Below are 57671 nucleotides of genomic sequence, written 5' to 3'. Positions count from 1 at the left end.
AGCTATGTAAACGGAAACGTTGAGCACCGCTTACCACACGTTGCCAATATCTCTTTCAAATACGTTGAGGGCGAAGGCTTAATGATGGCCATGAAAGATTTAGCTGTATCATCGGGTTCGGCCTGTACATCAGCTTCGTTAGAGCCATCGTACGTACTGAAAAGCTTAGGCCTGTCAGACGACCTGGCACACTCATCAATCCGTTTTGGCCTGGGCCGCTTTACTACCGAAGAAGAAGTTGACTACGCTGTTGAAGTAACCAAAAACTCGGTTACCCACCTGCGCGAACTTTCGCCACTTTGGGAAATGTTTAAAGAAGGCATCGACCTTGACTCCATTGAGTGGGCAGAACACTAAATACGTTATACGTAGTACGTTTTACGTGGTACGTTTTTTAATTCGATAAATTATAACAATCAACGTAATACGTAAAACGTACTACGTATAACAAACAAAAAAATGGCATATTCAGATAAAGTAATCGATCACTACACTAACCCCCGCAATGTGGGCACTTTGGATAAAAGCAGCCACAAAGTAGGTACCGGCTTAGTTGGTGCACCTGAATGCGGCGACGTAATGCGCCTGCAAATTGAGGTGGATGATAACAATGTTATCACCGATGCAAAATTTAAAACCTTTGGTTGCGGTTCGGCAATTGCTTCTTCGTCTTTAGCCACCGAGTGGTTAAAAGGCAAAAGCATCGACGATGCAATGAAAATTGACAACATGGATATTGTTGAAGAACTGGCTTTACCACCGGTAAAAATTCACTGTTCAGTTTTGGCAGAGGATGCCATCAAAGCAGCAATCAACGATTTCCGCGTTAAAAACGGTTTAGCGCCGATTGAAAGCGAAAAAGTACACCATTAATTGAGTAGCAAGTATCAAGTAGTAAGTATCAAGATTTTTGATGCATACTTTTAAGCTACCTTGATACCTGCCAGCTGAATTAAATGATACTATCAGGTAGTAACATATTTATTTAACAATCAAATCTTACTACTTGATACTTACTACTAGATACTAAGGGAATGGTAACTGTAACTGATAAAGCAAAAAGTAAAATAGAACACCTGATGCAGGATGGCGGGCTTGATGCCTCGTATTTTCTGCGTGTTTCTGTACAGGGTGGCGGTTGCTCGGGTTTATCATACAATTTGGATTTTGATAACGAAGAAAAAAAAGGCGACCAGTTTTTTGAAGACCAGGGCGTACGTATGGCACTGGATATGAAATCGTTCCTGTACCTTGCCGGTACCGAACTTGATTTTAGCGATGGCCTTAACGGCAAAGGCTTCAATTTCCATAACCCTAACGCCAGCCGTACCTGCGGCTGCGGCGAAAGTTTTTCTGTATAAAATTATATACTTTATATATAAAAGAGGCTCCTTATTGGGGCCTTTTTTTGTTTTGAGGCTTTTTAAAAGTTGTTTAAAAATAGATGAACTACTGGCATTGTTATGTTAACTTAAGGGTAAGCTGAGTTGTAAAATATTATAGTGACGTGTTTTTAAGTTGCTGATTGTTAGTATTATTAATTATGTCATTGCGAGGAACGAAGCAATCGCGAACTTTGTATGGCGGACTTGCACAGTTCGCGATTGCCACGCTGCGCTCGCAATGACATAGTTGTTGTGATGCGCTAAAGCCAATACGTCATCCCCATTTTTTTCAGGATCATCCTGATGGTTACTCGCAATGTTATGAAGGGGAAAGTGGCGTATATCGCATGTCGGCGAGTCGACTCACCCCGACGAGGCTCCGCCCGTCTGCCCCTCTCTCCGACTGCGTCGCATAGAGGGGCGGAAAAGTTTTTTTTTATTTTCTCAACCCTCTTTGCGGCGCAGCCGGAGAGAGGGTCGGCCAGCGTAGCGTAGCCGGGGTGAGTCGTAGCCAGCGTTCAAAGCCAATGTTTCTCAACCCTCTTTGCGGCGCAGCCGGAGATAGGGTCGGCCAGCGCAGCGTAGCCGGGGTGAGTCGTAGCCGGCGTTCAAAGCCAATGTTTGTCTAAAACCGAACTGTTTCATTAAAATATAAAAATTAAGCGCTATAACCGGGATAATAACTAACTTGTACCAAACACCTATTAACCATATCAGCTATGTCGTTCCTGTTTAAATTACCACTTCTATTGTTGTTAAGCGCACTGTTTGCCTTCAAACAGACAGATTATAAAGCGGACATAGAAATTATTAAAGCTTCAAGAGCAGCATCAAATAATGCCATTGCCAAACACGATGTAGATGGCATATCCAAATACTGGCTACCCGATTTTGTGCAAACTATAGGCAGGGGAATTACCACTACCGGGAAAGATAGCATAGCCGCAGGCTGGAAACAGCTATTTAAAATCAACAAAACCGTAGCTTATGTACGTACTCCCGTAACCATTACCGTAGGCGATAACGGCATCATGGCCTGGGAAACCGGCACCTGGACAGCCATAAACTCTTACAGCAAAGGCGGCAATTACTCGGCCATGTGGCGTAAAATTGATGGCAGCTGGAAATTACAGGCGGAGTTGTTTGTATCGTTAAGGAAATTATAACAAAGGGGGCAGTATCTTTGGAGGGCACCGAAAATACACTAATAAAGCCGGATGCACCTAATGCAACAGTGATCTTCAATCTCATATCTCAAATCTCACATCTCAAATCTCAAATCTATCGTGGCGCCAGGCTATCCACTCATACTGCACAGGCCTTCTTCACGGGCCGGTATCCGTTTCTATCCTTTACGCGAGCTGCGGGTATACAAATACACCCGGATGAAATTTAACATCCGGGAGTTGCATATTTATTACTTGGCATGGCGTTTACCTATCAGCAAGGCACACGCGACGCGTGTGCCAGTGTGAAAAGTACTTTCTACATTAGGAAGATGAATAACAGGATTTTATAAATTAACCGATAAAATAGGTTGAGGATAACTATTATTCTTGTGTATTTTTGATCTTCAATTTTAACCTAAACTAATCTATGAAAGAACAGATCCAATTCAATACAATTTATGTTATCCAATCGTTACCGAAGAGAGAGGTTCAAACCGGAACCAATTTATTCAACGATATTTTATTGAGACGAGCCGGTCTGATGCAGGACTTTCATGTTGACCTTGTTGATATTGTTAATTATCACCAATTGGACGAGGTTTTGAAATTAATAACTGATTCCTGTAGCCCAGATGGGATGCGTCCTTACTTACATTTTGAGGTACACGGAAATAAAGCGGGATTATCATTGAGTAATGGCGATCTGGTTACTTGGGAAGTACTGTATACCTATTTTGTAAAGATCAATAGGATATTGAAAAACCAGCTCTTTGTTTCATTGGCAACATGCTTCGGGGCGTATATTTTCCAAGTAATCAATCCGCTTGCGCAATCACCTCTATTTGCATATATCGGTCCGGCGAAGGAAATCTTGGTTGTTGACCTGGAGGCGGATTTCTCGGAATATTTTGATGCATTGCTTCAAACAAAAGATATTAATATCGCTATCGATGCTTTGAACCAACACAACGCAAATGCCAACAAATATGTTGTCAACTTTTCTGAAATGATATTTGACCAAGTGGCTGATAACTTCATTAATCAGTTTAAAGGCAGAGATACTCGACGCGCCAAAATTCAAAGTATGCTTAAAGTTGCCTGGAAGGACCACCAAGTAAGAAAGACCCATACGAAGGAGACATTAAGACATTATTTCGATCATCACCTGCTCCAGCGCCCCGAACATATTAGAAAAATGAAGGATTACTTTTTATTCAGGAGATCTACTCCTAATTTTCTTCTTCCGTAAAGTGACTTTTGGAGATTTTAATTGACCCAATTTATAGAATATAAGGAATGATAAACTGGAATAATATCCGGCCGCTAAATGGCAGTCAACATGAGGGTTTTGAAGAACTGATCTGTCAGTTAGCTAAGCGGGAACAGATTGGAGGACAAGTTGATTTTGTCCGCGCGGGTAAACCTGATGGTGGCAAGGAGTGTTACTGGCAATTGGATAATGGCGACCTCTACGCATGGCAGGCCAAATATTTCACGGGTTCATTTAACGATAGCCAATGGAAGCAAATCGATAAGTCGGTTATAGATACCATCAACCATCATAACAAACTAAAAAAATATTTCATTTGCTGCCCCTTAGATCGCCCTGACGGTAAGGTGGATAACCGGAAATCCTCATTAGAAAAATGGATGGAAAAGGTTAAAGAGTGGAAGGCTTATGCGCTAAAAAAAGGGATGACTATCGAAATTGAGTATTGGGGTAATTCAGAACTGGTGACCCGAATTTCGGCACGAGAAAATGAGGGCCTGACTTACTTTTGGTTTAACAGAGAGGAATTTAACGACGAATGGTTTGCGTACAGAAACAGTGAGAGCATATCCGCCTTAGGCGGCCGTTATACAGCTACCTTAAATTTCGAACTCCCGATCGCCAAGTATTTCGACGGGTTGGCCAGAGACGAGCGATTTGTCAAACGTCTAAATAAGCATTTCGCAAAATTATTTGAAAAATACAGATCCTTTCGTTTTCCGAAGGAAGAAATCTTTACCGACTATGAACAGCGGCTCGAACTATTGATGGCCAATTTCAAATCGGATTATTTACAAACCACATTCACTGGCACAAAAGTCATCAATTACCGTATCCTGGAAAAGACATTATATGAATGTCAGAACCTCGCAGATGAAATTGATTCTGCGCTTTATAAACTTCGACAGGAATGGGAGATGAACAAGCCTACACCCCAATATCAAAGCCGGCCTTTTGCTACGGAAATGAGTGATCTGCAGAAGCTGATAGATGAAATATATACATTTTATAAATTCTTTGACGGACCGGAATGCACATTGTCAAACTTACCGATATGCATTGTGACAGGAGAAGCGGGAGCTGGCAAATCACACTTACTTGCAGATATCGTAGAAAAAAGAGCTTCCAGGAAACAGCTGAGCCTGCTATTGCTCGGCGAAAGTTTTACCACAAAAGCCTCACCATGGTCACAGATACTACAACATCAGTTGCTAAAGACGAATATCGATGAGCTGACGTTTTTAGGCGCACTAAATGCCAAAGCCGAATCCCATGGATCGAGATTAATTATTTTTATCGATGCATTAAATGAAGGTGAAGGTCGTTTTATATGGCCTTCAAAATTGGAATCTTTTATCAAATTACTGGAACATTATCCCTTTTTGGGGTTAGTACTCAGCATACGTGATTCTTTCGTTGAACTGATTGCACCTGAAACACTTATTCACCAAAAACTGGCGGTGAGAGTTAAACACATTGGTTTTGCAGAAGCATCCTACGAAGCGTCCGTTATGTTTTTCAAATATTATGGTATTATACAACCGGGTTCGCCGTTATTAAACCCCGAATTTCAAAACCCGCTATTTCTGAAATTATTTTGCCAGTCCTTGCAAAAGAGAGGATTGAGTACTATCCCTCCCGGATATAACGGCATTACAGTAATTATCGATTTTTATCTGGAAGGTATCAATTATAAATTGGCTCAGGCTACGGAATGGGAATTTGATGATAAACTTAAACTCGTCCGAAAGGCAGTTCAAAATTCAGTACGGCAGATGGTGGCCGATAATACGGATCATTTAAGTTATGAATCGGCTTCAGAAATTGTGGAAGAGGTTTTTAAAGGCAAATGTGCACATCCGCAGCCATTCCTAAAAAGACTGATTTCCGAAGGAGTTTTTAATGAAGATTTGTTTTGGGACGATAACGGTGAAAGTTATTATGTTGTTTATTTTGCTTATCAGCGTTTCCAGGACCATATAGTCGCATCGATGTTATTGGATCTTTACCTGGATGATAAGCGGCCGGAAATATCGTTCAGTTCCGGCAAATTATTCGAACTGGTAAAGGATTACAGGGCATTAAGCATTTACAACAACCTGATCGAGGCATTGTCTATCCAATTACCCGAAAGGATTGGGATGGAGTTATTCGAGGTTGCGCCATTTTGTAAGATGTATCACCCTGTGGCGGAAGCCTTTATCAAGTCGCTTGTCTGGCGAAAGGAAGATACAATTACCCAAATGACTAAGAATTTTGTCAATGAAGTCGTTATGCCGGACGAGGATCTTTTCGATCAGTTTTTAGATACGGTTATATCTACTACCATGAAACCTGGGTATTATTTTAATGCAGATAGCTTACATCAATACCTGTCGACATTTAAGATGCAGGAACGGGACCTTCAGTGGACAACCTGGTTGCAAGATAAATATGGCCCAGGGTCACAACAGAATGCGATTAAGAGGTTGGTTGATTGGGCATTCGACGTAGATGCTGTTGCAAATATTGATGATGCCTCGATATTTTTAGGGGTCATTACTATGGCATGGTTTCTTTGTAGTTGTAATCGTTATCTGCGGGATTGTGCCACAAAATCAATGGTTAACTTGTTACAGCATCGGTTAGATCTTCTTGTTCCGCTTTTGGAGAAGTTTGAAAGCGTAGATGATATTTATATTACAGAACGGTTGTATGCTGTGACCTATGGATGCTTATTAAGATCTAAGCATACAAAGCATGTTGGACAAATAGCTGATTATACCTACCAGCGTATTTTTAATCAGAAAATGGTTGTTGCGCATGTGTTGCTTCGTGACTATGCTCGTGGCGTTGTTGAATATGCAAGGGATAAAGGCATCCGAATTCAAGCGGATATGATTATCGTAAGACCTCCCTATAAAAGCAAAAAACTGCCGACAAGATTGCCCACTGTAGAGGCAATTGATAAGAAGTATGAACCCCAATCAGATTCAGGACACTACGGGAACGACAATTGGGGGGCAACTGCGATTTTGTCTTCAATGACCACCGAGTATGGCCGTAAGATGGGAGGATATGGTGATTTCGGCCGATATGTATTTGGCTATACTTTCAGTGATTTTGATATAGATCAAAACAGGTTAAGTAATTATGCCGTTGATCTCATTTTTAAAATGGGATATGATCCAAATCTATTTACTGAATTTGATAATAAACAACCATCAAGCCGTGGAAGCGCACACAAAGAACGAATCGGAAAAAAATATCAGTGGATTATTATGCATGAATTGTTGGCGAGGGTTTCTGATAATTGCGTGTTATATGAAAAAGGATATGCGCCGGAAGATGGTGTCGTAAAATATGAAGGGCCATGGATGAAGGGTGTGCGGGATTTAGATCCATCCATGCTCATTAAGAAGACTAAAACAGATGGCTATGGCGATAAAGCGGAAAGTCCTTGGTTAAAAAAGTTTTCACATCGATGGGAGCAAGATAATCATGAATGGGTCAGGGATTCAACAGGTCAACCCGATCCACCGCAGGTGATACTATTTAAGGATCAAAATGATATTGACTGGTTATGGTTAGATCTGCACCCAGTATGGAGCCAACCAGATAATTTAGGCGAAGATAAATTACAAGGTCCATATAAGGAGGTCTGGTATTTAATAAGGAGTTACTTTGTAAAACCTAATCAAATAGATTCTATCAAAGATAAAGTCGCTAATGGGTTTCATGCGAGTCAATTTGACGAAGCGAAAAGTCTATCGAATGTGTTTACGAGGGAGTTCTATTCAGCCCCATCGTATTTATATTTTACCGACCCGGAAGATGAGAACGGAGACTGGATTTCTATACACCACGATAAAACAGGGAAATATATTGGACATCTTTTAAGAACTACAGAAAAATATTACTGGGAGGAGGAGTATGATTGCTCCAAGGAGGATGTGATAGGCTTTTCTAAACCTGCTAAGATTTTATGGAATGGGCTATCGTTAAACTATTCCTCAAAAGAGGGTGAACTAGTCGACTCCAATAATGAATTAATTTGCTTCGACCCTTCTGTCAACCACAAATCATCAAGAGGGCTTTTGGTCAGAAAGTCTGCAATAGATAAATTTTTAGCAAAAGAAGATTTGACTTTAATGTGGACCGTAGTTGGTGAGAAACAAGTTAACTCCAGATCTTGGAAAGGGAAGGATTATCCCGGACGGATGAATATGTCCGGGATTTATACATATTCAAATGGCGGCATATCGGGAGAATTATTTTTTAAACTGGACTAAATAATTAGTTATTTCTAAAAATCTATATAATAGGTAAAATAATAGACTGCACTTTTTTGGAGTTGTCTCCAACAAACTCGTCGATCGTTATTATGTCATAATAGCCAAAGCCATCTGCCCTCTGTTGTTATCGTTTGGCATCGCCAGATCATTGTCTAAAAGGAATTGGGATACGGCTTATGTTTTAACAAGTTTACCAGCGAGAACGATGTTGTTGGAGACAACTCCAACAACGGCGCAATTTTATCAATACCACGAAATAAACCGATTTAGCAATGACTTACCAGTGAAGATTTAACATTTCGAAAAAATCGGTTTAGCATACCCGCAGCTTGCGTTAAGGATTGGCGTGGAAAGCCCGGAGCATGTGTTGGCTGTGCGGGCAATGGCCTGCGAGGACTTGGAACAGAAAGCCTGACCACCGCTTCTACCAGCGGAGGGAACGCCCTGTTTAGTATCAAGTATTGAGTATCAAGTATCAAGATGACAGAGGATGCACGACGGTTGAAAAATAGTGTTAGATAACAGGGCGGCAACATCTCTTCACCCTTGTTGGTATACCCGCCCGCAATTATTGGAGTTGTCTCCACAGATGTTCGGAGGATTTTTAATTCCCTGTTTGGGGAGGGGCGCGGCAGGGGAAACGCATCTAAATAGCTAATGGAATGAGCGATACAAGCATCAAACGACACCTTGTTTTTATTGGCTGATCCTGGTTAAATGATCCGGCTACCGAAGGCAGTTGTATTGGCCAACAACAGGCACAAATATTAGGATGCACCTACATTACGCGATCAATTTAGTGTTAACCATGATTAATTATAAAATATTGATTATTAGACATTTATAAATATTTTTTTTGAAATGTGTTAAGTTATGTTAACCATGTTTCAGAAAAAAAGTACTAAGTCGTAAGTCTAAAGTTGATTTTTTCTTCTTTGACTTGGTACTTAAGACTTTGGGCTAAAGACTACCCGCCATTTTATCGATGACAAGACATTAGATGTATTTTCCCTGACGGCTGCGGTCGGAAATGAGCGCAAAGGCAGGCAGGGGTTTATACATGCGACAAGTTACAAAGCGACTTGAACGCCTGATTTAACCCCTACCTCCTCCTTCCCAGGGAAGGAATCACACACACCCTGCCTTGTTTATTTCATCCAGAACCCATATGGGAAGAAATAAATCCGGGATGACCTGGGTGGACTGTTAAAACATATCACCGACCTCCACACCTTCCGGCACCGCCTGCTCTACACTCCAGTGCTCGGCTATTTTACCGGCCTCAACCCTGAAGATCTGGTAAAACACAAACCCCTTCCCTCCTCTTTTAAATTGCGATTGAACCACAACAAAATTACCCTCGGCAATAACGCGGTGAATTTTCATTTCGCGGTTATGGCCGGTCAACAGGTATTCGTCCAATGCTTTACCGCTACTGGCAACCGCGGGGTCATGTTCTGTATAATTAACCTTAAGCAATTCAGCGGGCCTTTTTTTATCCAGGACAGCCTGATAAAATGCATTTACAACCTGCTTGCTATTTTCGGCAGAGGCGGTAGTATCAATTTCGGCAGTTCCGTTGGATGCGGTGATGGTTTGCCCGGTTTGATCAGGCATCTCCTGGATGGCGTCCCAATGCCCGGCCAACATCCCGTTTTCGAGTTCGAACAGATCGATAACAACCATCCGTTTGCCCATGAATTGAATATCAAGGTGGGTAACCACCATATTACCCTCCTGTATGGCCCTTATAATGGGCGATTTGGCCCCTTCGGGCGGCGGAGGCAACGTTTTAAGGTAATTGATCATGCCGGTAATACCGGCCCTGCCCTGGGCGACTGTAGGGTTGTGCTGCCTGTAGTTCTCCAGCACAAATTCGGGGACAAGTTCGGCCTTTCGCTGGCCGACAATCAGCTTATAAAATGACAGTACTTTTTGTTTATTTGACAGGGTATCCATAGGTGTATTTGCTTTGGCCGCAACAAACGCGCATAAAATAATGCAGCATATGCCCATTGCCGGTAAGTTTGTAATTTTCATTACGCTTGATTAGAAATATAAAAATTGAAACGTGTTTAAAACCTACACTGAAAAATCAGCGCTTCCGGGAACCTGTAATAACAGGCCGGGCATCAGGCTACCCTTTGTTGATATGTAGTTGAAGTGATTATGGAGTAAAGATAGTGTTTTGGACAAAGGACGAAAGACTTTTGGACAAAAGATTTTCAGACAAAGGAATCAAGGATAAAGCCAATGACTAATGACAGCGTAGCGAATGACTAATGACTAAAAAACCTCGGGAACTTTGTAAAACCGGTTATCGAAATTTACCAGGAATAACTCAGTTGTTGCGCGGGTAACGGCAGTGTAAAACCAGCGGAGAAAATCCATATTGATCATTTCGTCGGTTACGTAGCCCTGGTCAACAAAAACGGCGTCCCATTGGCCACCCTGTGCCTTATGGCAGGTGATGGCATACGCAAACTTGATTTGCAGGGCATTGTAATATGGATTTAGCTTCAGTTCGTTGTGCATGGCCCGTTTGTTGGTAAGGTGGGCGTAATCTTTCATTACCTCCTCGTAAAACTTTTTCTGGTTTTCCTGTGATAAAGCCGGCGAATCGGCATACAGGGTATCCAGCAATATTTTACAATCCAATACCGGGTCTTCGGCGTAGTCAATAAATTCTATCTGCACATCGGCAAAACGGAAACCGTACATTTCTTCCGTTCGGCGCACTTTACGAATCCGGGCAATATCGCCATTGGCAATAAAATCGGTGCTGTTTTCCTCGTTATCCTTTAGCCAGAAATAGTTGTTTTTTACAATCATAATCTGGTCGCCGCCGGTTAGCTCCTCTTCCCGGTACAAAATCCGGTTACGGATTTGCCCGTTGTACAGGTTAGCGTTTTTGTTCGACCGGCAGATGATGAGTGTTCTGTCGTAGCCGTATTTCCGGTAGGCGTATTCAAGTCCCTCGGGCAACCGTTCGCCCGTCATCCTGAAAACGTCTTTATAGCCTTTGGTTACAATTTTAGGGGCAACCGCTTCGTCTTTCCTGATCAGGTCACGAATTTCGGTCGCATTAAATAAAATCCCCGAATCCTTTTGCTGGCGTAGTACATCGGTTAGCTCATATTTAAAAATAGTCAGGCCGAATTTATCCTGCATTATTTTTTCGCTCAGGGCCGGGCTGGTATCTGAGCCTACAGGCGGCAGCTGGGCGGTATCGCCTACCAGCATTAGCTTACAGTTTTTATCGTTGTACACATACCGCAGCAAATCGAACAGCAGCGACACCCGGCCACCTATGGATTCGTCGCTGATCATGGATGCCTCATCAACTATAAACAACGTATCGCTTGACAGGTTATCGGCGATGGCAAAACCATCATCAAGTGTTAAGGCAGCCTTTTTACGGTAGATGCGTTTGTGAATAGTAAACGCCTTTTTACCCGAGTAATTGGTGATCACTTTAGCTGCTCGGCCTGTAGGCGCCAGTAGCACCGAGCGATAATTATACTGCTTAAGCGCTTTTACCAACGCCCCTACTATGGTAGTTTTACCGGTACCAGCGTACCCGCGCAGTATAAAACATTCATCACCTTCGCGGCTTTGCAAAAAAGTGTGCAACCTGTCGAACAGTTCCAGTTGCTGGCCGTTGGGAGTATGCGGAAATGCTTTGCGGATATGATCAATCACTGTCACCCTGCAAAAATGCTGATAAGTAATTGAAAAACCTTTAGCCATATTAAAAAGCTACGCAGATTAGTTATAAATTTGGCCATGGAATTTGAGGAATACAAGCAGGAAGAACAGCGCGAAGAAGACTACGTAGATATATACTCGCGCAAAGCAATATTCTGGTTTTCGGTATTCAATTTTATATATGGCGGGGTACTGCTTTGCATTAATTTGTGGGTTGCCGGTTACCGGAAGGCCGTAGCCGAAGTACTGATATTTTTATTGTTTGTACAGTTTTCATACGTTATGGCAATCAGGTACTCAGGCATTAATATTAGCCCGGAGGTGATAAAAAAAGCGGCTTCAGGTGTACCGTTAACCGTTAATGAAATGATCCCGCTGCTCCAGGTTGCCGGTATTACGATAGCTTTCCATATAGCCGCCGCGTTTATATTGTCGCGGTATTTCTTCAGGAAGTATTTCCCGGATGATGATTACTATCCGAAACCGATATTCAGGCCGCTGATCATTTATATTATACTTGCGTTATGCACCAGGTTTATGATTTGATTTTATCCGGATGCAAGCAATTAACCGCCGCCATGTATATGGTATCTGCTAAAAAATATTACTTTTGTTTAAATCGGCATGAGCGAATATAATTACAACTACCATGATGATGACTTTAGCCTTGATAAGGCGCAAGGTTATACTTTATTGATACAAATTGATAAAACAACGTTTACCTACGCTGTTACCGATCAAAATAGGCTTATCGCTGTTGCCGACAATCACCCGCTTGATGAATTAAGTAACCCGGAAGAGCTGCTCGACCTGTTATCAGCAAATTTTAAAAATGTAGTTATCGGCTTGCCTGCAACCGGTTTTTCGCTGCTGCCACAAACCGTTTTTAACCCGGAAAAACTTGCCTACCTGGCCCGTTTCCTGGATGTAAAAGCTGACGAAAAAGTGTTATCGCAACCAATTGACAGCCGCAATGTTATCATCTATAAAACACCCGAAACTATATTAAACGCAGCCGACGAATTTGGTTTGCGCCACACCGTTTACACATCAAAGGGCTGGTTAAATGTTTTGGCCCGCAATCAGCCCGGCGACAGAGACCTGTACGTAAACATTAATGGTGATACGGTTGAAATTGCCAACTTCAATTTCAGCAAACTGCGTTTTTACAACACATTTGAATTTGCCGGCGAAGATGAACTGGCCTATTTTGTATCCCTGGTAACCGACGAGTTAAACCTGCAACCCGCCTACACTTACGTTTATATAAGTGGAGACGTTGATGCAGGCGACAAAAACATTACCCGCCTGGCCGAATTTTTTGGAAAGGTTGAGGTGAATACTACTAAAATTCTGCAAACCCCGCTTGAAATTGAGGGGCATAAAATATTGTCACTTTCTGCCCTGTCATTATGCGTATCATCGGAGGCACTTTAAGAGGGTTAAGGCTTAATCCACCCAAAAATCTTCCGGTGCGCCCCACTACCGATCTGGCCAAGGAAGCACTTTTTAATATTCTGTTGAATCAGATAGAATTTGAAGGCATCAAGGTGCTTGATCTTTTTAGCGGCACCGGCAATATTTCATTAGAATTTGCATCGAGAGGCGCAACGGAAGTAATATCTGTAGACAGGAGCATCCATTGTGTTAACTATCTTAAAGACACATCGCGCCAGCATAAGCTTGACCAGGTGAAGGTGTATAAGGAAGATGTTTTCAAATATCTGCAAATGGAAACCGAGCAGTACGACCTTGTTTTTGCCGATCCTCCGTATGACCTGAACAAGATCCCCGAGATACCGAAAATAGTTTTTGAACGGAACATACTATTACCAGGGGCTTTGCTGATTGTAGAGCATCAATCGATGCAAAACATTAGTCAGCATCCGTCATTTGTGGAGCAGCGAAAGTATGGACACTCATCGTTTTCGTTTTTTAGGAACGATACTGCCGAACAGGCTTAATCCACTTTCAGAATAACCAAAGGGGTTTCTGCAAAAAGCTGAAGCTTTTCATCATCTGCATTGGTAATTATAGCGTCAACCTGGCTTATATCGGCAAATTTCAAATAAGTCTCGTTGTTTATTTTACCGGCATCGCATAAGATATAGGTAAAGGCACTTTGTTTGATATAAGCCGATGTTATTTCTGCTTCCAGTTCGCTGTTTGCAAATAAACCGTTTGGAGATATGCCGTCAACGCCTAAAAAGGCCTTACCGGCTCTGTATCGGCCAATATGCTCATTTGCTGCTTTGCCGTGTACGGCTTGCCTTTTGCTGTCGAACTCTCCTCCTATTATATTCAGGGAGACCTGGCAGTTCTGCAATTCATAAATAACAGGCAATGAGTTTGTTATTACCTTTATTTTTTTATTTTTTATAAACTGGCATAACCTGAAAACGGTACTGCCGCAATCCATAAAAATAATATCTCCGTCGTGAATATGCCCGGCAGCTTTGCGGCAAATATTGTCTTTAGCACTTGAGTTTTGTGCCACTTTATTTACAAAATCTTGTGGTTTTGCTAAAGGATCAACCTTCATGGCGCCGCCGTGGGTGCGGTAAAGTAAACCGTCGCTGGCAAGTTGGTTTAAATCGCGCCGGGCGGTTATCTCCGAGATAGCAAGGGTCGCTGCCAACTCTTTGATATCAACCTCGCCGATACTATCTAATTGCTCGAGTATTTTTTGTTTTCTTTTTTGAAAGTTCATTTAAATAACGTTCATTTGTTCAAAAATAATCAAAATAGATCAAAAACAATCAAAATAATGGATAAAATCAGAATATTACAAACAGAGATCCTCTCCAAGAATTGGTATACACTCAATAATGTAACGTTTGAGGCTATTAAACAAGATGGATCGGTACATCAACTCACGCGCGAAGCTTATGACCGGGGCAACGGCGCAACTATATTGCTTTACAACACACATCTTAAAACTGTGATACTTACCCGCCAGTTCAGGATGCCTACCTATATTAATGGCAACCACGACGGGATGCTTATTGAGTGCTGCGCAGGACTGTTGGATGAAAACAACGCGGAAGATTGCATCAGGAAAGAAACCGAGGAAGAAACCGGTTATAAAATAACCAATATAAAAAAGGTGTTTGAGGCTTACATGTCGCCAGGATCGGTAACAGAAATATTATATTTTTTTGTAGCTGAATATACACCCGACATGAAAGTAAGCGACGGCGGCGGCCTGGATGAAGAAAACGAAAACATAGAAGTATTGGAACTGCCATTTATGCAGGCTTTAAACATGATTAGTACCGGCGAAATTAAGGACGCCAAAACAATAATGCTTTTACAGTACGCGCAAATAAACAACCTGGTATCATGACAGGTAAACCTTTAATCATTTTAATTGCAGGCCCCTACCGATCTGGCACAAATGACGATCCCGAACTGATGGCCAATAATTTAAGAAAAATGGAAGAAGCCGCGCTACCCATTTTCAGGGCCGGGCACATTCCGGTAATAGGCGAATGGCTTGCCTTGCCCCTGTTAAAGCAAGCAGGATCAACACATCCGGGGGATGAAGCTTATCAGGAAATCTCGTACCCGGTATCGCGGCGGATACTGGCCAAATGTGATGCCATTTTAAGGATAACCGGCGAATCAAAAGGGGCCGATGGCGATGTACAAATTGCCCTGGAGCAAGGCATTAAGGTTTATTACAACCTGGAAGATATTATCGCGCTTTAAATTCAACGGCGTGCTTAAACTTTAAAAATCATTACTACTTTTGATATAGTATTAACACCATGCTACTATGAAGATCGCCCTTTTCCCAGGTTCGTTTGATCCGGTTACCAAAGCACATGTAGATATTGTCAAACGCTCTGTTGGTCTGTTTGATAAGCTTTATATAGGCGTTGGCGCCAATAGCAGCAAACAAGGATTATTGAGTATTGAAACCCGGGAGCAAATGTTACGGGCTGTTTTTAAGCATGACGACCGGATACACATTGTAGCCTATGAAGGCCTTACCGTAAATTTTTGCAAAAGCATCGGTGCCACCTACATGATCAGGGGTATCCGTACGGTATCTGATTTTGAGTACGAAAAGGCAATAGCCCAGATGAACCATGCATTAATGCCCGACATTGAAAGCATATTTATTGTAAGTAAACCCGGCTACTCGTCTATCAGTTCAACCATCGTACGCGAAATTATGCGCCACCATGGCGATGTGGCCCAGTTTATCCCTTCAGAGGCATTAGCTTATTTGTAGCCAGTTTTTCTTTGTGTAACACGTCCAGTATAGATGGAAAGGTATTGTCGATAATAGGCTCGATGTGTTCTTTTTCAAACCAGCGCACATCAGTAATACCTTCTTCTTTTTGGGGTTTTAGTTTTTCTTTACCCTTGCAATCCATTTTAAACCAGTGCGTTTTTTTCAGCACTATTTCTCCGCGGTTTATATATACATGGTAGGTTTTACAAATTTTCTCGTTAAGCCTGCTTACTTTAATGCCACACTCCTCTTCTACCTCGCGTACGGCGGCTTCTTTAACTTTTTCGTCTTTCTCAATTTTACCTTTAGGCAAATCCCATTTATCGTTACGGTAAATAAATAAATAGTTACCCGCGGTATTCTTAACCAGGCCACCAGCAGCCTCAATAACTGTAATGCTTTTTTTAACAGATTTTAAAAATTCTTTAACATTATTACATTTGATGTAGAACAGCTTTTTGGGGTTGGCCAGTATCCAGGTGTAAATTATTTTAAGATCAAAGACCTCTGCATCAAGCTTTTCGTAATTTTCTACTCCATGAGGTTCTGATTCAGTCAGCAGGATAACCTTTTCGTTAATATAAATTCTGTATTTTTGAGCCATGTTTAATAATAATGAGATAGAACAGCAGGTTGCCGAGTTCCTGCTGCAAATTAAAGCAATTAAATTACAACCTAATAATCCTTTTACATGGGCATCAGGATGGAAATCGCCTATTTACTGCGATAATAGGGTAACACTGTCTCATCCGTCAATCCGCACCTATATCAGGCAACAATTAACTGTTATTATCCAGGAAAAATTTGGTAGTGTTGGCTGCATAGCCGGCGTTGCTACAGCAGGCATTCCGCAAGGAGCGCTGGTAGCGCAGGAAATGGGCCTGCCTTTTATATATGTACGGGCCAAAGCAAAAGAACATGGTACAGGTAGCTTAATTGAGGGCGATGTGCAAACTACTACCGGCAAAAGGGTTGTTGTAATTGAAGACCTGATATCAACCGGAAAAAGCAGCCTTCAAGCTGTCGACGCGTTAAAAAGCGCCGGATTTGAAGTAGCGGGCCTTGCTGCCATTTTTAGCTACGGTTTTGATATAGCTACCGAAAATTTTAAAAATGCGGGCTGCCCCTTTGTAACACTATCAAACTACAACGCTTTGATAAAATATGCCGAAGCAAACCAATACATCAGCGAAAAAGATGTGGCCTTATTAGCCCAGTGGCGCGAAAAGCCATCTGCCTGGGGGCAAATTGCATCAAGCTAAAAAATAGTTTTGAGTTATGAGTATTGGGTTGTGAGTTTCATTTGCCCATTTAAAACTTATAACTCAGCACTCAAAAATTAAAACTTCTTATGACTACATTTACCAGTTCCATCAGCATAAACAAACCGATAAACGAGGTTTACAACTATTTGGCAGATTTTAATAATCACCAAAAACTAATGCCCGATAGCATACAGGAATGGGTGTCTACCATCGATGAGGCAAGTTTTAGCATACCCAATATGGCCAAGCTATCATTAAAGATAGATAACCGTGTTGCAAACCAGGAAATTGTAATTAAGCCGGCGGCAAAACCACCCTTTGCTTTAGAACTAAAATGGTCGCTATCCCCAAATAACGACCAAACAGATGTTGTTTTTACTATTAATGCAGAGTTAAGCATGATGCTGAAGATGCTTGCTTCCGGGCCCCTGCAAAAATTAGCCGACCATGAAACGCAAAGTTTAAAAGGCCTGTTAGCCTAAATTTGCGCTGGCATTTTAAGGCTATTAGTATACCTTACGTTTTTGTATGTTGTTGACAGCTATTACTACGTTGATAATAATTAAGCTCACGATTAGTGCTCCCATGACTGTGAAAAAATTAAAAATTAATTAATATAAAATAATATAGTCAAAGGTTGTTCCATTTATTTATAATTGGTAAATTATAGTGTATAACGTATAAATCAGGCGTTTAGTTTCAACCCTGCGAATATTTTTGTGCAATAGTATCCACGTTTGACAAAAAGATTGGGCAAACAAATTCTTCCCCATATCCACAATCATTTACATAAACATAATATCAGCTTAATTTACCATAAACGAAGTTTTTAGCTTATTTTTGCGCCAAATTACAGGTGCAGCATGATCACGGTATCCAATCTATCTTTACGTTACGGTAAACGTACTTTATTTGAAGACGTTAATCTTAAATTCTCTCAAGGCAATTGCTACGGCATTATTGGTGCTAATGGCGCCGGTAAATCAACATTTTTAAAAATCCTTTCAGGAGATATTGACCCAACCAGTGGTTCGGTGAGCTTCACCCCTGGCGAACGCATGGCGGTATTAAGTCAAAACCACTATGCTTTTGACGAATTTACAGTACTTGAAACCGTAATGATGGGCCACAAGGAAATGTATGCTGTAATGAAGGAAAAAGACGCCATTTACCTGAAAGAAGATTTTACCGATGCCGATGGCGAACGCGCCGGGGAACTGGAAAATCTTTTTGCTGAGATGGATGGCTGGAATGCCGAAAGTAATGCAGCTACCCTATTAAGCAACCTTGGCATAAAGGAGGAATTTCATTACAACTTGGTAAAAGACCTGGATAATACCCAAAAAGTACGTGTATTGTTGGCCCAGGCACTTTTTGGCAAACCCGATATTTTACTATTGGATGAGCCTACCAACGACCTGGACATTCATACCGTGAGCTGGCTGGAGGATTTTTTAGCTTCGTATGAGGCCATTGTTTTGGTGGTATCGCATGACAGGCACTTCCTGGATACCGTGTGTACGCACGTGGTGGATATCGACTTCGCTAAAATGACCATTTATACCGGTAACTATACCTTCTGGTACGAATCGAGCCAGCTTGCGCTGAAACAACGTTCTGATCAGAATAAAAAGACGGAAGAGCGGGTTAAGGAATTACAGGAGTTTATCCGCAGGTTTAGCGCCAACGCCTCAAAATCAAAACAGGCCACCAGCCGGAAGAAGGCTCTGGACAAGATTAATATTGATGAAATTCAACCATCAAACCGTAAATATCCGGGCATCATATTTAATAACCTTGGCCGCGAAGCCGGCGACCAGATATTACAGGTTGAGAACCTGAAGAAATCGCTTAACGGCGAGTTGTTGTTCAATAATATTAGCTTCACTGTTAATAAGGGTGATAAAATTGCCATATTATCACAAAACAGCCTTGCTACAACAGCCCTTTATAATGTATTAACCGGCAGAGACACCGATTTTAAGGGCACATTTAAATGGGGTGTTACCATAAACCCGGCAGATATCCCTATTGATAACGCCGAATACTTTAAAGGCAAAGATGATAACCTGATTGACTGGTTGCGCGAATATTCACCAGGCGAGAAGGACGATCAGTTTATCCGCGGTTTTTTAGGCCGGATGCTATTCTCGGGCGAAGAAGTATTAAAGAAAAGCAATGTACTATCAGGAGGTGAAAAAATGCGCTGCATGTTTAGCCGCATGATGCTGCAACAAGCCAACTTGCTGATGTTTGATGAACCAACCAACCACCTCGACCTGGAATCCATCACCGCGCTTAATAATGGCATGAAAGACTTCAGGGGCACCATACTGTTCACCTCACGTGACCATGAACTGGTAGAAACCGTAGCCAACCGCATTATTGAATTAACACCTGGCGGCTATATTGATAAGCTGATGACTTACGATGAATACATCAATAGCCCGGTAGTACAAAAACAACGTGAAGATTTGTACGCGGCAGTTTAAAAGTCAGGAAGTTAGAAAATGACAAAATACTTTCAGACTTTCCGGCTTTCAGACTTTCGCGCTCAAATAAAAATTAGCATATTTGCAACCCGGCAAAAAACCGGAACGACTTGGTAGCTCAGCCGGTAGAGCAACTGACTCTTAATCAGTGGGTCGAGAGTTCGATCCTCTCCCAGGTCACTCTTCGGGACAGGCTGGAAAAATCCAGTTCTGTCCCGTTTTTTATTTCCGATAATTCACTGTTAATCAAATATATAAAATCGGCACTTCATTTACCCCTGGTGTTCGATACTCCCCTTTTTCTATTTCAAATTTTTATGGAAAAATTGCGCCATCCAGGTAAAAAATATACTTGAAAGCGCCCCGTCGTATTCTGGCAGCCTTACATCATAACAATTATAAGGGAATCGCAATATCCTTTAATCTAAAGTTTTGTTTTATCGAGATATTGTTTTCATATAATTAATACTTATTCCTAAATTAGTCGGGAATGAAACTTAAACACTTATTTTACATTTTCCCTGTCTTTTTGGCTTTAAACGAACTGCTTTCGTCATGTAAAGAGTTCATAGAACCTTCAATTGACAAAAGGCAAGTGACGCTTGAAGCACCATCAGACCAGTACTTAAGTACTAAATACACCGTTAATTTCTGGTGGGATGAAGTTGAGGATGCACTAAGTTACAGGCTGCAAGTGGTTACACCCCGTTTCGATTCCGTTGGTAGCCTGATCCTGGATACGCTGGTTAAAGGCAACAAATTTACTTCGACCCTGGAGCCGGGAAACTATCAATGGCGGGTTAGGGCAGAAAATGGCAGCTCACAGACGAATTATTCGCCAACCAGGAACTTTGTTGTCGAAGAGTCGTCACTAACCAATCAAACTGTCACCCTTGCATCACCGGCTAACAATTTGGTTACAAGCACAAATGCATCCCTGTTTAAATGGAACAGCTTATACGGCGCTACTAAATACCAGGTGGAGATTGATACAAATAACTTTGCAAATGAAGATGCGTTGGTGTATAACCAGGTTGTCCCCGGGCTCCAGGTTAATTTTACCTTTCCGAAGGATCAGGTTTACGGTTGGCGGGTTAGGGCAGAAAATGAGACTGAGCAATCCAAATGGTCGGCTATTAATTATGTAACCTATCAATTGCCGCTGCCTGCACAGGTTAGCCTGGTGTCGCCGGCTAACGGAAGTAGTATTAGTTTACCAGTGCAGTTAAGCTGGAATTCGGTCACCGGGGTGCCGGGATATAAATTATATGTATTTAAAAGCGATTCGACCACCCTGTATAGTAACAATTTTCCAATGACGGTCAATTCTACCGGGTATAACTTTACACTTGGCGTTACAGGTGAGAAGATATATTGGAAAGTAAGTGCATTAAATGCCTCGGGTAAGGAAGGGAAAGCCAGTGCGCTTAGAAATTTTGTACTGTTTTAAGCCAATAGATCATGGTCAAAAAAAATAAGGCATTAACATATGTACTAATTGTTGTTGTATTGCTGGTATGGGGGCTCATCATTTACCGTATAGTTATTGCTTACAGCAGCAACCATGATGAAAGTTATGTACCGCCACCTGCACCTAAAGAGGTTTTTAATGATTATGCAGTACCAAAAGATACCGCTCGCCTCCTGCTGAATTACCGTGATCCATTTGGGATTGCTGCCAGGAAAGACACCGCAAAGCCACTGCCCAGGATCCGCCAGAATACCGGAATTGCGCGGGCCAATGTGCCGCCGCCTTTCAACTGGGATATTATACGGTATTCAGGATATATCAAAAACCCGGGGTCTAAAAAACTGATTGCTTTTATGAAAATAAACGGCCAGGAAGCGATGATGAGCGAGGGAGAAACGATAGGGCAATTTAAACTGGTTCGGAATATGAAAGATTCTGTACTGTTTAAGAGCGGAGGCAAAACAAAATATATTCATATCCAACCTGCAATTTAATGAAATTCATTTATACAGCTTTTTTTATCTTTTTTTACTGCTGCTCATTCGGGCAAAAAATGCCTGATTATGGTTTTCACAAAGTGAGGATAACAGATACCGACCGGACGATACTGGCAGAAACTATACCTGTTAATTCAAATCCTGATGTGCAAAGCACACTTACTTATTACTGGTATGCAACCAATAAGGTACATACCCTTCAAGGCGGTTTTAGCGGGCGTTTATTAAATGGCGCCTATACCGAAACATACCTTAACCATAACACCCGAACCATGGGCACGTTTAAAAAGGGACTAAAAGACGGAACCTGGAAAGATTGGGATGAACGCGGTACCCTGATACAGGTAGTTAACTGGCACAATGGAATACGTTCGGGCAGCTTTAGCTTTTTTAACCCGGATGGCAGCCTGAAACAAAGCGGAGAATACCACCAAAATGAATTGGATGGCCCCGTGGTATTTCACGAAAGCCGCGATTCTTCACGGATAGTTTATTATAACAACGGTAGGGCTTTGAATAGAAAGCCGCGTTCGCTTTTTGACAAGGTTAATATTTTTAAAAAGAAGCCCAAGCCGGGCAAGGGTCATGCTTAAAGGCTCGGCGCTTTATATCGTCATTATTATCAGCCTGGTAATTGCCTTAATATGCGCTACCCTTGTGCTGGCAGCTTATTTTTTCAGGGGGCAATACCTGGTAAAGTCGCGGTTTGACCGTTTACAGGATAACCTTTCGTCGGGAGTACATATCCTGCTGCGGACAAATGATCCAGCCTACTTACAAGGGAAGACATTGAATTTGTTCAATAATGGCGATGATTCTGTACAGATCAAAAATATTCCCTGGGGTATCTATGACATCGGCGTTGTGGAAGCGTTTAAGCAGCAGGACACACTAATTAAAGTATTTTCTACTGCTTTTGCAATCGATTCATCCAAATGGGCAGCTATCTACCTGATAGATGAAGACAGGTCGGTCTCGGTAAGCGGAAATACTACAATCCGCGGTGACGCATACCTGCCAAAGGCCGGCGTAAAGGCCGCATATGTAGATAATAAAGCTTATCAAGGCGACAAAAGAATGGTCGTGGGCAACATTCATGACAGCCAGCGTAGCCTGCCCCCGTTGAATAACACCCGCCTGAACGGTTTGGAAAAGCTGTTTAATAATCAGGGGGCTACTGTAAATAAGAACTGGCATGTAGATACGCTTGCGGCTTCGTTTCGCCGCCCTGCCAATATTGTTAACCTGGGCAACAGCCCATACACTATAAAAAACACCAAATTGTCGGGTAACATTATGCTGTATGCAGACACGTTGCTTACTATAGATAGTACCGCGATATTGAATAATGTGATGATATTTGCAAAGGCCATCGTTGTTAAAAGCGGTTTCCACGGGAGTTGCCAGCTCTTTGCTTCTGATTCTATAAGTATCGAAAAAAACTGCAGGTTGGAGTATCCTTCTTGCCTTGGCCTGCTGCGTTATAAGTCACCGACGATTGGTTTTCCGCCACAAATTATTATCGGTCAAAACGCCCAGGTCAATGGCACCATATTCACTTACGAAAAAGAAGCTTCTGCCCTGCCGGCAACCATCAGTTTGGGCAAAGGAGCCCAGGTGAGCGGACAAATTTATGCACAACATATTCTTTCGACCAAAGACAGCGCCGCGGTTAAAGGGAGTGTTTTTACCACGCGTTTTATGTACCAAACGGCATTTAGCCGGTATGAAAACTACCTGATAAACCTTAAAATAGATGCACCCGCTTTATCACGATATTACCTGACCAGCGACCTTATTCCTGTAGCCTCGTCTGAAAAAAAAATACTGCAATGGCTGGAGGTAAAATAAAGAAAAACGGGATGCTGAAGGCCGCTACTATTGTAGAAGTGGTGGTGGCCCTTGTGATTATTGTTGTGGTATTTGGTATGGCCATGATGATATTTGCCAATGTAACACAACAAGCAATATCCACAAAAAAAATGCGGGCAACGGCTGTGCTCAGAAATGCCCTGCTTAAAGCAGAACAATCCCGGCAACTGCCCCAGGAAGCTTTTAACCAGGATGGCTTCCGCATTATACCAGTGGTTAAACCATTTGAAAGCGGACCGGGCCTTAGCGAGTTTTATTTGACCGCTTATGACGAAAACCAACGGGAGATAGCAAAGGTTTCGGAAATAATGATCAATAATGACAATGTTAAACCATAAATTAAAGGCCTTCACCATTATGGAAGTAACCATTGCACTGTTGGTGTCGGGGATACTGATAGCCATAGTTTATGTGGCATTTGCGGTGGTAAGCAATTCGTACCATGCATTTGTATTCAAAAATGATGAATCGGCAAATTTGGCGCAGCTTGACCTTTTGCTTAGTCGCGATTTCCGGCGCGCCGACCTGATCGAAAAAACCGATTCCGGTTTATTTTTCAAGAATAATAAAGACAACATCCGATACGTGCTCAATAGTGATTATATTGTGCGTACCAATGGCATAACAGACACCTTTAAGTTTAAAACAACCCGTACCAATATGCTTTTTGAGCAACACGCCATTGAAACCGGGCCCGACCCTTTAGATAACAGGGTTGACGAACTGGAATTTGATTTGCTATTACACAACGATAAAATGACTTTTCATTATTATAAACAATACAGTTCTGCTAACCTTTTTGAACAGGATACCCATGCCGGCAATTGACCTGAGCCAATACGAAAAGAAGAAAACCCCCAAACCTGCAAAGCAGGAAGGCAAGGGCGGTATTATTGCGTTTTTAAACCGGGATATCAGTTTTGGAAGCAAGGAACTTAACGATAAAAAAAAGGAATACCTATACCTGGAGCTAAGCTCGCTCCTGTTAGCCGGCATCAATTTAAAAACCAGCCTGGAACTTGTAACCGCCGAACAGGAAAAAGAAAGCGACAAAAAACTGTTTGCAGCCATACAGGATAGCGTATTGAATAATGGCATAGCCCTTTCCAAAGCCCTGGAAAAATCGGGTAAGTTTTCTCTGTACGAGGTATATAGTATCCAGATTGGCGAGGAAACCGGCCAACTGGCCATGGTGCTGCAGGACCTGGCTAAATATTACCAGGGCAGGATAAAACAAAGGCGCAAGATAGTTTCCACACTTTCCTACCCCTGCATGGTGCTGCTATCGTCATTTGGCGCGGTGTATTTTATGCTGAAGGTGGTAGTGCCCATGTTTGCCGATGTGCTCAAACGCTTCGGAGGGCAGTTGCCCTGGATTACCGAACTTGTAATAACCATCTCCAAGGGGTTGGAAACCTATTTTCTGCCTGCCTTCCTCTTCATTACCGCTATCGTCGTTTTCCTTTTCCGGGTGCGCAAAACGATACTTTACCGCAAAATATCTTCCGGTTTTGTATTGAAGGTGCCGGTGGCGGGTAACCTGGTGATAAAGATATACCTGGGCCGGTTCTGCAATTCCATGCGATTGCTTACCGGCTCGCACGTGCCGTTGTTAAGGGCTATTGCCTTGAGCAGGCAGATGGTGGGCTGGTACCCCATTGAATCATCACTCCAAAAGGTAGAAGACGATATCCTGAATGGTAAATCGCTGCACCAGAGCTTGCAGCAGTTCAAGATATACCCGTCAAAAATGATCCAGCTGGTAAGGATTGGCGAAGAATCAAACAAGCTGGACTACTTTTTTGCCAAAATAGCCGAGCAGTACGGCGAGGAGGTAGAATACCAAACAGCCTCCCTAAGCAGTATCATGGAACCCCTTTTTATCATTGTGGTAGGCTTCCTGGTTGGGGTAATTATGATTGCCATGTACCTGCCGATGTTCCAGATGGGGAATACCTTTCAATAGAAACCGGGGGGCGCAGGGGGTCGGTTTTGCCGCCCCGACCTGCCCGCGCTGTGGGCTCACTGCAATCCTTAACGCGACCTGCAGGTAATGAATAATACCCGGATGAAACGAACATCCGGGTATTATTCATTACTTGACACGGCGTTTACCCATCAGCAAGTTACCCCCATAGCTTACCGGGGCGCCGGCGAAAACACTTGCGGTAGCTGGATGAAACTAAACAACCAGCACGTAACCTCTTCCACATTTCTGTTAACTGATTTCATATATTCCACTACCGCCTGAGGATGTTCCTGCCCCTAAAACAGTCGGAATTATCAATGCAAAATCGGTAATATCATGCCCCTTAATCAGCGATTGCCAAAAAGGTTCATTTATCAAGCTTATATTCGAATCAACTAAAGTATCATAGTCAAATCTTTCTATAAAATCCCAGAAGGCAAGTCTGTTTATAAATAACAATAATCCCGTATCTGTGCTCACAACGTTCTTTTTAGCCAGAAGAGACTTATCATATCTAACTTTTTTTATCCTACCAACATTAAAAATGGCTACATCATCTGCAACAAACTCCCCTAAAGCCATCGCATTATACGGAAATACTATTTGTTGAATTTCTTCAATTGATACGCCTTTGTCAAAAGTTTCAATAGATTTCTTTATGTCACTTACATAAAGTCCATCAATTATAATATAAGTTGAGCCGACAGATAGTTTTACTGATTCCTGGTTTAAAGAAATATTGTTCATTGCCTCTTGGAACCGATTTTTGAAGTTTTGAGGTAATACATGGTGTTTATGAATATTTTCCACACTGTTAAAAAATACAAACTCCCGGATGAAACCTGCATCCGGGAGTTACATATTTATCACTTTGGATAGATAATAAAAAAAAGTACTAATTAAGTCAAAGTCAGATTGGCTTATATGAATCATTTTCGGCGTAATATATTACAGCGTCAACAATTTCCTGGTTTGTATTTTTTTTATTTGATGTCCAGGATTGCCATACTTCAATTACTTCGTTTATCAACGATATTTCCAAAAAGTAGGGCACTCCCTTTACTTCAGTGGGCACTTCTTCCTCATTTTCAAATGAGTAAATATAAGCCATTGAAGATAAATGCCACTTATCGTCTTTTTGTTCAACATACAAAACCATCTCATCCTCAAAGGAATCAATCTCTTTTATAATATTTTCGAGCGTATTGTTATTAATAAGTTCCATATCACTAATTTATAAATTATTTGCCCCAAATCGCAAATCCACCGATACCACCCGGGTGAAATAAATGTTGAAAAGCTGAAGAAGTATGTTGCGCCCTGGGTACAAGTTGCATAACCCCTTCCTCTGCAGCATGGTGCCAGGTCCAATTTGACAGAGAAGTGCGGGCTATTCCTCCTTTAGATCCAACTAATTGACTTCTGAGATCAGGGATTAGTTCGGTCATTTTTTGTTCAAATTCGACATCACTGTCTAACGATTTTAATAAAGCTTTATTAGCTTGTTGAAAATGTGTGGGTCTCGTTGCTTTTACAAATTCTTCATCTAATTTCATTTCATACGCAACCGAATATTGGCTGGCTTTTTCTACACCACTTTCAACCAGCTCCTTAGTCCCAACTTCAGCAAGCTCTTTAACTCCCGTTTTTATCCCTCCCTCAATCAACGAAGAACTTCCAAGCGTGGCCACATCAAGAATTAAACCGCCTACTCCCAATCCCGCCTGCAACCAATTACCATCGCGAATACCCTGGTAAATATCCTTAGATGAGCCTACAATGGGTATAAAATTAGTGCCGATATCTAAAGCCTGCTCTGCAAGTGAAGGACCGGGCTTGGCATCAACTATTTTTACTTCTGCCAGGTTATAACGCGATAATGATTTTGTTCCATCGGCGTTAAACCATTCCACTTGTCCGGTTGCCTCATATATTCCCCAGCCCGATGGCCCTATATTAGTATAACCCGCATGGGCTCCGCTTCCAGGAAACCAAACCGCCTTTGTTTTGTCTGTTTCTCCATCGGGTAAATACCAGTCCCACAGCCCATCCGGATCTATCCGGTTAACCGGGTTATTACTCACATAGTTGTAAGGAGAAACGGCAGCGTCATTTTCCGCTAACTGGTCGGCGGCATTCCACCTCCCAATTACCGGATCATAAAAACGCCAGCCGAAATCGTCCTGGTTTGTTAAGTCATTTTGTAACTCTTTACCGTTATAAAGGTTCCGGTTACCGTTAGAGAAATCATATACACCAGGAAGTTTCCTTAAGCCGAAAGTGTAGTAATCATCTTCCTGTATCTGCCTTACTTGCTGAGTGGATGGATCTTTATCAAAGCTGCTCCGTACGTTGCCTAAATGATCTGTTAAATTATATTGATAGCTATAAGTTCCGCCATTGGGTACTGCCCGGCCCTCGCTTGTTTCAATAAAAGCAATATTATTATTGTAGTAAACAATGCCATCAACATAATCCCAGGCACTTCCGTCGCTGCTTGTGTTACGCAATTTAACCCCGGTTGCATCATATGTGTATGTTGCAAGGGGAACGCTACCTTGGTCAACCTCTTTGGGAAGGTTTAATAAATTGTATGCTATTTGTTTACTGCCGCCATCAGATGTGGCATTACCATTAGCATCATAACCATAACTTCTGTAAGCAGTATTATTATTTTTTACCGATGCCAGCTGATTGCTTAAGCCACTATTTTGATAGGTATAACTTAACTGGGCTGCACTTCCGCCTCCGCGGGTTAAACTGCTGATATTACCATTAAGGTCATAACTTACTGTTTCATTAAGCAATCCTCCCGTAGAGGAAGCACCAAGCACCCTGTTTAACTGATCGTAACTGTAACTGAAAGCCTTGCTGCCGCCATGTGGTGCGGCATACAACATTTGAGCAACAGATCCATTATATTGCTTTGTTATGCCGGCGTCAGGAGCGTTGTATCTTAAATCTATATTCAGCAGGTTGCTGCTGCTGTTTAAGGTTCGCAGCCAGCCACGTTCATTATAGGTATAATTAACATCCTGCAAAAACGGAGCACCGCCTGTTTCGCTATGTAAATGTTTGGTTATTAACTGGCCTGCTTCATTATAATCACCCTGGGCAAGCAGTACATTTTTCCCTCCGTTTATCTGTTCGTAAACCTGTTTTAAATTTCCTGTATGATCATATGCAAAGTTATTGGCAATAGTGACTACTGGTGATGTATTTGTGGTGTTATAGTGGCTGCGGGTTATATCCGTTGCCTGACCTGTGAAGTCATAATTTACGGCATAACTATCGTAGTTGGCATAATTTGTTGCGCCGGCACCCAGGTAATGTTGCTGATAAGCTTTGGTTAATTGTCCTTTATCATCGTAATAATTAACAGCGAGCAAAAGTTTTGTTGGATTGCCGTTGTTATCCAGGATTGCAGCTTTTGTACCAGTAAGTAAACCCGATGTCATTTTACTGGCCACTGCGACATTATTATAAGCCGCCGGCAGATTGGGAATATTGTAGTTATCAAAATAACTAATGCCTAAAATATACGTTAATGCCGGATAACTGTTAATAACGTAACCCGTTGGAAATTGGGTTACATTATTGGTATTGTCTTTGGCATCCCACTGCGGGAGCGCATATATATTAGCTTGCAAAGTACTTAATGCAATTGCCGAACCTGCATTCCAAATTCCGGATATTATCTGGCGACCCAACGCGTCATATTTAAAAACAAACCACTGGTTGCCAAGTCTTTGATTACCATCCTGGCTTAATACCAATTGGTTTAATTTATTGTAAACAAAATATTCCCAGTCTTTCCCCGGAATCTTCTTCCGTACCAAACGATGCCATTCATCATATTGATACTGATAGCATAAGTTATCAAGTATATTTTGCGAAGGCAGGCCAGTATCGGGATTGGCGGCCGGAGGGAGTACAAATGCAAGATTTCCAAAATCGTCATAAACATAATAGGTTGACAATATTTTTAAACCTCCATTGTAAATGTACTTTCGCGTTAGCACCACGCGACCTATTTTATCTGTGTAGGTTTCAATACTCCCTCCCCTGCCACTCTTCCAATTTTCATCAGTTTGAACAGTTACCGTTAATGTACTTGGGGCGTACGTCGCGGTGTTATTTTGCCGGCCAATTGCTCTGCTTTGATCAGCATTGGTAGTAGCTGTAAATAATGCTGCCTGGTAGCTGTGCGCGGTATCTGTGGCCCAGCTGGTATTGTTATTGGTGCCATAAGTTATCCTGGCGGTATGCCCGGGGTTGCTGGCCCCAATTGTATTGGCAAGTTGCCAGGCATCGCCAATAGCGCCCTGTTCTGCTATACGACTTAATGGCGATGGCTCGAAACCCGACCGGGAGTACGGAAACAAAGTAGTTGCAATATTAGTAGCACCAGGCGATGACGGATTATAAAAGCTTGCCTGCTCGGCAAATGCCAAAGAATGATAGCTCCCGCCATTAACCGTGCTGCCATAGGCCAGAAAATTAATAGAATCCCGGCCGAACTGATCGTAAAGGATTGGCTGGACAATATCTTTATCCGATATCGAACTTTGTATCCCCACATATTGTAACGCCCTGCCCAGCCCGTCGGAATATTGTATTACTTGCTTCACTTCGCAGGTATTGCGGTTTACCAGCTGCGATGCATCTGTAACGCCTCCTACACGGGGAATTGAGATCAATATATAATTGAGGGCATTAGTTTGATTTGATACTATGGGCACGCAATCTGGGGCTGTGATATACGCATGAAAGCTTTGACCGGCCGCAGGGGCTGACGAAAAGCCATCCAACAATGTGATACTATTGTTATTGTAATACTCGCCGGTAGCACCGATGCTGTTTAATGAGCTCACATAAGTTTGCGCCTGTAGACTGTAGCCTGCAAATAACAAACAGATGCAAATCAACAGCTGGTTTAAAGCTTTGCTTGCAGGGATAGGTTTAGTGATCATTATATTGATAATAACTGGTTGATAGTTTTAATGAGTTAATCTGCATCCGCCAACGTAATTGGCATTAGCCTGCCCCTCGGCAATAAGTTCATTGTAAGCCTGCTGATTTGCATCGGCCTGCGAAATGACAGAAGTGTATTTATTTGCCGGGATGGTATAAGTTACAACTATAGGGTTGGGCGTGGCATCGGTTCCGCAATTGTTCTTCGAATATCCTCCGGATACAGCCTGGCTATAATAAGTTATGGTACCAACGGCGCCTGGCTGCTGTACAACGTAGTTATACTTTAAATTCTTTACAATGTTTCCGTACTGATCTTTGGTATTCTTTAATTGCAAAAGCTGATCGTATTCAAAATACGTTGCTTCGTTTTTAATATCTGTGGATCCCGTTAAACCGCTTAAAGCTGTATATGTACTGGTTGACATTTGAGCATCAACAGGATAAAATCTCACATCATCTATTTGTCCGCTGGTAATATTTATGGTGTAACTGTTACTGGTAACTGGCACCGTACTACTTTGAAGGGCCCAGGTATTTCCTGTTTTAAGCCAATAGCTTAGCGTATAACTACCATTATCAAGGCCGGTGAGATTCCTGGAATAACTGCCGCTAAAACTTAGGCTACCGGTTTTAGCCGACGTACTTATATTGCCGCCGCCCTCCTCAAAACTTTCATAAAATATATCATTATCGGCTGCATTGAAAGCTTTTGCCACCGGATATAGTTTATTATACCCAAATATCGTGGACTGTTTAGGTCCCGATTTGGCATTTGAGCAAAGCAAATTACCGTATTGATCGTAATTAAAATATTGAATAGCAGGAGTTACTGTAGTGCCATTATTCTCGTAACCAGTCTCGGGTAAAGTGAACGTTTGGCTATTAATTATCCAGTTTTTATACCCAACCCGGCTGCCTTTTAATACTTTATTATTGGTCTTGATTATTTGATCGAGCAGGATACCGTATTTACCATCTGCATATAACTTATTGACCGCATCTGTTTCTGATTGCTTGGCAAATGTTATCAAATCTTTATTAAACACATATTTATAATCAATGGTATTAGTACTATTGTCACTGTTTTGAATAGTTACATTTGTTAGCAGCGATGGATAGGGGGAATTATACGTATATGATTTTACAGTAGATACAGGTAAAACATTGCCTGTAATAAAGTTTTCTTCGGTAGTTTGACTTAACAATAATTGCTTTGCTATATAATAGTAGTTTCCAATATTATAAAACTCGGTATTTATGCTCTGGTATTGCCCGGTTCCGGAGATATTTACCTTTCCAATAGCCACCCGAACACCTTTAACACTATCCATGACCGAATTAAAAACATATTTGTTGGTTATTCTTTTAAGTAAATTATTGTTGTTATCATATACGAGCGACTGTTTAAGATGCCCACGCGCAAACGCGTAAGATGTTGCCGGCGTATATGGACTCATGTTGGGACTGATTCGTTCAAGGGTTTTAAACGAGCCATCTACTTTTAATTGGTTGGTATAATCAGGGTAATCTTCTCTGTCTGTAAAAAAGTTCACTGTTTTTCCTTCATTACTGTTATTAATGGTAACCTGGCTATAGCCAATAGCACTTCCATCAATGTCAAACATGGTGTTAAAAGAAGTGGAGTTGATTATAATAAACGGAGAGTAGCTTTCAACCGTTGTTTTGTGACTTTGGAACAGATCTATCACAGCAACAACTATTGCAGCATATATAGAATTATTGACATTAACTGGCGGAGCGCCATTGCCTGAGTCTCGGTAAATTGGTATATTGGGACTGAAAATGCTGTATTGGGGAAGAAACTGACTTTGTGTATGTTCTATGTATCTGACATATATGGGTGCCGCGTTTATAAGCTTTCCGGTTGAATGGCCCAGATCATCATTATAATTATAACTTGTAATTACAGGTGTTGTGTTCGGGTCTCCTGCTGATTTAATTCTTGCTATCCTGAGACCGCCGGCGTAGCTGTTGTATGAGATAGCCTGGTTATAATAGGTATTTGCTTCAAACACAAATTCTTTGTATCCGCCTGTTGGCAAATATATTTTTTTTAACACGTTGGCTGTCATCATTACAGGCGATGGTTCACGGTCCATATTTGCCTGTAATTCGGGAATCAGATTGGCATTATCACTATTCGCACCGGTGTTGTTATAATAACCCCAATGATCGAATTTATTTGACGCCCGTGGGGGTAAATTAATATCCTGCACGTATTCAAAGCTAAACAACGGCAATGTTACAACAGGTGTTAAGCCCGAAGTAACTGTTACATTATTTAGCTTGAGCCTGTAATTATCGGCTGTCATCGCCCTTACGGTTACATCATTAGCGTCGTTGTAAAATGAATAAAAATAATCATGCAGAAGCGAGAACGACTTAATCAACTCACCCTTATAATCTTTAATATCTACTTTATTTAGTACTTTTCCATTTGCAAGGTCTTTTCTTGCCTGGGTATCATATGTAAAATATGCACTCTGATTTGATGTAGCAATTGAACTCAGGTATTTAGGGCTTTGGATAAGTTCTTCAATATTGCTATCCCATTCGGATTTATCTACGACCGAAAAATCGAGAGACGAACTTGGTTGCGACAACGGAATTCCCAAAAAACTGATGCCCTTATCGAAGGTGGATGTTATCTTATCCCTAAATTTTTCCGTTTTGCGATAATTGGTTGTTTTAATTGGATCACCTGCAACATAACTGAAAGTAATAGTTTCTGTATTATTTGAAGTTATTATTTTATTTAGAAACCAGGTAGAGGCGTAGTTTCGTACCTGATTTGAAGTTTCACCATAAAATGTCAACTGTGTATTTTCAATGCTGGAAGCATCTGAACCAAGATAAAAAAAAGTGCCTCCTATATCTTCAAACACCCAGCCGCTAAGCCCCAATTCCTGCTTAAACGGGCTGTTTAAAATACGGATGCTCTTATCTGTGAGCATAACAGGTACACCATCTTTGTTAAATACAAATTTCCCGTACCTGCCATTAAGATTATAATAAAACAAATCAGGCTCGGCATCTAAAGTATTGCCCAGGATACCGCCCATTGTTGTAACATCCAACGGTTGTGTTACTTTAAGCCCCATCGAGCTGCCAAAGTATCCACTTGTGCCTTCATCGGGCAATCCTCTCACGTATCTTGACACCAGGCAGTTGGCTGACATTGTCCATCCCAGGCCTATGGGGCTTGACATATCCTGTACCTTATTGCCCGATCCGTTGTAAAGTAAGGCAATAGGTATACTATAGCCCCTGGCAGCAAGAGTATGCAAATCGGCACTAATATTAGGCACGCCGGTATACATATTAACAGTTGTATTAGCATATTTTGCTGTTGCAGAAACGTTAGGCGATGCAGGAGCAGCCGAGCTTTTATCATCAAACTGGCAATATCCGTTTTGCCAAATCATCAAACAACATATAATTAGGGCCATCTTTATAAAAGAGGCATAAATTCCTTTTAACATCGATGTAATTATTTATTAAAGTTGGTTATTTTTTGTTTTTCCAGGTTATCAAGACGATCTTTGAACGCTGCCATTTGTATCCCCTGTGATCGATTAACAGCTTTTCCTGTTGTCAGTTCGTTATCCTTTTCAATCAAATACAGTGTCAATTCTTCCACTTTTTTAAGCAACAGCTTATTCATCTCGCCCAGGTTAATGCCGTTTTTGGCAACCTCCTGTTCAGAAGGAATCTCGGGTAAGTGATGGTTTTGGTCGATGAAAGCTTTTATGTTGGTAAGAGGTGGCAATTCATAGTTTTTATCAAAAACATAATCGGCCCAGCCGGTTTCTACCCTGATTTCTTTAGCCCTTATTTTCCCGTTGACCGATAAACGGTAGGCGGGATCAGGAGATGAGGTATTCAATCCGATATTACCGTTCAAATCGGTTATGAGCACCGGGGTAACCGTTATCGAAGAAGTAATATCTGTGCCAGCGGGCACCGTTGTTTGTGTGGTTATACTCACCTGCTGCGCTGTAGTGGCGTACCCAAACAGGTAGGCTTTTGCAGCGAATGCCAGGTATTCGTTAGTACTGTTCACCGCAAGATAAAAACTTGTTGTACTGCCGCTTTGATAGATCTTCAAACGACTTGCCGTAAAGGACGAACCACCTTGGGTAACTTGGTTTACACTAAGCCCTCCCCTGTTGGCGATATAAAACGTTGTAGTCCCTTTATCATTAGCACCCCAGCCGCCGCCAATAATATCAATCTGTAATTTTTGGCTGTTTGCACTGTTATCCTGCGGAAACCCGAGGCTTCCCAAAAAAACATAATTTACTGCTGGGGTAATATTAGGACCACACGCAATGGCCGTATATTGTGCCCTACATAAAGGCAATAGAATTATACTAAAAATTAAACTTAAACAGAGTTTTTTCATGACACTTTGTTGTTATGGTTTTTGCTAATAGGATTACCGATTGTTATTTTTTTCGTTAATGATCTTTTCCAGTTTTTCAATACGGATCTCCTGCTGCTTTTCTTTTTTATCCCTTTCTATCAAATACAAAGTAAGTTCCTCCACTTTTTTAAGCAGCAACTTGTTCATCTCGCCCAGGTTAAGGCCGTCTTTAGCAATCTGCTCTTCAGATGGCATATCCGGCAGGTGCTGATTTTGATTGATATAGTTTTCCACATCCATTAAAGATGGAAGTTGATAATCCTGTTTAAAAACATAATCGGGCCAGTTGGCTATTTCTACTTTAATCTGTTTTGAACGGATATTACCATTTACCGATAATGCTTCGCGCGGCGTTAACGTACCAATCCCTATATTTCCGGCACCGTCAATAACCAGGTCATTACCGTAATACCATTGATTGCCTGTACCTAACTTGTTAAATGACCTCCGGGTGCCTATTATCATTTTTCCGGTAGCATTACCACTCGTGGTTGTCCCGGCTACCGTAATAATTCGCCCTTGCCCCCATATATTAGTACCATCTGTATTTGCGGGAATAGCAAATTCCAGTTGAGCCCCGTTGTTGGCCGACCGTGCACCTGTATTTCCTTGAATGATTAAGCCACCCCCATTCACAGCGTGTGCGTTATCGGCGTCAGTATTTGTACCAGCACCAACGATGTGAAGATTAGTTGATGGAGACATTGTTCCCATTCCCACATTGCCTGTAGCCGGAAATGTATTTTGCCCATAAGAAGAAAAAGCTGAAAATAGCAAAGCCAATACCAGCAGAGAAAATGATTTCATTTGTTTTAAGATTTGAGGTTGATTGTGTTTAAGGCGTTGGTATTAATTGAAATTTATTATTTATATTGTTTTTTGATGGTCATTAGTCCGATGTTAAATTAATAGTTAACATCATAATAAATGTATGCCGTCCAGATTATCGGGGCGAAACAAATGGTATCAAATTACATATACGGCACTATGAAAAAATAATCCATGTTATTGTGATTAGGTTTAACAGGTTGATATTATATTACTTACGCGTTTTTTTATTTTTAGTATTTTATTGAGATTTTTTTTATAAAAATATTAAACAATAATTCATTGTCAAGCTTTTCATTTAAACCCTGTGTTATATTTATATTAATTAATATGCAACCAAAAAGCAAACCAAGGCAGCCCGGTTTCTATACAACTTTTGCTAACTCTTAAAACTCAGTTTAGGTAAAGAACTCAGCTGAGCAGCTCGCTCACGATGCGAATGTCACTGCGTTAGTAAAGCTTTATTACTTTGTGTTGCCTATGCATCGTTCGCTAATGCTATAAAACCAACTAACATGCTGTTCACAACAACAAAACACTTTAGCCTAATTTTGTATACTCAGCCCCTTTGAGATGGGGCATTGGCACATTAATTACCTGTATAATATTCATAAAATTTGCTTATCCCTCAATGGGAAAAGTTCCAGCTGGAAAGCTGGATTCCCGTTATCAATTTAAAATCGGCCCTCCGGATCTTAATATTTAGGGGCGCTGCGAAAACTCTATCGACGATACTTCCAACTTTTTGAATTTTTCCTTTTTGATTAACAGCGTGTACCCAGTTGGTAAAAGCGGCGGTCAGGCTTTCCATTACAAGGCCTCGCTTTGCTTTTGCCGCCCCGGCTTGCCCGCGATGTGGGCTTCCACTGCGATCCTTAACGCGAGGTTGCCGGTATGCAAAAACACCCGGATGAAATTAAACATCTGGGTGTTGCATATTTATTACTTAGCATGGCGTTTACCTATCAGCGGCCACAAGCTTGGAAGCTTGCGGCAGCGAAAAACGCTTGCGGTAGCTGGAGCGACACTTGCGGTAGCTGGGGCAGCGACGCTTGTGACAGCGAGGGAATACCTTTTTCAACGTTTGCAATTCACGGCGCAACTTGCGGTAGTTGAGGCGGGTATCTGCAAATACTATTTTAATTCTTCAATCAATTTTCTAAATTTAATAGAAATGTTTCTATGAAGCACCGAATTCAAAAAATTTAGTACATCTGGATTGTCATTATTTTCCTTGAGTATGATTTTGTTCAAAAAATTGGGAGCGATAACCGCTTCTAACATTTGTTCAGAAACCATATGATCATCATATAGTGCTAAATAAATATTACATAACTCCAAATAGTCATGGATGCGTAAGTTTTGCATAGCAAGAATGCAAACGAAAGCTTGTTCAGCACTAAAATGCCTAGTCGCCAAAAGTTTTTTTACATCGGGAAAATAACTTAAACTATGATCAAAAACCTCCACAAATGCTTTATTATCCAAGTATTGTTCTAACACATCCATTTGCCTGGGCGTTTGCTTTATAATAGTCTGAATTAGGGTGTCAAAATTTTTCTTTTTATATAAGGTTTGTTTTTGCCTCGGTGATGAGAAATTCTCATTATTTAAGTTCTGTTTATTGTTGGTACAGGCAAATAAAATCATACACGCGGTTGCAAATAGAAAAAAACGGTATAGAATCTGTTTTATATTAGCTTGATTTTTCATATTTATCAATTCTTCGACCATATAAAATGTTAAAATATCTTCAAAAACAAGTATGAAGGTGATACTGGGCTATACGGAGAAAACATAGTATCACTTACCCACATACCTTCTAAATACACAGGAGGCCCGTTCTCCTATATGTCGCGGACTATTTGTAGTCGCACGAAAACCAAAATCATTTTCTTTTAATATCTCTCCTGGATGTCCATTTCCTACTTCGGCCACACTTATCGTCTTATTRGTACCACTCACGATACCAACATGACCTGTTGCCGGGTGCGAGCCATAATTTATATGCTCCGCCACTACGTCCCCCGCCTGAGGGGTTTCATTTGGACCTAATACTCTCCAACCAGGTATACTTACATTAGGGTCTGCCCATTGTTGAGCTGTTGGCGGCGATCCGTATCCGAACATTCGTTTTAAAAAATTTCCATTAGGCGTACCGAGATCAATGCCAGCCTTCTTAAGCATATCATAAACAAATTTGTTACATTTATCGGTTCCTGGGTCATAGTTATCTTTCTGTCTATCAAAATCCCAATCGTGAGGATTATTTTTCAATGCATTTTCTGCGTCATTAGCTATGACCTGGCCAAGTGTAGTTTGAGTTTGTTGGTAAGCGTTTGTAGGTGTCACAAAAGTAGCTGAGGCCATTCCCTCTATCTGTTCCATTGCCTCATAAGTGGGTACCTCTTGTCCATTAGCGTCTCTATAACTCCCAGTATTATAATCATAGGTAAGCATTCCGTCAATGTCAATATTTCTGATCGGGTTATTCTCCACGTAATTATATGGCGACCATCTCCTGCTTTTCTCAGCCAGCGGATCAATCGAATTCCATCTTGCAATCACCGGGTCATAGAACCGAGCACCGTAATCGTATTCGTTCAACTCATCCTGCATCTCTTTGCCGTTGTAAAGATATTTATTTCCAGCATTTTGCTGGCGGTGTATATTTAGGCCAAAGGGGTAATAATCATCCTCGCCAACTTTACCGTTTGTTTGGTCAAATGTTACCCGGTTGTTACCCAGGTGATCGCTCAGTGCGTACTCATAAATATAGTTGGCGCCGGTCTTGATCGCCCGACCTTCATCGGTTTGAATAAAGTCTATCGTGCCATCCACCTTGTATTGGATCCCGCTTATGTAATCGGTTGATGCCCCGCTGCTTATTTTTCTGAGTTTATTACCGGCAGCATCATAGGTGTAGGTTAAGCTTTTGCCGGGTATAACGGCCGGCAAATTCAGCAGGTTGTAGTTAATCGTATTCCCCTGGCCATCACTAGTGGCATTGCCGTTAACGTCATAGCCATAGCTCCGGGTTACGCTGTTGTTATTACTGGTAACCGTTTGCAACTGGTTGCCGCTATAAACATAACTGAGTATGCCGGTGTTTGGCCCAAAACGGGTCATGCCTTGTATATTGCCGTTCGTATCGTACGTAATACTGTTTTCACTGAATGCCTCTGCCGAATTACCCGCCGTTAAACGGTTGAGTTGATCGTAATTATAGGTGACAAACTTTTGTCCTACAGTGCCCTTGTTATATAATTGTTCGGCAATGTTGCCATTATACTGCGGGCTTCCGTTATTTGCCGGTACCGGTGTATTGTAATTAAGCGCCATGCTAAACAGCTTATCGGCGGTGGGCACCACATTAGGATCATTGATCTTAGAAAGCCAGCCGCGTTCATTATAAGCATAGCTTGTGTTTTGTAAAAACGATGCACCAGTGTTGGTGCTGTGCAGGTGCTTTACCTTTAGCTGGCCAACCTCATTATAATCCACCTGGCTTAGTAATACATTAACCCCGCCGTTAATTTGTTCAAAGGTCTGCGTTTTGCGGGCCATGTGGTCGTAAACGTAAGTGTTGGCTGCGGTTAACACCGGGGCCGTTGTACTGGTGGTGTTATAATGTTTACGGGTAGTAGCAGTTACCGTATTGGTAAAATCATAACTGTTGGTTAATACGTCATAGTTATTTACATTTGGTGTGCCGCCACCAAGGTAGTGCTGTTTGTAGGTTTGGATATCGCGGCCGAGGTCATCATAATAGCTTACAGTCCAAAGCATGTTGGCTGTGCCCAGTATGTTTATTTTACTGCCGGTAAGCAGGCCTGTGGTCTGGCTGCTTGCCCCCGATGGCATGGTATTAAACACCGAAGGCAGCCCGGTAATATTGCTGAAACTGTAGTCATCGTAATAGTTTATACTCAGGTAACTGCTCATGGCTGGATAGCTGTTGACAGCAGGATTATTGCCGACGAAATATCCTATATTTACGTCACTTTTATCGCGGGTATCCCATTGGGCAGCTGCATAAATATTGGCCTGTAAAGTAGATTGTGCTATAACAGCGCCTGCATTCCACAATCCAGTCATCACTACCTTGCCTAAAGCATCATATTTGGTCACGGTCCATTGGTTGGTTAACCGTTGGATAGCATCCTGGGTAAGTACCGGTTGGTCCAGCTTATTGTATACCACGTATTCCCAGCCCTTGCCAGGTAATTTTTTCCGAATTAACCGGTTCTGCTCATCGTAACTGTATTGGTAGCACAGGTTATCAAGAACAGTTTGTGCAGGCAGCACATTATCAGCATTACTCATTGGTGGCAGCACAAAAGCCAGGTTGCCCAGGTCGTCATATACATAATAGGTAGATAGGATCTGCAGGGTTGTACCGCTGTAATTAAATGTGCGTTTCAGTACCACGTGCCCTTCATTATCTTTATATGTTTCTGTTGTGCCCCCCCGGCCGCTTTTCCAGTTTTCATCTTTGGCAATGCCAACATCAAGTTGCGCGGCCAGGTAATTGGCATTGATCCCTGCTGCCCTGGTAAGTGTGCGGCTCCCGTCTGTATTTATTATTACCCCATAAAGCGCAGCAACCATTGTGTTAGCCGTATCCGTTATCGCTGTTGCATTATTGATGGTGTAAACCATTTTTTTGGTGTGCCCGGTAGCATTACCGGCTACAGGTTGCCAGTCGGTACCCGGCGCACCCTGTTCTGTTGCCCGGTTCAATGGTGATGACTCAAAGTTGGTTACCGCAAAGGGCTTGGGGTTATAAACTATGCCGTTGCTCTGCTGGGCACCGGAAGTTGCTGTACTACCGGCGGGGTAATAAAAATTCAGCACACCGGCGCCTGCTGTTAGGGCATCTGTTTTGTAGCCGCCATCAGCTGTAGTTGCTGCATAGGGCAGATATTTTTGTGCTTCCCTGCCAAAAACATCATATACAAAAAGCTGCACCAAATCTTTATCCAGTGGCGAGCCTTTTATCTGGATGCTTTGCAGCTGTCTGCCCAATCCGTCAAAGTATTGTACTGTTTGCATCAGTTCGCAGGTGCTGCGGTTGGCTAAACCCGCAGCTGTATTGATGCCGCCAACGCGAGGTGTCGATGTTAATATATAATTTTTATTGGCACTTAAAGCCGTGGTTTGCGGTACGCAATCTGGGCCAACAATATACAAGCTCAGGCTGCTGCTGCTTGCTGCCGCAAAGCTAAAGGTGGGATTAAGCACTATACTGGTATTGCTGTAATAGGAGCCCGCTACAGGTGTGCCCGTCATGGCGGCATTTACATATGTTTGCGCCTTTGAATATATAGCCGACAGCAAAATGCTGAAAGCTAAAAGTAATGGCTTTAGTTTTGATTTTATGGTGATATGGAAAATGGCCATATGATAGTGGTTTAAGGTTAACGCTTTAATTTAGTATCCCTGGTAATGGAAGCCTGTTATTTTAATAAATTCCAACATTTCTTTCTCCTCCGGTACCGCTATTGATATTTACATTAGTAAATGTAACATGGTTCCCTGCAACCGCTGTCCTTGCGCCCACATAACAGTTATGGCTGTTACTTGAACCAATGGTGGAAAAAGATACACTATAGATTCCGGCAGGTAATACAAGTGTAGACGAACCCGGAGGGCATACATAACTTCTGGCATTCCCGGTACCTGCAGAAAAATTTAATCCCGTTGTAAAATTCATCCCAATGGAATCCGACGTGGAATTACTAAATGTAACTGTTATCGGGTTGGCACATACACAATTGGCATTGGCATAATTTTGACCGTTGGCGTTAACTTCATTTTGAGCCTGGTTATCGGCATCGGCCTGCGAAATAACCGAACTATAGGTTTGGGCAGCTACAACATAATATACCTGCCCCGGCGTGGTACCGGCGGTGCAGGTATTTTTTGTAAAAAGTGTAGATAAAGCCGAATTATAATATTTCAGGATACAGGTGCCGTTCGCATTAGCATATGCCTGACCATATGAAGATGCCGACTGCCCATCATACATCTCACTTACAGCCTGCGCATTGGCATCTGCCTGGGATATTAAAGATGTATACTTACCGGCAGCAACTGTATAGGTTACCGGAGGGCCAGGTATGTAATTTCCCGTTGGGCAATCATTCTTCAAAAAGCTGGCAGACTGTGTAGTATTTAAAAACGGTGTAGCATAATTATATGCGTAGTTTTTTACAATACTACCATTTTGATCTTTAACGTTTATAAGTCGTATAAACTCATCGTATTCAAAATAGCTGTTTTTGTAATTGGCATCGGTTGTGCTTTCAACTTCAACTCCTTTGTAATAATTGGCGGTTGCCATTTGTGCGGTCTGCGGGCTTAACGCTACCTGGTCAACTAAATTACCATTGGTATTAATGCTTACAGCAGTAATGCCGGTTAGCGCCCATTTATATAGGCTCCAATTACTATTGATAGCAGTACTTACGCCATTTACCGTTACCGATCCGCTTCCTTTTGCCCATAAGCTTACATTGTAGTTACCGGATAATAAACCACTTTTGGTGATAACCCCATTATAGCTTTTTGAGCCTGATTTGCTTGACGATGATGAAATGCCGCCTAATGCATATGTCCAGTTACCTAAATCGTCCGTTTCAAATCCAGAGTATGCAATTGTACCAAACGATGCATTATCGGCTTTAGCCAGAGTATTTCCTGATTTATCTAAAATAATAGCAGTTTTAATTCCTCCCTGGTTTTCAAATTCAACAAGGCGGCTCTTGTCGTCATAAGTATTACATACTAAAACAGGTTTAAAGTTATGATCTGCCGGTAATAAAATGGTACCTGAGAATGAACCCGGTGTTCCTGACAAAGGTTGTGTTAGCCGCGCCGTGTAAACTTTAAGCGGTCTGATAATACCACTGTTTAGCGTTTGGTATTCTGTTACGCTTGATTGTACCAAAAAACTACCAGAAGACTTGGTTAGCCACGATTCTGTTAATACAGGTTGATTAATTATATTATTGGTAACAAGTGTAGATAACGAACCACTCAAATTATAATCAAAAGGATAATAAAAATACTTTTTTAAAGTGTTACCATCGGAGTTAAGTTGCGAAGATGTACGGAGCATGTAATAATTGGCATCATAAGTATTTTGTGTAAGTACTTCTTTCGGCGTAACTAAGCCAGTTGATGGGTAGTTATATTCATGTGTAGCTTTTAATTCTGCTCTCCCTATTACAGGATAGTAGTTATTGAATTTATATATAAATCTGATGGCGTACGGATCAGAACTTCCATTAGTTCCAAAAACATCAACTTCCCCATCTTTTGACATATATAATGATCTATAGTTATCATCAATCTTTTGTTGCTGAAATATGTTATACTCATTTACGGTTCGCTTAGTCATGGCGCCGGTTGAGGAAAAATAAGTAGTAGTAAGCGGCAGGCCCACAGCCCAATAAGGTTGGTCCACCGGGCGGTAAGGATAATAGTCCTTCGGATTCCAAAAAGTAGTATAGCTTAGGTCAGAATACTCGTATACTATCTTCCCGTTGTTGTTGCTGCCATTTTGCAGCACTTCTTCTACCCGCCTGTAACCGGCAAAGCTGCCGTCGATATTAGATATTGGATTTACAGGGGTTGTATAAGAAGTTGTCGTCGTATATTTTATATGGGGGTTAGATGGCCATCCTCCGTCATCATAATAACTATTCTTAACAAATGTAAATTCCGGCTGTTCGCCTATAAAGCCGGAAGACAAGCCGTCAATCTCCACATAATTATATTGTTTGACGATATCATTCTGCGGAGTTATGCCGTCATGCAGCGTCCGTTTCTTTATACGTAATCCGGCAACGGTAACATTGCCGCTTGTTCCACGTTTATCGTTAAGTTCGTATTCAAACTCTTCTGAACCTCCGGTTGGATAGATGATTCTCTTTATAATACCTAATTTCGCATAATTCAAATCAGGCGTTCTATCTGCAGCCGGTCCCTGTTCAGTGGGTATCACAAAAGCGGTAGCATTTGTTGAAGCAGTAGCATTTGTTTTTCCATTGTAATAACCCCAAAAATCCAAACCAGCTTCTACTATGGACGAACTATTCACCGAATAGCTGTGTGGCACATTAATTTCATTTAAGTTTTGATCTAAAAAGTAATCGAACGCATACATTGTCTGATGATTATTATTGCTGCCAACCAGGTCAATGGCATTTAAATAATCATTCCCTTTTGTAGCAAAATATGTATTTGTCGTGGGTTGTGTATTGGTATAAGTAGCCTTGGCGCCAGGGCCCCAGTATAGATATTTCAAATAATAACTTTTTACAACTTCTTGCTGGGTGTTAAGAATATCTATCGATTTTAACAAAGGAGATGTAATTGGATCAGTTCCATCCAAAAAGTAATTTAAATTAATTTTAGTTTGATCTGAAAAAGTAATACTCTGTAGGTCCGCTCCTTTTGCCCCAATTCCCACAGAAGTTGATGTGTTCCCGAATGGCATGTCTGATCGTTTACTATACACGCCCATTGATGCTGCACCACCTGTCCATGTTTGCCTAACTATGTATTGATAGGTTATAGATTCTTCGCTAAACGGTGCTTCTATTTTAGTTAATAACCAGGATGATGGGTACTCCTTCATATAATAGACAGCCGTAGGAGTCAGACCTGGGTTAGGATCATATTCTTTAGTTACCTCAGTCTGATTAAAGTAATATTTTATTCCAGCTTCATCAATTATCAGGAACGAGGCTAATTTAAATTGCGTGCTGCTGGTAAAATTGGGGATTATTTTCACTTTACTATCAGTCACTATTATCACCTGCTTGTCTTTACCAATATAAAACTTGCCAGATTTCCCCGGAATACTAAATTCAAAAATATCATGCTGTGAATCTGCGGTTCCGTCGGCATAATTAAAGGTTGGATCAACATTGTTTATTCTGCCGTCGCCATCTGGCTTGTATGTTATACCATTGTTGTATAAAACACCATTCCACTTGGTAATCGGGGTTCCATCTGATGAAGTTTCATTGGTTTGATAATCATCGGGAATACCTCTTGTGTGCCTTACAATGGTACCGCCAGCACGAAGCAGCCAGCCCCTTCCTGTTATATTAGTAGGCTCATTCGCTTTAATACCGCCGGCACCGGTATAAACCAGGCGCATGCTGAAATTCAAAACGGACATTTTCTTTTCATATAGCGGCAAATCTATATTCGCCATCCCGGTGAAGTTATTCATCGGTATATTGTCAATCTTGCTGAATGCATACGCATTCGGCGAATGCATGCTAAAGTTATGCGTATAATCAGATTGAGCCTGGAGGGCCCCCTCTATAAATGAGGTAAAAAATAATACCAGCAATAAACGGTAAAACATAGTTATTAGATTAAAGTGAGTGAAAGGGCCTTTTTTTGTAAAAAATCATGTTGCTGATTACAATCGTTGTATTTATTAATTCAACATGTTGTGAAGAATTATTGATAGCGGTTAATTGGTTTAATTTTATGATAGCTACATGGCTTTATTTGATTTTGTCGGCAAGCAACTCCATTTTCTTGTTTAATCTATCAATTTGTTCCTGCTGTATTTTTAGTTTTGTTTCAAGAGTATAATTATTTTGCGATTGCGCTTTCACCTCTTTATCCTTCTCAATCAAATACAAAGTCAATTCCTCTACCTTTTTAAGCAATAGTTTATTCATCTCGCCCAGGTTGATACCGTTTTTGGCAACCTCCTGCTCAGATGGAATTTCGGGGAGGTGGTGGTTTTGGTCGATGAAAGCTTTTATGTTGGTAAGAGATGCCAATTCATAGCTTTTATCAAAAACATAATCAGCCCAACCTGTTTCTACTCTAATTTCCTTAGCCCTTATTTTTCCGTTAACTGATAAACGGTACGCCGGATCGGGAGTTAAGGTGTTTAAGCCCAGGTTACCGTTAAGATCTGTATACATAACCGGGACAACATTTAATGCAACTTCATTGGCTGGTGCCGTGGTTGTAGTAGACAAGGTAACCAGTTGATTGGCTGTAGTCCCGCCTGAAAGCAGGAATGATTTGATAGAAAAGGCTTTATACCTGGCACCCGTGGTAACGACATAAAAATTGGTAGACGTTCCGCTTTGGTACGCTTTTAAGGTAAAACTGTTACCGCTTGAACTACCCAAGGTAACCTGGTTTACACTTAAGCCGTTGCGGTTTGCTATGTAGTAAGTGGTTTCGCCGTTGGTATCAGATTCCCAGGCGCTACCAAATATGTCTACCTTTAATTTATTAAAATTGCCCAAATCTGATGGAGAAACATTAATTGTACCTACATATACATATATAGTGGCATTATCGCCCACTATATTATTGCTATACTGCGCCTTTGCCAATACTGGTATCAGGAAGACAAATAAGAATATTAACTTTTTCATTTCGGTTGTTTTTTATTGAGGTGGGTAACTTGTTTTTTCAGATTAGCAAGTTCTTGCGCCATGAACTTAAGCTGAGCAGTATTTTCTTTTTCATTTTTGTCCTTCTCAATCAAATACAGTGTCAACTCTTCCACCTTTTTAAGCAATAGTTTGTTCATTTCGCCCAGGTTGATGCCGTTCTTGGCAACCTCCTGTTCAGATGGAATTTCGGGCAAGTGATGATTTTCATCGATGTAGGTTTTCACATCGGTTAAAGTGGGCAGCGTATAGTCTTTTTTGAAAACGTAATCGGGCCAGTTAGCATATAATTTAACAGTCATAGATGTTGCGATGACATTGCCGTTCACGGCGAATTTATAGCCCTTGGTATCTATTGTTCCTACACCCACATTCCCAGCATTAATGGATAAATAGGTACTACCAGACGTCCCCCAGGATTGTATATCCTGGTTCGGATCCCTTTCCCACCAGGTCCTGGTATCCGTTTGGGGGTTGCCAAATGATACGTCAACAGAAATTCCGTCGTGCAATCTTGCCGTCGTCCAGTCGCTGCCGGCAGCGTTACGTACAATCCAAAGATTGTTTTTGAAGTTATTTGCCGTACCCGCGGTGCTGCTTACCGAACTTAGCAATACGTTATTTTTTGCTACCGAGCCCAGGGGAACACTATTATAAACAGTAAACTTGGCGTATGGGCTATTTGTTCCAATACCAACGTTCCCTGCAAAATATCCCTGTCCGTCAGCCCTTACACTGAAATTTGTATTGCCATTTGTTATACCATCATAGTAATAGTTTGCAGCATTATTATTATTGTCTGTTATCGCCCGGAAAATTCCAGCCGGATAATAATAGCCAGCTCCTAGCTGATGACCAGTAAAAAATATTTGCCCGGCCGAGGTTTGGGCTACTATTTTGGTGTTATTATTTAATATATCGTTAGCATCAACCGTAACAGTTTTGGTTTGCGCGTTGGAAAAATGCATATTGGCTAAACCAGCCAGTATTAGTAGTAATACTTTTTTCATTTACCTATTTATTGGGATTCTTTAAATCCTGTACTTGTTTTTTTAATTCATTAATCTCTTCCCTGGCTTCTATCATATAAAGCGTCATTTCTTCCATCTTTTTAACCAGCAGCTTGTTCATCTCGCCCAGGTTTAGGCCATCTTTAGCAACCTGCTCTTGGGATGGCATATCCGGCAAGTGCTGATTTTGATCGATGTAGGTTTTTACATCAGTGAGAGATAGGAGCTGATAATCTTTTCTGAAAACGTAATCAGGCCAGTTGGTTATTTCGACTTTAATCTGCTTTGAACGAATATTACCATTTACCGACAAGGCCTCACGCGGTGTTAATGTCCCTATCCCAATATTTCCGGCTCCGTCAATAACCAGGTCATCGCCATAATACCATTGATTTCCTGTTCCTAATTTATTGAACGACCTCCTGGTACCGATAATCATTTTTCCGGTAGCGTTAGAACCAGTAGCTGTGCCCGCTACAGTTATAATTCGTCCTTGTCCCCATATATTGGTGCCGTCGGTATTTGCAGGAATTGCGAATTCTAACTGCGCACCTGCGACAGCCGATCTTGCTCCAGTATTTCCCTGGACAACTAAACCGCCTCCATTCAAAGGGTGCGCATTATCACCGTCGGTATTTGTACCGGTGCCGACAATGTGAAGGTTAGTTGCCGGGGATGTTGTTCCGATGCCAACATTACCAGTAGCCGGAAATGTATTTTGCGCGTAAGAAGATAAAGCTGAAAATAGTACAGCCAATACCAAAAGAAAAAATGATTTCATTTATTTAAAATTGAATTTGTAATTAAAGGTTGCTGCTTTGAGCAGGGCTGATCAAACATGCCATTCAGCGGTTATAACCGTGCGAATAAATAAAGGCGGATAACCTTTATTAGCCACAAGTAATACTATAACCTTAACTGATATTTAATGCTTGTTTGCTTGATAGACCTAGCTTATAGGGAGTATTTTTCATAAATTTGTGATTGGTTTAAGTTTTACGAAAATATTATTTGAAAACCATAAATCCAAAGATTTGAGATAATAAATTTGTGGGTATTGTAATATATTCGTTCCGTCGCGTTTTAAACGATTTAGCAAATTGTTTCCTGCTATACATCACTTCGTGCATAAATCGCTCGTCTATCAACAACCCATCACCTAATAACCGCAACAAACACTTACCCGATACAAAATCCACCGCTCGTATCAAACCTGTGTGTGGTTTGCAGTTGCCGCAATAATTTGCAAAGCGAAAAAAATCGCCTTCAAAATCCGGCCGTTGAATAATGTATTTATTGTCCGGGGCCGAGCTGGGTTGCACCGGCACTCTCGACAGCCTTACGTCTAGTTTTTCGGCCCGAAGGGCAATCGCGATGATCATATTGGTCCTCATAGTGGCAGTGTCTATTTTAACCCGGGCGATAATGCTGTCCAGGGATGTAAAAGATATTTTACCTGTACGGTTAAGCACATTATATGCAATTTCCGGGGATAGCTTGGCAGGTTGCCATTGGCATCATATGTATATGACACCGTTGAAGCCGCGAGGTTCATGAAGCCTGCGCCCGTATAACCCGAGTCGGTGCCATCGGGTATGTTATTGAGCTTATCGGCAATATTAGGATCGTAAGTGTAAGTAAGGTTATCTATCGGTACCGGCGTACCCGATCCCTGCGTACTTGTATTACGCATAAGGCCTGTGATATTGCCGTTGGCATCATAACCGGTTATGGCCTCGTCCCAGCCGTGCCCTGCTGCAAAAGAGGTAGTAGCGGCACTCGTTCGCTCTTCATAGCCCGATGCCGTATACCTGCCCACAGCATCATAAGTATACGTAAATGCCCCCTCGTAACTTTTATTGCCCGCGGCATCCTTATACATCCATTTAACCGAATTGGGGCACCCGTTATAATAAGCTCAGTTGTTAAGGTTTGCATCATTGGTTTCATAATACATTTGCATCCCAAACAAATCAGTATTATCGTCGTTCAGGGTGTCATCGTTACACTATTATTGATACTGGTAAGCTGCTCCCGGATGTTAAAACGGTAATCTATCGTGCGATAATTGCTGTTTAATTATTGGGTTACAATAGCGTAGGTATCGCGGTTAATATCCTTGCCCGGTACTTTCTTCCCGAACATTGTTTTTTGACTTAAAAATCATGGCAATGCCTGCGGCCCGTGCTATTCGCTTATACGGCCTCAGGCATTAAGCGCGAGGCCGGTATTCGCTGCTATCCCTATTGCGAACCGCCGGTAGATAAAAACACCTGGATGAAATTAAGGATCCGGGTGTTCTATATTTAGCGGAAATACGGTAGTTGCAAACTAAAAGCATAGCCGTTCGAAGAGACATTCGAACTGCGGTAGACTACGGACAACAGGGAAGGCTGTGGCATTACTAATGACAATAGTGTGCTTCTGATATTAAGACTTTTCGTTTTTCTTTTGTCTACCCCCCCAGGCTGGCGCACGCGTGTCGCGTGTGCCAAGTTGTTTAGCACAAATCTTGTCATTTACAAAAATTCAATATCAACGAGTCCTTTACCATCGGCATAATCAATAGCGCTTGAATATTTCCAGTACCATGGTTCGTCAACAAAGTCGGGCGCTACCGGATTGTTGTGAATATAGTCGGCTTTTTGTTGGATAACGTGGGCACTCCATAGTTCAATAGGTTTGTTATGATGCTGCCAAAACTAGTAGCTTGTAACGTTACTGCTATTTGCAGCCGCCTTTTTAAACATCGATAACATCCACTCCCTGCGAGATTCCTGGAAGTTGCCCTCAATTTCCTTAACTAATTTTTTCGCTGTAAATTCTTTAAACCTGCCTAATATTACTTCCGGATTATTATCCCTTGCCCTGTAAATTAAATGTATGTGGCTGGGCATGATACACCAGCAATATAATTCCATGCCGAGGTTATTTTTGCAATATGTTAAACTTTCTGTTATTACCTCGTTATAAACCGGCCTTGTAAAAACATCTATCCAGTTAACTGTGGCAAAGCTTACAAAGTATAACCCCTCTTTATTTAAAAATTTATATTTTCTGCTCATTGGTGATTGGTTTAGCTTTATAAAGCTACAATGATTAGATAACATTAATAAACAAATGAAAAAGATCCCAGATGCTCTTAAACATCCGGGATTTGAAATTGGCTTTGCATAGCGCATACCTATCAGCGGGGCACACGCGACACGCGTGCGCCAGCTTGGGGCAAACATGCATCCTATAACAACGAAACTGTTAAGCGCCTGGAAGATATCGAAACGCTGGACGGTAACACCAAATCAGTGCTGTTTAATATCATTGACACTTTTCTTAGGGATGCTAAAGCAAGAAAAGCTTACGCCCATTAAACAACAAAGCCCGGCATCTCCGCCAGGCTCTGTTTATTCTACAGCTTTATATTATCCAACAAGCACCCTGCCTTGCATGAGTACCACAGGCCTGGAGGCCTGCGGTAGCGTTCAACAAGCCCTCGCGGTAGCTGAGCGACACAGTTTATTTTACAGACCCATCTGATTTTTCAGCTTTCGGATTTCCTCAATTAAATAAGGAATATCCTGTTTTGCGTTAGCTATGAAATCGTAATCTGCTTCAGTCGCGCCCAATAACTCAATATCTTGACCACGATCTTCCTCCGAACCTGTCATGATAAAATCCGACCCAGCTTCGTGATCTCTACCTTCTATGTAAGCTTTCCATGGGCCTTTTTGAGTTTTTGAACACCGGAACTCAATTTGATTTAATTCGTCTTCGGAAATCATGTTTTTTATATTATTATTTTTTTAAAGCTGGGTTTTTAAAAACTGGATTTAATAGCCTACTAGCAATCTCAGGCGGCAACTTGGTCAAGGTAGCATGCCAGATGCTTTGGCCTTGTGTACGTATTACGTCGCCCCCTGCCGCGCGCACATCACGGACCGTTGTAACTCCAACTTTGCCATTTGGCAATCCTTCTGCCAAATGTTCGACGGGTGCTTCTCCAGTATGTGTTGAAACTCCCACTACCCCGCTTGGATGAGTCTCAGTACTAATTTTAGCCAAACTTTCAGGCGTATTCATTCCTCCTCGAACCACGATAGCATTATCTGGTATTATTTCTCCCAATGGCTCTATTGTGGGTTTTCCTCCGCCTCCACCTCCATCTGCAAGAGAAGACAATATCATCGCTGCATTCAGGACGTTCGCCCCAAGTTCTGTCTTGCCGGATCCAGATCCCTTTGAACTCATGTCGGCTATATTATCATCCACAGCGTTAAGGCCCACTCCGCTAACAATGCTGAACGCAATGCTTCTTATTGTCGAATAAACCGGATGGGTCAACTTGTCACCGCTTGTAGGCGGTCTAAGCAATCCTTTTTGCGCGGATGGACTGTCGTCAGGATCTTCACCTACTGGGAAGGTGCCGCAACAAGGCTCCATTCCATCAGGATCGATAAACCTGAGAGGATTATCCATTACATAATTATAAGGCGTCCACCTCCTCGACTTTTCCGCCAACGGATCCACACTCGTCCACCTCCCAATCACCGGATCATAGAACCTTGCGCCGTAATCATACAATCCTGTCTCCTCCTGTAATTCCTTTCCATTATAAAGGTACTCATTTTTAGGAGATGATATAGTACCCTGTAAACTTTGTATGGTATACCCAAATGCATAATAATCGGTATGCTGCACATTTTTGGGTGTCAGCTGGGTAGCATCTGCCGGGTCCCAGGTGGTCGTTAACCGGGTATTGCCCAGGTGGTCTTTCAGGTCATATTCGTAAACGTAGGCTGTCCCGCTTTTCCGTGCCCGGCCCTCTTCTGTCTGGATGAACGCGATAACCGGCGCGCTGCCGGTGTATTCGTACTGGATGCCATTGATATATTCATCCGTTGTCGTGGTTGCCCCCGCAGTAAACAGTTTTCTTAGCTTCCGGCCTGCTGCATCATAAACATACACCGTGGTATTCCCGTTCGATCGGGTTATCGTTTGCGGCAGGTTCAGCATATTATACGTAAAACCGGTCAAGCCTTTATTCAAATCTTTCAACTGGTTGCCGTTGCCGTCATAAGTATATTCCCCCGTTTGGCTTACCCCGTTGGTAAACCCATAGGTACCTGCATAGGCAGATGCATCGTCAATCCTGTCTACCCGGTTACCGATATACGTATACGTCAGGGTATCTATCGCTGTACGGGTGGTGCCTATTTTATCATACCTGCCCAGGTTGGTGATATTGCCCATATTATCATAGGTGGCATACTCGCTATGAAAACCATCCTTACTGGTAGCAGTGGTTGATACCGCGTCGTTCAGCCGGTTCAGCTTATCGTACCGGTAATCATAGGTAAATGCGCTGAACGATGTACCTGATACGCTGCCCGTTTTTACCGTAGTTGTGGCTATGTTGCCGTTGTACTGCGGTCGCGATGAGGTGGCATTATCATACTTCAGCTCCATACCAAACTGGTCGTTAAGGTCGGTATTGGTAGTCCCGCCATCGGCGCTTAATGTAGGGTTATTGATATAGCTAAGCCAGCCCCTCGGGTTATACCTATAATCCAGGTTCTGTAAAAAGTTGGAGGTACCGTTAATGGAGTGTAGTCCTTTTTTAATCAGCTGCCCGGTTTCATTATAACTGGCCAGTGATACCCGCACAGCGCCCTGGATGGTATTGGTACTGTCCTGCAGCTGGCTGGAGTTTGATCTGCGCCTGCCCATATGATCGTACGAATAACTTTCGGACGATAGCAGCTTCTGGATCCTGGCCGTTTTGGCTGCATTGCTGATATAATGTACCCGGTAATTGGAGGTTACCTGTTTTACAAAATTATAACCAATGGATACGTCATCATAGTTATATGGGCTCAACGAGGACGAGCCGCCAAGATAATGCAGTGTTTTTTTGACTTTTGAATTTTAACTTTTGGCTCAAATCATGGCGTACGCCGCTGGTAGAAGCGGCGCCAGGCTATACACTCATACTACACAGGCATTAGCCACAGGCCGGTACCCGTTTCTATCCTTTACGCGAGCTGCGGGTATACAAAAAAACACCCGGATGAAATTAAACATCCGAGTGTTGCATATTTATTACTTAGTATGGCGTTTACCTATCAGCGGACCACAAGGCTGGAGGCTCAGCGGCAACTGGGGGGCAAAAAGCCCTCGTGATTGCAGGAGAAAGGATTCAAATTATCTGGCTACAAGAGCAGTTTTATCTCTTTGGAAACATGAAATTAAGCAACCTGATTTACCGCCTTTGCCTTTTAAAATAACAGACTCATATAAACAGCCAAGATTTAACCCAGGGACTTTAAATTCAGAAAGAAATGCTTTATAATCATCTAACTTAGCAATGCCACTGCCTTTCTTTTTGAGCGAATTAGCTACTTCGTAAATATAAAACTCTTTAAAGTCGTTGGTTTTAAATCCTTTAAGATGATAAATCCTGTTTTGTATTTTGTTGTATGCTATTATATAGTTACATGAAAATAGTTTTTTATTATCAACATCTAAAGAATCATTCTCAGGATATAAATCGTCTACACTGAACGATAAAAAAACTAATTTATTAAATCCAATATTGTCTATTGTCTTAACCTTATCTGTATTTTTAATAAACGAGTCAACATCAAGTATACCTTCGTTTCTATCCATAAAAACATGAATAACAAATGTTTGACTCAACTTAACATTTGCAACTTGAGAAAAAACGTTTCTTGAAAAAAAGAGGAGCAATAATATTAATTTAGTTTTCATTGTTTACTACTTGATTTTAATTTTCTATAATCTGATTGAGCTTTCTCTGCACTTTTTCCGCTCGGATCTCCTGCACCATGACCATCAGTTGTAGGGTGGTTAAGTAAAAATTTATAATATTGCAGCATATTTCCAACGGTATATAGTAAATGACCGAATTCGTGTGCTAACCATTCGGCATCTTGTCCAATCCTCAAATATACGGAAGCCTTATTATCTCCATCGCCTGGGAAACCTAGCATACCAGCACTCCTCACGGGCATATATGTTCCTGATGGACCGTTTTTAAATATTAAACTGCCCTGGTCATTACGCTGCCCTTCTGCTAAAGCTATACCTTCTCCTTGGCGTCCCAAGCCAAGTAATTTATCCGTAGATGAATTATCTTCCATATTTGAGAACATATCAGCATCAACCGCCCTTACAACAACATCTACTGAGGTCCCCCCTGCATCTTTTAAATTGTCCATTTGTTCAAATAACGGCTGATCATACTGTTTTACAGCGGCAATTAAATTTTCTGTTGCTTGGAACTTTTCGTTTACCTTTTCAAATTGTTTATTAGCCTGTTTTAGTGATTTAGTAGCATCTTTTATAGCTTTTTTATCTCCCAATTTGGTAACATTAGCCAAATTTGTTTCGGCACTCTTTTTTGCTTCCCATTCATCCTTAAAGCCATTCAATACATCCATTCCGTTAGGGTCATTGAAAACAGCTGGATTATCATGAGAATAGGCGTATGGTGTGTATGATGGATATAACATCGTCATCGGATCCACCGCATTCCACCTCCCAATCACCGGGTCATAGAACCGTGCGCCGTAATCATACAATCCCGTTTCCTCCTGCAATTCCTTTCCATTATAAAGGTACTCGTTTTTAGGAAAAGGTATCGTTCCCATTAAACTTTGTATGGTATATCCAAACGCATAATAATCGGTATGCTGTGCGTTTTTGGGTGTCAGCTGGGTAGCATCCGCCGGGTCCCAGGTAGTGGTGATCCGTGTATTGCCCAGGTGGTCTTTCAGGTCATATTCATAAACATAGGCGCCTGCCTTTCGTGCCCTGCCTTCTTCTGTTTGAATAAAAGCGATAACTGGCGTACTGCCCGAATAATCGTACTGGATGCCGTTAATATATTCCGTAATGTAGGTGGTAGTACCCGCCGTAAACAATTTTCGCAATTTCCGGCCTGTTGCATCATAAACGTAAACCGTGGTATTCCAGTTCGATCTGGTAACGGTTTGCGGCAGATTCAGCAGGTTGTACGTGAAACCCGTCAACCCTTTGTTTAAATCTTTCAGTTGGTTGCCGTTGCCGTCGTAAGTATACTCTCCCGCCTGGCTTACACCGTTGGTAAACCCGAAAGTACCTGCATAGGCAGATGCATCGTCAATTCGGTCTACCCGGTTGCCGATATACGTGTAAGTCAACGTATCAATCGCGGTACGGTTTGGACCAATCTTATCATACCTGCCCAGGTTGGTGATATTGCCCATATTATCATAGGTGGCATATTCGCTGTGAAAGCCATCTTTGGTGGTAGCTGTAGTAGATACCGCATCGTTCAGCCGGTTCAGCTTATCGTACCGGTAATCATAAGTAAAGGCGCTGAACGCGGTGCCCGATACACTGCCCGTTTTTACCGTAGTGGTGGCTATGTTGCCGTTGTATTGCGGCCGCGATGAGGTGGCATTATCATACTTCAGTTCCATACCAAACTGGTCGTTCAGATCGGTGTTGGTAGTACCGCCATCAGCACTCAGGGTAGGGTTATTGATATAACTAAGCCAGCCCCTTGGGTTATACCTATAATCCAGGTTCTGTAAAAAGTTCGATGTGCCGTTAATGGAATGCAGCCCTTTTTTAATCAGCTGTCCGGTTTCATTATAGCTGGCCAGCGATACCCGTACAGCCCCCTGGATGGTGTTGATGCTGTCCTGCAACTGGCTGGCGTTCGATCTGCGCCTGCCCATATGATCGTATGAATAACTTTCTGACGATAGCAGCTTCTGGATCCGGGCCGTTTTGGCAGCGTTGCTGATATAATGCACCCGGTAATTGGAGGTAACCTGTTTTACAAAATTATACCCGATAGATACATCATCATAGTTATACGGGCTTAAGCCCGACGAGCCGCCCAGGTAATGCTGGCTGTATGTGCGCACCACTTTACCCTCCTTGTCATAATAAGGAACCGTCCACAGGTAATCGCCGGTGGTGTTCAGTACAAGGTTTTTGGTGGCCGTTTGCATCCCCATGGTTAGCGGGGTATAGGCGGCATTGAAGTAATTTGCCGGTAAACCAGGGATATTGGTATACACGTCATAGTAGCTTACGTTCAGCGTGGTATTCAACGTGGCAGGCCAGGCATTGGCCGTATAGCCGTTGCCTGTTGTGGTGGTGGTTTCCCACAAAGTGCTTACCGCATCGGCAAGGCCCTGCACCGTTACATGGTTATCAACTCCTGCTGTGGCCCCATACTGCAATATTCCCATAATTACCGGCCTGCCCATATTATCGTATTTGCTTACCGTCCATTCCTGCGGCGCTTTCATCCGCTGTACTGAGTCCTGGATACCCACTACCTGATCGAGCGTGTTATAGATCATAAACTCCCAGCCCCGGCCCGGTACTTTTTTCTGGAACAGTCTGCCACGGGTATCATAACGGTACTGGTAACACCTTGTATCTATCGTGCTTTGAGAGATTGCCGCATTGGCATCGGGACTTGCGCCTGGGGGCAGCACAAAAGCCAGGTGGCCCAGGTCGTCGTACACGTAATACGTGCTCAACATTTCGGCAGTACTTCCCTTGATATTGTAGGTGCGTTTTAATAGTAAATGGCCTTCCTTGTCTTTATACTCTTCGGCAGTACCAAAACAGCCGCTGGCGGGCAGCCAAGCGTACAATGAACAACAGAGCCATTCAGGCTAATGTCCATACCTATCGAATCCTGGTAAAGCTTCGCGGTATGGAAAATATCCAGGCCGTTTACCGTAACTTTAAAATGAAGCCCGGTGGTATCCTGCCGGCTTTCCTCGATGGGAAACTCCCCGAGCGTACTTTTAGCGGTCCCAGCCACCGAGTCGCCGAGCATGGTAAAGTTGTAAGTTAAAGGATAAGGGGTGTTGTCGGCCGTAGTTAACTTGCCATACCATTTCCCGGATAAATCAGTAAACGTGGCAAAACTGCATAAAATAATTATCGGCAGTAAAATTGCGATAAATAGGTATATTTGGTTTAAGGTCAACCAAATATATTAATATTTCAGCAATTAAGATATGTGGAGATTTTTTTTAAAAAAAATCTTATTTAAGCGTTGAAAACTTTTGATATAATTGCCAAAAATAGTTGGTAKAATATTTGTAATCGACTGTAATAAAGGAATATACATCAAGCAAATTGAAATCGGTTTCAATTTGCTTTTTTTGTTATATGAAATCGTCAAAAAAAGGCGTGTTTGACCTGTAAGAGCACGGATGTAATAAAGTGGGGCAAGCAGAATAAAAAACAGCGATATAAGTGTAAATCATGTGGGCAATTGTTTATTCGGCAGCACGCTGGTGTAAGAGATAAGG

Annotated in this window: 47 protein-coding genes and 1 tRNA gene (1 of these 48 running past the window's edge); 26 read left to right on the top strand and 22 right to left on the bottom strand. The window is 41.9% G+C overall.

Translation table 11 applies throughout. The features are described 5' to 3' along the window. The 6 genes from AC1DU2_RS12025 to AC1DU2_RS12000 all read left to right on the top strand — a co-directional run. Positions 1-357, top strand: partial view of an IscS subfamily cysteine desulfurase gene (locus AC1DU2_RS12025; protein WP_477363020.1) — the end only. 855 nt of this gene lie to the left of the window's left edge; the window shows 357 of its 1212 coding nt (coding positions 856-1212); its start codon lies beyond the left edge, outside the window; its stop codon occupies positions 355-357. Positions 358-459: 102 nt separating this feature from the next. Next, positions 460-873 carry a Fe-S cluster assembly scaffold IscU gene (iscU, locus tag AC1DU2_RS12020; RefSeq protein ID WP_147059619.1) on the top strand — a complete coding sequence of 138 codons (414 nt, stop codon included), beginning with the start codon at positions 460-462 and terminating at the stop codon, positions 871-873. A 161-nt stretch (positions 874-1034) separates the two neighbouring features. After that, positions 1035-1361 carry a HesB/IscA family protein gene (locus AC1DU2_RS12015; RefSeq protein WP_091144685.1) on the top strand — a complete coding sequence of 109 codons (327 nt, stop codon included), beginning with the start codon at positions 1035-1037 and terminating at the stop codon, positions 1359-1361. A gap of 743 nt (positions 1362-2104) precedes the next feature. After that, the gene (locus AC1DU2_RS12010; RefSeq protein WP_477384635.1) at positions 2105-2551 is read left to right on the top strand and encodes a YybH family protein; all 447 of its coding nucleotides are present in this window, start codon (positions 2105-2107) and stop codon (positions 2549-2551) included. Positions 2552-2981: 430 nt separating this feature from the next. Continuing rightward, positions 2982-3803: a hypothetical protein gene (locus AC1DU2_RS12005; protein ID WP_477384633.1), complete on the top strand. Its 822-nt coding sequence runs from the start codon at positions 2982-2984 to the stop codon at positions 3801-3803. A 47-nt stretch (positions 3804-3850) separates the two neighbouring features. Continuing rightward, the gene (locus AC1DU2_RS12000) at positions 3851-8095 is read left to right on the top strand and encodes a hypothetical protein (protein ID WP_477384631.1); all 4245 of its coding nucleotides are present in this window, start codon (positions 3851-3853) and stop codon (positions 8093-8095) included. Between the two features lie 1209 nt (positions 8096-9304). On the opposite strand, the gene AC1DU2_RS11995 is transcribed toward AC1DU2_RS12000, so the two are convergent. Both AC1DU2_RS11995 and AC1DU2_RS11990 read right to left on the bottom strand, forming a co-directional pair. After that, on the bottom strand, positions 9305-10138 hold the full coding sequence (locus tag AC1DU2_RS11995; RefSeq protein WP_477384629.1) for a nuclear transport factor 2 family protein: 834 nt from the start codon (positions 10136-10138) through the stop codon (positions 9305-9307). A gap of 246 nt (positions 10139-10384) precedes the next feature. Further along, positions 10385-11848: an ATP-dependent DNA helicase gene (locus AC1DU2_RS11990; protein ID WP_090646885.1), complete on the bottom strand. Its 1464-nt coding sequence runs from the start codon at positions 11846-11848 to the stop codon at positions 10385-10387. A 36-nt stretch (positions 11849-11884) separates the two neighbouring features. Here AC1DU2_RS11990 and AC1DU2_RS11985 point away from each other — a divergent pair, with 36 nt between their 5' ends. From AC1DU2_RS11985 to rsmD, 3 genes are all read left to right on the top strand, one after another. Next, positions 11885-12352, top strand: coding sequence for a hypothetical protein (locus tag AC1DU2_RS11985; protein ID WP_477363035.1), 468 nt, complete (start codon positions 11885-11887; stop codon positions 12350-12352). A gap of 78 nt (positions 12353-12430) precedes the next feature. Beyond that, positions 12431-13243: a DUF3822 family protein gene (locus AC1DU2_RS11980; RefSeq protein ID WP_477384627.1), complete on the top strand. Its 813-nt coding sequence runs from the start codon at positions 12431-12433 to the stop codon at positions 13241-13243. Then, positions 13219-13770 carry a 16S rRNA (guanine(966)-N(2))-methyltransferase RsmD gene (gene rsmD / locus AC1DU2_RS11975; RefSeq protein ID WP_477384625.1) on the top strand — a complete coding sequence of 184 codons (552 nt, stop codon included), beginning with the start codon at positions 13219-13221 and terminating at the stop codon, positions 13768-13770. Before AC1DU2_RS11980 ends, rsmD begins: the two co-directional genes overlap by 25 nt. On the opposite strand, the gene AC1DU2_RS11970 is transcribed toward rsmD, so the two are convergent. After that, on the bottom strand, positions 13767-14516 hold the full coding sequence (locus AC1DU2_RS11970) for a DeoR/GlpR family DNA-binding transcription regulator (protein WP_477384623.1): 750 nt from the start codon (positions 14514-14516) through the stop codon (positions 13767-13769). The two genes, rsmD and AC1DU2_RS11970, sit on opposite strands and share 4 nt — an antisense overlap. A 57-nt stretch (positions 14517-14573) precedes the next feature. Here AC1DU2_RS11970 and nudK point away from each other — a divergent pair, with 57 nt between their 5' ends. The 3 genes from nudK to coaD all read left to right on the top strand — a co-directional run bounded on the left by nudK (position 14574) and on the right by coaD (position 16046). Continuing rightward, entirely contained in the window at positions 14574-15152 is a 579-nt protein-coding gene (nudK, locus tag AC1DU2_RS11965; protein WP_477384621.1) for a GDP-mannose pyrophosphatase NudK, read from the top strand. Then, positions 15149-15517, top strand: coding sequence for a DUF4406 domain-containing protein (locus AC1DU2_RS11960; RefSeq protein ID WP_477384619.1), 369 nt, complete (start codon positions 15149-15151; stop codon positions 15515-15517). The genes nudK and AC1DU2_RS11960 overlap by 4 nt, the downstream gene beginning before the upstream one ends. 67 nt (positions 15518-15584) lie before the next feature. After that, positions 15585-16046, top strand: a complete 462-nt coding sequence (gene coaD / locus AC1DU2_RS11955; RefSeq protein WP_147059583.1) for a pantetheine-phosphate adenylyltransferase — start codon at positions 15585-15587, stop codon at positions 16044-16046. Here the strand turns inward: coaD and AC1DU2_RS11950 are convergent. Beyond that, positions 16015-16653, bottom strand: coding sequence for an NUDIX hydrolase (locus AC1DU2_RS11950; protein ID WP_477384617.1), 639 nt, complete (start codon positions 16651-16653; stop codon positions 16015-16017). The two genes, coaD and AC1DU2_RS11950, sit on opposite strands and share 32 nt — an antisense overlap. Here AC1DU2_RS11950 and pyrE point away from each other — a divergent pair. The 12 genes from pyrE to AC1DU2_RS11890 all read left to right on the top strand — a co-directional run bounded on the left by pyrE (position 16652) and on the right by AC1DU2_RS11890 (position 25897). Beyond that, the gene (gene pyrE / locus AC1DU2_RS11945) at positions 16652-17311 is read left to right on the top strand and encodes an orotate phosphoribosyltransferase (RefSeq protein ID WP_477384615.1); all 660 of its coding nucleotides are present in this window, start codon (positions 16652-16654) and stop codon (positions 17309-17311) included. The genes AC1DU2_RS11950 and pyrE overlap by 2 nt on opposite strands. An 89-nt stretch (positions 17312-17400) precedes the next feature. After that, complete coding sequence (locus AC1DU2_RS11940; RefSeq protein WP_477384613.1) at positions 17401-17796, top strand: SRPBCC family protein; 396 nt, start codon at positions 17401-17403, stop codon at positions 17794-17796. 381 nt (positions 17797-18177) lie between these two features. Further along, positions 18178-19806 (top strand): ABC-F family ATP-binding cassette domain-containing protein, encoded by a 1629-nt coding sequence (locus tag AC1DU2_RS11935; RefSeq protein ID WP_477384611.1) that lies wholly within the window; start codon positions 18178-18180, stop codon positions 19804-19806. Positions 19807-19913: 107 nt separating this feature from the next. Continuing rightward, positions 19914-19986, top strand: a tRNA-Lys gene (locus AC1DU2_RS11930). A 310-nt stretch (positions 19987-20296) separates the two neighbouring features. Further along, positions 20297-21256, top strand: coding sequence for a fibronectin type III domain-containing protein (locus AC1DU2_RS11925; protein ID WP_477384609.1), 960 nt, complete (start codon positions 20297-20299; stop codon positions 21254-21256). A gap of 11 nt (positions 21257-21267) precedes the next feature. After that, positions 21268-21771 carry a hypothetical protein gene (locus AC1DU2_RS11920; RefSeq protein ID WP_477363065.1) on the top strand — a complete coding sequence of 168 codons (504 nt, stop codon included), beginning with the start codon at positions 21268-21270 and terminating at the stop codon, positions 21769-21771. Further along, entirely contained in the window at positions 21771-22367 is a 597-nt protein-coding gene (locus tag AC1DU2_RS11915) for a toxin-antitoxin system YwqK family antitoxin (protein ID WP_477384607.1), read from the top strand. The genes AC1DU2_RS11920 and AC1DU2_RS11915 overlap by 1 nt, the downstream gene beginning before the upstream one ends. After that, a complete protein-coding gene (locus AC1DU2_RS11910) occupies positions 22360-23625 on the top strand; it encodes a hypothetical protein (protein ID WP_477384605.1) in 1266 nt (421 codons plus the stop codon). Before AC1DU2_RS11915 ends, AC1DU2_RS11910 begins: the two co-directional genes overlap by 8 nt. Continuing rightward, positions 23607-23984, top strand: coding sequence for a hypothetical protein (locus AC1DU2_RS11905; protein WP_477384603.1), 378 nt, complete (start codon positions 23607-23609; stop codon positions 23982-23984). The genes AC1DU2_RS11910 and AC1DU2_RS11905 overlap by 19 nt, the downstream gene beginning before the upstream one ends. Next, complete coding sequence (locus AC1DU2_RS11900; protein WP_477384601.1) at positions 23971-24474, top strand: PulJ/GspJ family protein; 504 nt, start codon at positions 23971-23973, stop codon at positions 24472-24474. The genes AC1DU2_RS11905 and AC1DU2_RS11900 overlap by 14 nt, the downstream gene beginning before the upstream one ends. Then, positions 24446-25612, top strand: coding sequence for a type II secretion system F family protein (locus tag AC1DU2_RS11895; protein ID WP_477384598.1), 1167 nt, complete (start codon positions 24446-24448; stop codon positions 25610-25612). The genes AC1DU2_RS11900 and AC1DU2_RS11895 overlap by 29 nt, the downstream gene beginning before the upstream one ends. A gap of 87 nt (positions 25613-25699) precedes the next feature. After that, complete coding sequence (locus AC1DU2_RS11890) at positions 25700-25897, top strand: hypothetical protein (protein WP_477384596.1); 198 nt, start codon at positions 25700-25702, stop codon at positions 25895-25897. Here AC1DU2_RS11890 and AC1DU2_RS11885 read toward each other — a convergent pair. From AC1DU2_RS11885 to AC1DU2_RS11800, 18 genes are all read right to left on the bottom strand, one after another. Continuing rightward, positions 25865-26425, bottom strand: coding sequence for a hypothetical protein (locus AC1DU2_RS11885; RefSeq protein ID WP_477363083.1), 561 nt, complete (start codon positions 26423-26425; stop codon positions 25865-25867). The genes AC1DU2_RS11890 and AC1DU2_RS11885 overlap by 33 nt on opposite strands. Positions 26426-26525: 100 nt before the next feature. Then, complete coding sequence (locus AC1DU2_RS11880) at positions 26526-26840, bottom strand: DUF7716 domain-containing protein (protein WP_477363086.1); 315 nt, start codon at positions 26838-26840, stop codon at positions 26526-26528. 16 nt (positions 26841-26856) lie between these two features. Continuing rightward, entirely contained in the window at positions 26857-30588 is a 3732-nt protein-coding gene (locus AC1DU2_RS11875; RefSeq protein WP_477384594.1) for a DUF6443 domain-containing protein, read from the bottom strand. 27 nt (positions 30589-30615) lie between these two features. Continuing rightward, a complete protein-coding gene (locus tag AC1DU2_RS11870) occupies positions 30616-34038 on the bottom strand; it encodes a DUF5977 domain-containing protein (RefSeq protein WP_477384592.1) in 3423 nt (1140 codons plus the stop codon). A gap of 65 nt (positions 34039-34103) precedes the next feature. Then, entirely contained in the window at positions 34104-34901 is a 798-nt protein-coding gene (locus AC1DU2_RS11865; RefSeq protein ID WP_477384590.1) for a hypothetical protein, read from the bottom strand. A 150-nt stretch (positions 34902-35051) separates the two neighbouring features. After that, a complete protein-coding gene (locus AC1DU2_RS11860; RefSeq protein WP_477384588.1) occupies positions 35052-35846 on the bottom strand; it encodes a hypothetical protein in 795 nt (264 codons plus the stop codon). A 1155-nt stretch (positions 35847-37001) separates the two neighbouring features. Further along, positions 37002-37601 (bottom strand): hypothetical protein, encoded by a 600-nt coding sequence (locus AC1DU2_RS11855; RefSeq protein ID WP_477368379.1) that lies wholly within the window; start codon positions 37599-37601, stop codon positions 37002-37004. 69 nt (positions 37602-37670) lie between these two features. Further along, a complete protein-coding gene (locus tag AC1DU2_RS11850; protein WP_477384586.1) occupies positions 37671-41270 on the bottom strand; it encodes a DUF6443 domain-containing protein in 3600 nt (1199 codons plus the stop codon). Between the two features lie 61 nt (positions 41271-41331). Beyond that, complete coding sequence (locus AC1DU2_RS11845; RefSeq protein WP_477384584.1) at positions 41332-45255, bottom strand: DUF5977 domain-containing protein; 3924 nt, start codon at positions 45253-45255, stop codon at positions 41332-41334. A 145-nt stretch (positions 45256-45400) separates the two neighbouring features. Next, on the bottom strand, positions 45401-46297 hold the full coding sequence (locus AC1DU2_RS11840; RefSeq protein ID WP_477384582.1) for a hypothetical protein: 897 nt from the start codon (positions 46295-46297) through the stop codon (positions 45401-45403). After that, positions 46294-47325, bottom strand: a complete 1032-nt coding sequence (locus AC1DU2_RS11835) for a hypothetical protein (RefSeq protein ID WP_477384580.1) — start codon at positions 47323-47325, stop codon at positions 46294-46296. The genes AC1DU2_RS11840 and AC1DU2_RS11835 overlap by 4 nt, the downstream gene beginning before the upstream one ends. A 4-nt stretch (positions 47326-47329) precedes the next feature. Further along, positions 47330-48106 (bottom strand): hypothetical protein, encoded by a 777-nt coding sequence (locus tag AC1DU2_RS11830; RefSeq protein WP_477384578.1) that lies wholly within the window; start codon positions 48104-48106, stop codon positions 47330-47332. 624 nt (positions 48107-48730) lie between these two features. Beyond that, positions 48731-49207, bottom strand: a complete 477-nt coding sequence (locus AC1DU2_RS11825) for a hypothetical protein (RefSeq protein WP_477368359.1) — start codon at positions 49205-49207, stop codon at positions 48731-48733. Between the two features lie 820 nt (positions 49208-50027). After that, positions 50028-50390, bottom strand: a complete 363-nt coding sequence (locus tag AC1DU2_RS11820) for a transposase (protein ID WP_477384576.1) — start codon at positions 50388-50390, stop codon at positions 50028-50030. A gap of 453 nt (positions 50391-50843) precedes the next feature. Next, entirely contained in the window at positions 50844-51104 is a 261-nt protein-coding gene (locus AC1DU2_RS11815; protein ID WP_477368066.1) for a hypothetical protein, read from the bottom strand. Between the two features lie 13 nt (positions 51105-51117). Beyond that, positions 51118-53199, bottom strand: a complete 2082-nt coding sequence (locus AC1DU2_RS11810) for an RHS repeat domain-containing protein (RefSeq protein ID WP_477384574.1) — start codon at positions 53197-53199, stop codon at positions 51118-51120. Between the two features lie 324 nt (positions 53200-53523). Next, positions 53524-54090, bottom strand: a complete 567-nt coding sequence (locus AC1DU2_RS11805) for a hypothetical protein (RefSeq protein ID WP_477368072.1) — start codon at positions 54088-54090, stop codon at positions 53524-53526. Further along, the gene (locus AC1DU2_RS11800) at positions 54087-57002 is read right to left on the bottom strand and encodes an RHS repeat domain-containing protein (RefSeq protein WP_477384572.1); all 2916 of its coding nucleotides are present in this window, start codon (positions 57000-57002) and stop codon (positions 54087-54089) included. The genes AC1DU2_RS11805 and AC1DU2_RS11800 overlap by 4 nt, the downstream gene beginning before the upstream one ends. On the opposite strand from AC1DU2_RS11800, the gene AC1DU2_RS11795 reads away from it, so the two are divergent. Further along, positions 57002-57208 carry a hypothetical protein gene (locus AC1DU2_RS11795; RefSeq protein WP_477368078.1) on the top strand — a complete coding sequence of 69 codons (207 nt, stop codon included), beginning with the start codon at positions 57002-57004 and terminating at the stop codon, positions 57206-57208. The genes AC1DU2_RS11800 and AC1DU2_RS11795 overlap by 1 nt on opposite strands. A 345-nt stretch (positions 57209-57553) precedes the next feature. Then, the coding region (locus tag AC1DU2_RS11790; RefSeq protein ID WP_477356830.1) for an IS1/IS1595 family N-terminal zinc-binding domain-containing protein at positions 57554-57671 on the top strand (118 nt) is incomplete at its 3' end.

The sequence above is a fragment of the Mucilaginibacter sp. P4_C11 genome (assembly GCF_056402115.1).
This window is presented reverse-complemented; position numbering and strand designations above follow the sequence as displayed.

What these genes read in the sequence shown, in the direction of transcription:
- iscU (WP_147059619.1), top strand. Translation starts at nt 460, where the DNA reads ATGGCATATTCAGATAAAGTAATCGATCACTACACTAACCCCCGCAAT.
- AC1DU2_RS12015 (WP_091144685.1), top strand. Translation starts at nt 1,035, where the DNA reads ATGGTAACTGTAACTGATAAAGCAAAAAGTAAAATAGAACACCTGATG.
- AC1DU2_RS12010 (WP_477384635.1), top strand. Translation starts at nt 2,105, where the DNA reads ATGTCGTTCCTGTTTAAATTACCACTTCTATTGTTGTTAAGCGCACTG.
- AC1DU2_RS12005 (WP_477384633.1), top strand. Translation starts at nt 2,982, where the DNA reads ATGAAAGAACAGATCCAATTCAATACAATTTATGTTATCCAATCGTTA.
- AC1DU2_RS12000 (WP_477384631.1), top strand. Translation starts at nt 3,851, where the DNA reads ATGATAAACTGGAATAATATCCGGCCGCTAAATGGCAGTCAACATGAG.
- AC1DU2_RS11995 (WP_477384629.1), bottom strand. Translation starts at nt 10,138, where the DNA reads ATGAAAATTACAAACTTACCGGCAATGGGCATATGCTGCATTATTTTA.
- AC1DU2_RS11990 (WP_090646885.1), bottom strand. Translation starts at nt 11,848, where the DNA reads ATGGCTAAAGGTTTTTCAATTACTTATCAGCATTTTTGCAGGGTGACA.
- AC1DU2_RS11985 (WP_477363035.1), top strand. Translation starts at nt 11,885, where the DNA reads ATGGAATTTGAGGAATACAAGCAGGAAGAACAGCGCGAAGAAGACTAC.
- AC1DU2_RS11980 (WP_477384627.1), top strand. Translation starts at nt 12,431, where the DNA reads ATGAGCGAATATAATTACAACTACCATGATGATGACTTTAGCCTTGAT.
- rsmD (WP_477384625.1), top strand. Translation starts at nt 13,219, where the DNA reads ATGCGTATCATCGGAGGCACTTTAAGAGGGTTAAGGCTTAATCCACCC.
- AC1DU2_RS11970 (WP_477384623.1), bottom strand. Translation starts at nt 14,516, where the DNA reads ATGAACTTTCAAAAAAGAAAACAAAAAATACTCGAGCAATTAGATAGT.
- nudK (WP_477384621.1), top strand. Translation starts at nt 14,574, where the DNA reads ATGGATAAAATCAGAATATTACAAACAGAGATCCTCTCCAAGAATTGG.
- AC1DU2_RS11960 (WP_477384619.1), top strand. Translation starts at nt 15,149, where the DNA reads ATGACAGGTAAACCTTTAATCATTTTAATTGCAGGCCCCTACCGATCT.
- coaD (WP_147059583.1), top strand. Translation starts at nt 15,585, where the DNA reads ATGAAGATCGCCCTTTTCCCAGGTTCGTTTGATCCGGTTACCAAAGCA.
- pyrE (WP_477384615.1), top strand. Translation starts at nt 16,652, where the DNA reads ATGTTTAATAATAATGAGATAGAACAGCAGGTTGCCGAGTTCCTGCTG.
- AC1DU2_RS11950 (WP_477384617.1), bottom strand. Translation starts at nt 16,653, where the DNA reads ATGGCTCAAAAATACAGAATTTATATTAACGAAAAGGTTATCCTGCTG.
- AC1DU2_RS11940 (WP_477384613.1), top strand. Translation starts at nt 17,401, where the DNA reads ATGACTACATTTACCAGTTCCATCAGCATAAACAAACCGATAAACGAG.
- AC1DU2_RS11935 (WP_477384611.1), top strand. Translation starts at nt 18,178, where the DNA reads ATGATCACGGTATCCAATCTATCTTTACGTTACGGTAAACGTACTTTA.
- AC1DU2_RS11925 (WP_477384609.1), top strand. Translation starts at nt 20,297, where the DNA reads ATGAAACTTAAACACTTATTTTACATTTTCCCTGTCTTTTTGGCTTTA.
- AC1DU2_RS11920 (WP_477363065.1), top strand. Translation starts at nt 21,268, where the DNA reads ATGGTCAAAAAAAATAAGGCATTAACATATGTACTAATTGTTGTTGTA.
- AC1DU2_RS11915 (WP_477384607.1), top strand. Translation starts at nt 21,771, where the DNA reads ATGAAATTCATTTATACAGCTTTTTTTATCTTTTTTTACTGCTGCTCA.
- AC1DU2_RS11910 (WP_477384605.1), top strand. Translation starts at nt 22,360, where the DNA reads ATGCTTAAAGGCTCGGCGCTTTATATCGTCATTATTATCAGCCTGGTA.
- AC1DU2_RS11905 (WP_477384603.1), top strand. Translation starts at nt 23,607, where the DNA reads ATGGCTGGAGGTAAAATAAAGAAAAACGGGATGCTGAAGGCCGCTACT.
- AC1DU2_RS11900 (WP_477384601.1), top strand. Translation starts at nt 23,971, where the DNA reads ATGTTAAACCATAAATTAAAGGCCTTCACCATTATGGAAGTAACCATT.
- AC1DU2_RS11890 (WP_477384596.1), top strand. Translation starts at nt 25,700, where the DNA reads ATGAATAATACCCGGATGAAACGAACATCCGGGTATTATTCATTACTT.
- AC1DU2_RS11880 (WP_477363086.1), bottom strand. Translation starts at nt 26,840, where the DNA reads ATGGAACTTATTAATAACAATACGCTCGAAAATATTATAAAAGAGATT.
- AC1DU2_RS11875 (WP_477384594.1), bottom strand. Translation starts at nt 30,588, where the DNA reads ATGATCACTAAACCTATCCCTGCAAGCAAAGCTTTAAACCAGCTGTTG.
- AC1DU2_RS11870 (WP_477384592.1), bottom strand. Translation starts at nt 34,038, where the DNA reads ATGATTTGGCAAAACGGATATTGCCAGTTTGATGATAAAAGCTCGGCT.
- AC1DU2_RS11860 (WP_477384588.1), bottom strand. Translation starts at nt 35,846, where the DNA reads ATGAAATCATTTTCTCTGCTGGTATTGGCTTTGCTATTTTCAGCTTTT.
- AC1DU2_RS11855 (WP_477368379.1), bottom strand. Translation starts at nt 37,601, where the DNA reads ATGGTCGAAGAATTGATAAATATGAAAAATCAAGCTAATATAAAACAG.
- AC1DU2_RS11845 (WP_477384584.1), bottom strand. Translation starts at nt 45,255, where the DNA reads ATGTTTTACCGTTTATTGCTGGTATTATTTTTTACCTCATTTATAGAG.
- AC1DU2_RS11840 (WP_477384582.1), bottom strand. Translation starts at nt 46,297, where the DNA reads ATGAAAAAGTTAATATTCTTATTTGTCTTCCTGATACCAGTATTGGCA.
- AC1DU2_RS11835 (WP_477384580.1), bottom strand. Translation starts at nt 47,325, where the DNA reads ATGAAAAAAGTATTACTACTAATACTGGCTGGTTTAGCCAATATGCAT.
- AC1DU2_RS11830 (WP_477384578.1), bottom strand. Translation starts at nt 48,106, where the DNA reads ATGAAATCATTTTTTCTTTTGGTATTGGCTGTACTATTTTCAGCTTTA.
- AC1DU2_RS11825 (WP_477368359.1), bottom strand. Translation starts at nt 49,207, where the DNA reads ATGTATAAGGATGCCGCGGGCAATAAAAGTTACGAGGGGGCATTTACG.
- AC1DU2_RS11820 (WP_477384576.1), bottom strand. Translation starts at nt 50,390, where the DNA reads ATGAGCAGAAAATATAAATTTTTAAATAAAGAGGGGTTATACTTTGTA.
- AC1DU2_RS11815 (WP_477368066.1), bottom strand. Translation starts at nt 51,104, where the DNA reads ATGATTTCCGAAGACGAATTAAATCAAATTGAGTTCCGGTGTTCAAAA.
- AC1DU2_RS11805 (WP_477368072.1), bottom strand. Translation starts at nt 54,090, where the DNA reads ATGAAAACTAAATTAATATTATTGCTCCTCTTTTTTTCAAGAAACGTT.
- AC1DU2_RS11795 (WP_477368078.1), top strand. Translation starts at nt 57,002, where the DNA reads ATGAACAACAGAGCCATTCAGGCTAATGTCCATACCTATCGAATCCTG.